We start from the raw sequence: 57,671 nt of genomic DNA, 5'->3' as shown, positions 1-57,671 counted from the left end.
ATTATTCAAGGCAATTAATCCTTTGACCAAGCGGTAAATATGCCAGATAAAGACTACAAACACGATCAGGAAACCAATCAGAATCATGGTCAACAAGCCTCCGATGATATAGCCTAGCAAACTGATCCAGAAAGTTTTAATCTGCCAATCGACATGACTTTCCAGCCAGGTTCCGCGCATTTCGTCACGCTTGATATAATTCATCACAATCGCGATAAATGGTGTAACACCAATAATAAATCCTAAAATATACAGGATATAAGTAATCAGATTATATTGTTTTAAATCATCTGCACTTGCCATTCGCTTTTTCCTTCTTATTATGCTTTTTATGGAGTTGGTAAAAAAACTATGCATGAGTTTTAAGCAGCTTTCAAATATTTTATGTTTAAAATCGGGTGCACATCTGCAATCTAGGGACTGTTTTTTCTGGAATAGAGAAAGCTGAAATAAAATTGTCTATAATGCTTTCCTTTTGTTCTCCCTTGAGTGTGTGATGTCTTCCAAGCAATACGATGTTCTCGTCATAGGCGCCGGTGCCTCAGGTTTAATGACGGCGTATATGGCTGCGCAACGTGGGCGTAAAGTCGTAGTGGTAGAAAAAGCCAATAAAGTAGGCAAAAAAATCCTGATGTCAGGTGGCGGAAAATGTAATTTTACGAATCTGTATGTCGAACCTGAAAATTACATTTCACACAACCCGCATTTTGTCATTTCAGCCCTGACTCGCTATACCAACTGGGATTTTATTGGACTAGTGTGCGAATATGGCATCGAATATGAGGAACGCAAACATGGACAGTTGTTTACCTTAAATGGTGCCAAAGATATCCTGTCAATGCTATTGGCAGAATGCGATAAAACCGGTCTGGTCGAAATTAAAACCAGTTGTGAAGTCAAAGCAGTCAATGCGGTAGATGATCAAAGTTTCCAGGTTGCAACGTCTTTGGGGTATTTTGAAGTTGAGTCGGTCGTGGTGGCATCTGGCGGTTTATCGATTCCTACTTTAGGCGGTTCAGGAATTGGCTATGAAATCGCAAAACAGTTTGGACATCATGTCTATCCAACCCGTGCCGGACTGGTCCCCTTTACTTTCTCTGATGGATTTAAAGAAGTTACCACGCGTTTGAGTGGTAATGCCGTAGAAGCAACACTTTCTAATGAGCTTAATAGTTTTACCGAAGCGCTGCTATTTACCCATCGCGGCTTAAGTGGACCAAGTTCCCTGCAGCTTTCCAACTATTGGGATGTTGGTCAGAGTTTTAAGGTAGATTTCCTTCCAAGTGTTGATCTGTTGGATTTTTTCAAATCCAAAAAACAAAGCCAGCCGAAAGTCCTGCTACGTACGCTATTGAATGAATATTTACCGAAAAGTGTGGTTCTGGAATTGCAGAATTTGATCTGGGTTGATGTTGCAGAAACTTCAATCGGTAACATCAGTGATGATAAGCTGGAACAGATTGCGGCGCGTCTGCATGGTTTTGAAGTGAAACCCTCCGGAACTGAAGGCTACCGGACTGCTGAAGTGACTTTGGGTGGTGTAGATACCACTGAAATATCCTCAAAAACCATGGAAAGTAAAAAGCAGAAAGGCTTGTATTTTATTGGTGAAGTTCTGGATGTCACCGGACATTTAGGTGGCTATAACTTCCAATGGGCATGGTCATCTGCGCATGCCGCATCGGAATATGTTTAATCAATAGATGATCTGGATTAATACTTTATTCATTCCAGATAATCTGTTTTAAACAGGTTGAGATTGGCCGTACTTTCTAAACGGTTAATCGCAAGCTGCATTTTTCGCGTTGCTTCTCGCAGATGTAATGGCAGTTCATCTGCTGTAGATGCAATGAATGTATGCTGTAGTGCTTTCCACATATTGTTGATCTCCTTGTCCTTATATTTTTAATGCAAGAAGAATACCAAAATCATTTTAGTATTCACTTGAATATTATATATATTTTAAAGACCATATTCTATTTTTAAGTACGAAGCTGGATTTCACTTTTAGTTAAATTCATCGGTTTCAGGAAGTTTCTTTTCCAGCTCTTGCTCAGACTGTTCGTCCTGTTTGCTCTTCACAAAAATAAATCGGTAGGCGGCAGTAAAAAAGCCAATGGTAATTCCTGCGATGACTAAAGGCGCCAGGACCTTGTTAGGTTTCTTGGTATTCATGCAATTTTCCTTAGGACTGAAAAAAATCGACCACTTAAGCGTGGTCGATTTCTCTTAGAAATAACAGGTTATTTCAGGTCATCTTTGTTTTGGGTAGAACGGTCAATATCAACATTCGGCTCTTTTTCTCCGGTTGAACCAAATGGATTATTGGCTGGCGGATGAGTCGGATCGACTTTTACTGAATCCGGTACAGCTTGATCCTCGCCCGGGACCGGATCAATACCCAAAGACTCATCATCCTGTGGCGCAGTCGTAAGGATGGCCGGTGTCGTATGAGATAAATCGTCATCTATAGGGGTATTATCTGAGTCTTGATTTGGCACGATACCTGCTCCTGGAGTTGTGATTGAAGAATCATTAGTACCTGTTCCGGTAGTACGGTTTTTGCCACCTAAGCTGGAAAATATACTGTTTTCAGCTTTTTCTTTGACCGGATTTGGATGTTTAGCTTCTCGTTTGGCTTTATCAATCAGATCTGTAAGTACACGCTCAGCAGGTTGACGGCCGCCCAGACCAAATGCCAAGGCAAATGCCACTGCTACAGCACCTAGAGTTAAACCGAATGCCAGATTAACAATTGAATCGGCAATACCCATGGCACGCAGACCCATTGCTACAACTAGTCCCATGATCAGAACACGAACCAGATTCCCTAACCAGTGTGAACTCTTGTATTCGCCGCGCTGTACGATATTAGCAACGATATTGGCCAGCCAGAAACCGATAACCAGAATTACCGCACCTAGCAGGATGTTGGCACCAAAGTAGATGAACATCGCAATCAGGCCACTGATCTGTTCAAAGCCAAGGCGATTCGCTGCTTCCGATACTGCAAATAGCATGGTGAAGAAAACGATCAGGTAACCGACTACACTTGAAAGTTTAGTCGTTCCTAAAAAGCGTTGGACGTCCAGTTTGGCAGGAACTTCATCAACACCTGTACCGGCGATTACTTCAACTACCAGAGCAGCAACCAGTTTAGACACCACATAAGCCAGTATCAGAATCAACGCAGCAGCGATGATATTTGGAATGGCATTCATGATTTCATACAGCATGGCTGTAGCAGGCTGAGAAATTGCCTCGATACCCAGTGCTTCAAATGCAACGATGAGCGCAGTAATAATGACCACGGCGAAGATGAATGTACCAATTACCTGGGCGACATTCGAGTTTTTAAAAATTCCTACTTTTTCAGCATGCTGTTGTAAATTAAAACTATTTACCAGTCCTTCCACGATACCACGTAAAATTTTAGCCAAGATATAACCGACAAAAATGATCACTGCAGCAATAAAGATATTTGGTAAATAACTTACGACATCAGTCAGCATATTTTCAACCGGTAACAACAGACCGTTGAGACCTAGAATCGAGAGTACGATTGGCAAAAATAGCAACAGGATTAACCAGTAAACAATTTGACTGATGTTTTGGCTGATCGGACTGACACCTACTTCCGCACTGAGTTTTTCATCCAGTTGCGTTCGGTCAAGTACCTTCTGCAATCCCATCTTGACCAGATTGGCTACAATCCAGCCTATGAATCCAATTGCAATTGCACCTAGTAACTGCGGGATAAATAACAGGAACTGCTCGATCATATTACTGAATGGACCACTGACACCAGTAAGATTCAGTACATTCAGTGCACCAATCACGGCAATAATCAGAATAATCCAGAATACGACACGGGCAACAATACTTTCTACATTAGAGTGATGGCCTGTCGCCGTATTTAAGTGTGTATTGGTCCCCAGTTTCTGCAAGAGCTTTTTAACAGCTGCCGAAACCAGTAACGCAATGATCCAGCCAATTACTAAGATGGCAATTGCACTAAGAATGGGATAAAACTGATCCCAATAGTACATTGCATCGAAGCCACCACGCGGGCTTCTCATATAATCATTCATGTTGTTCTACCCTCATTGTTATTAAGCTATTTATCTGAAATCGGGGCATGTCCCTGAAGCAATCAGCCCCTTCTTCTTCCGGATTCATATTTGGATTTGATGTTTTCAGACTTACACCAGGTAGATGGCACTACCTTCAAATATCATGCTCCATTGCAAAAAAGCCCCAGTGGTTCACTAGAGCTTTTCAGGTATTTTTAGTTATTGGGTGGCCTGCCCATCAGTCGCGGTTGCAGTTGCTTCTGTACCATCAGTTGCAGTTGCTTCAGTTCCATTATTCATGGTAGCAGTGCCTTGTGTAGGCTCACCGACTGGGGTCGAATTATTTGGGGTAGCAGGCTGCACATTTGGATTTGGATGCCCAGCAGGCGCATCACTTGCATCTGGCTTCATGTCAGAAAACATATAAAACAGTAGGGCAAGTAAAAAAATACCGACCAAAATCAAGATATAAACAGGGATACGCTTTTTCTGCGTCACGTCTGCCTGATGATTCAAAGGTGGTTTTTTATTGAAATCATCGACCATAACCATCCTCACTCTTTGTTATTCATAAGTAGATTTTTAGAATAACAAGCTGTGAATAAGGCTTCTGTGACAAAACATGGTGAGATGGTGACGAGATGTAAGTCACTAATCCCTCAGAATTCTCTCATTGATGCCTTGGTTAAAATAGCCGTTTTACTGAAGTATGTTGCACATCGACTGGGGTTTGGTGTTCATCTTTCAACTGCACCCCTGAAAGCTTAAGTTCGCAGGATTTACGCATCAATGCCACCAGTCGCTGAATGGCAATTGGATAGGCGAGACCTGCAGGCCGCACATTGGAAATACAGTTACGCAAGGCATCATGACAGCCTTTAAAAGCATTATAAGTATAGTAAATACCCATACTGTCTGGTGAGCTTAAGCCTGGCCGCTCACCAATCAGCATAACCAGCATTTTGGCTTTCAGGATTTCTGCGACTTCATCCCCTAAAGCGACCCGACTGCCTTGTGCAATTACCATGGGCGCAACCTTCCAGCCTTCCTCCTTGCAAGCGTCTATCAAGGCTGGAACAAAATAAGGTACATTTTCCTCAATAGCGCGTGCTGACAGTCCATCTCCCAGCACAATGGCTACATCCCAATATTGCTGATGTTCGGCCCGGTATTGCTGCAACATTGCTTTGGAGTGTTCTGAAAGCACACGCCCAAGATCGGGACGTTTAAGATAAAGATCTTTCTCTACCGCCTGACTGTCAATTTCCAGAATGGCTAGTCCTGTTTTACTCAAAACCGATTTTAAAGATTCAACATCAAGTGGCTTCAGTACGGCATCTTTGGCCTGGGCATGCGCTAGCTGAAATTCCAGACTTGGTCGAGTCGGCAAGCTGCCACCAGTTCGGCCTAAGGCAATCCGTGCATCAGTAAAAGCTTTCAATTTCTGCCAGGGATTATCCTGTAATTGGGACTCAAATTTCACATCGGCAATCAGTTTCATAGTACTTCCTCAAGACAGGATTAGACGTGAAAATTGCTTCGGTAGCTCGGTCGGCCAGTGCAGCTGATTGGACTGTTGCGCCAAAATTCCCTGCTGCTCCAGCCAGTGGTCAAATTCGGGGGCCGGTTTTAATCCCAGTAACTGCCGGATGTAGAGCGCATCATGAAAGGAGGTCGTCTGATAATTCAGCATCACATCATCTGAACCGGGAATACCCATGATAAAATTTAGTCCGGCATTGGCAAGCAAGGTCAGCAGTACATCCATATCATCCTGATCGGCATCGGCATGATTGGTGTAGCAAATATCACAGCCCATTGGTACACCGAGCAGCTTGCCACAGAAATGATCTTCCAGCCCGGCCCGGATAATCTGCTTGCCATTATACAGATATTCCGGCCCGATAAAGCCGACCACGGTATTGACCAGCAAGGGATTAAACTTACGCGCCACGGCGTAAGCACGTGCTTCCAGGGTCTGCTGGTCCACGCCATGATGGCCATTGCTGGATAAGGCACTGCCCTGTCCGGTTTCAAAATACATCACGTTTTGGCCCACTGTGCCGCGTTGCAGGCTTAAGGTCGCCTCATAACCTTCCTGTAACAGCGCCAGATTGATGCCGAAACCGGTATTGGCTTTTTCGGTTCCCGCAATGGACTGGAACATTAAATCAATCGGAACATTTTTATTTGCCAACTGAATTCCGGACGTGATATGGGTCAAAACACAAGATTGAGTTGGAATCTCATATTCCTGAATAACGTGATCGAGCAGTTTGAGCAGCTCAGTCAAATTCTGCAGATTATCTGTGGCCGGATTGATTCCTATGACTGCATCACCATTGCCGTACATCATTCCATCCAGAATCGAAGCTGAGATCCCCATTAGATCATCAGTCGGATGGTTCGGCTGCAAGCGGGTCGATAGATGCCCTGCCAGACCAATGGTATTTCTAAAACGTGTGATTACACGACACTTTTTTGCCACCAGAATCAGATCCTGATTGCGCATAATTTTGCTCACTGCCGCGACCATTTCTGGAATCAGGCCCATTTTTAAGGCCGTAATCTTTTCTGTGGTGGCATCTGCACTCAGCAGCCAGTTACGAAAATCTCCAACAGTAAAATGCGAGATCGGATAAAAGGCCTCAGCATCATGTTCATCCATAATCAGACGGGTGATTTCATCCTCTTCATAAGGAACCACTGCTTCTTGCAAAAACTGTTGTAACGGTACTTCTGCCAGACACATTTGTGCAGCAACACGCTCGGTTGCATTTACGGCCGCAATCCCTGCCAGCTGATCACCAGAACGTTCAGGTGTAGCCTTGGCCAACAGGGTTTTTAAATCCTCAAAGACATAATGCTGACTGGCCACATTGATCTGATACAGCATAAGCGTTTTCTCCCTGATAGATAATTTATTTCAATTCCTTTTCTGCTGCCTCGATACGGGCAAATTCTTCTTCCGGTGTCCCGGCCACCAGATGATGACGGCTATACAGCAGGAAATAGAGAATCAGTGCAATGTAAATGGCAGCTGCCATTAACCAGACTTTTGGATCAACCAGAAAGCCTGCGACCACTGCAATGGCTGCAAGTACTAAAGCAATCGATGCCGTGACAATACCACCTGGTGCTTTATATGGACGTGCCAGATTTGGTCGAGACAGTTTAAGCTTGATGTAGGACATCATCATCAAGACATAGGAAATAGTGGCACCAAAGACTGCCATCAGAATCAGCAGATCACCTTCACCCGAAAGGGACAACAGGAAGCCAATAATCCCCGGAATAATTATGGCCAAATAAGGTACATGATTGCTGTTGGTCAATGACAGTTTTTTCGGTAAATAACCGGCACGTGAGAGTGCAAAAATTTGACGGGAATAGGCATAGATAATCGAGAAGAAACTGGCGATCAGACCCGCCAGCCCGACAAAATTCACGAAACTTGCCATCCAGGTATTGGCACCATACACTGCAACCAAGGCATCCACCAGTGGTGCACCAGAATCTTTCAGCGTATCTGCACCTGCTGCGCCAGGACCGAGCAGCAAAATACTCAGGGCAAAGAATGCCAGAATCAGCATGGAACCAATCAGGCCACGTGGCAAAGATTTGGCTGGTTCTTTGGCTTCCTCGGCTGCCAATGGCACCCCTTCAACTGCCAGAAAAAACCAGATCGCATAAGGCACTGCTGCCCAGATACCCAGATAACCCAATGGCAGGAAACTGCTTGCACCAACTGCTTCCGTACTGACTGCAATATCAAACAGGTTTGCACTATTAAAATAGGGCAACATGCCAAAGATAAACACCATCAAGGCAATCGCGGCAATGGCAGTGATCACAAATATGATCTTGAGTGCTTCACCTGCACCTTTCAGATGCAAGCCCATAAAAACCAGATAGCTCACCAAGTAAATGATCCAGCCGCCAATACCAAACAAGGCTTCACAATAGGCACCAATAAAACAGGCAATTGCTGCCGGAGCGATAGCATACTCGATCAGGATGGCACTTCCAGTCAGATAGCCGCCAAAGGGACCAAAAGCAGTACGGGCAAAACTGTATCCCCCACCGGCGGTAGGCAGCATGGTCGACATTTCGGACATGGCCAGACACATACACAGATACATGAATGCCACTACAATGGTCGCAATAAACATACCTCCCCAACCCGCTTGTGCCAGACCGAAATTCCAGCCGGCAAAATCACCGGAAATCACATACGCGACCCCCAGACCAACAAGAAGCAACCAGCCTACAGCACCTTTCTTGAGCTGTCGCAAGGCAAAATAATCTTCCTGTACTGCTGTTTCAGTCACACCAGTATCAATCACACTTTTTGATTCTGACATAGCAACCTCTTTGTTTTTATGTTTATTCCCTGAAAATATGCATAAGTCGTACCAGTTACGGAGGCTACAGCGAAGACATCCGGAACGCTGCCTTTCAGCGATGAAATGCGTTATAATTATCCACCTTTTCATTTATACACCCGAGTTATATGGCGTATCGTCAACAAAGTGTATCGCTTGATCTTGATACTGACGTCACACATCAATGCATGCTGCACTACAGCCGCGATCAGCATCTGATTGGAATTATTGAATTCAGCAAGCCAAGCTTCCTGCTTCGCTGGCAGGATCTGGAATATTTCCGTCGTCGTACCGAGGAATTTTCCGTGATGCCTTTTCCGGACTGTGTCAATGCAATGATTATCGATATTCGAGATGTAACGGCATGGCTAGATAATGAAGTGCCGATTATTCCGTGGCGCTTACTGGAAGAAGACTGTCCAGTGCGTCTGGTAGTGCCTGCAGACCGTATTGAGCACTATGCAGGATTCTTTGAACCGACCTGGCTCAGCCCCGATGTCGAAACCGCCATTCAGGAAATCCGTGAATCCATGGATATGTTTGTACATTAAGCTTGAAACAAAAAACCTCCGCAATGGAGGTTTTTTATGACTTATTGTTTTTTCGTCTTTTGAAACTCAGCCTCATCCCTATTTGCATCTTGTCCCTGATCCAACAGGTTTTCTTTTTAAGTCAGTAACATTTCAGCAATAAATTCAGCTTGAGTCCTGCTGGAATTATCCACTAAGATGAATATAAACGAGCATTTAGACTTTATAGCAATAATCTTAATACAGTCTCAGCATAAAAATAGGCTCGATCATAATAATGGAAAAATGGAGTTTCACGATGAAATTAAAATCTCAATTCGCTACCTTGCTGTGTGCCACCCCGCTGATCTTGGGACTGAGTGCCTGTAGTGATAATCAGGCGCCAAATACTCAGCAAAGCGGCGAGAAGGCTTCCGGCACACTCAATAAAATCAAACAGTCCGGCACCATTGTTTTAGGTTATCGCGACTCCTCGATTCCATTTTCCTATATTGCCGACAACCCGAATCAACCCGTCGGCTATGCGCATGATCTGCAACTAAAAGTGGTCGAAGCCGTCAAACAGAATCTGAACATGCCTGATCTAAAAATCCGTTATAACCTGGTAACCAGCCAGAACCGGATTCCTCTGGTTTCCAATGGTACGGTTGATCTGGAATGTGGATCGACAACTAACAACAAAGAACGTCAGCAACAGGTCGATTTCTCAGTCGGCTTCTTTGAAGTGGGTTCCCGCCTGTTAACCGCAACCGATTCCGGAATCAAGGACTTTAGCGATCTTAAAGGTAAAAAGGTCGTCACCACTGCCGGCACCACATCTGAACGTTATATCCGCCAGCACGAAAAAGAACTGGGTATTGGTGAAATTATTTCTGCCAAAGATCATGCAGAATCCTTTTTAATGCTGCAAAATGGCCGGGCTGCAGCCTTCATGATGGATGACATTCTGCTGGCCGGAGAAAAATCCAAGGCTAAAAATCCGGAGAAGTGGCACATTGTTGGCACTGCCCCGATTCATGAAATTTATGGCTGTATGCTGCGTAAGGGTGACCCCGAGTTTAAGCAGGTTGTGGATGATGCTATTAAAGCCACGTATAGCTCCGGTGAAATCAACAATATGTATAAAAAATGGTTCCAGTCGCCTATTCCACCTAAGAATATCAACTTGAACTATGCCATGTCTGATGCGTTAAAAAATTTGATCAGCAACCCGCATGACCGTGATCAATAAGCATTGAATCTTATCCACCTTACTTAAGCCTAATATGTTTAAGGATCTTTGTTGGAGTTGCGATGAATTATAGCTGGAATTGGGGTGTCTTATTGCAACCGACCGGGATTGGGGATACCACCTATCTGAACTGGATCATGACGGGTATCGGCTGGTTGGCTGTGATTGCGATTGTCGCCTGGTCAATTGCTATGCTGCTGGGTAGCCTCTTAGGCATCATGCGGACCTTACCCAGTCCTACAGCTCGGGCTATTGGAACGGCCTATGTGACCATTTTCCGTAATGTGCCTTTACTGATCCAGTTATTTATCTGGTTTTATGTGGTGCCCAACTTTCTGCCCAGCTATATTCATAACTGGTGGATCAATGATTTAGGCGCCAATACCACGGCACTAATTTCTGCCAGTATCGGCTTGGGGCTGTTTACCGCAGCGCGGGTTTGCGAACAGGTACGTACCGGGATTGAAGCTATTCCAAGCGGACAGGTCAATGCCGGCTATGCCATGGGTTTTAGCACTGCACAATTATATCGCTATGTGATCTTACCGCAGTCTTTCCGTTTGATTTTGCCACCGCTCAGTTCTGAACTGACCAACTGCGTCAAGAATACCTCGGTGGCTTCATTGGTCGGGGTTGCAGAAATCATTTCCCAGATGAAAACCATCAGTGAATACACCCAGAATACCATCGAGATTTACACCTACGTCACCCTGATTTTTATCCTGATTAATGTCTGCTTAATCAGTTTCATGAATTTTCTGGAAAAGCGCTTTCAGGTACCTGGACTAATTGCAGGAGTGAAATAATGGAAGGGTTCACTGCATTTTTTCAGGATTTACAGCTTTCCGCACCAGCACTCTGGCATGGTTTCAGTATCACTTTAAAAGTTGTATGTTTTGCCACGGTTGGCGGGATTCTGATTGGTACCTTGCTTGCTTTGATGCGGCTGTCATCAATCCGGGTATTGAAATGGCTTGCCAAAGGCTATGTGAATCTGTTTCGCTCCATTCCCCTGCTGCTGGTGCTGATGTGGTTCTATTTTGCTGTGCCCTTTATCTATACCGGGCTGACTGGCAAATACCTGACTATGGATACAGCCCTGGTATCCAGTATTGTCGCCTTTATGCTGTTTGAAGCCGCCTATTTTTCGGAAATTGTCCGTGCCGGGATTCAGTCCATTCCGAAGGGTCAAACCGATGCTGCCTCTGCACTGGGGATGAGTTATGGCCAGTCCATGCGACTGATTGTTCTGCCTCAAGCCTTTCGCAAGATGACACCGCTGTTATTACAACAGACTATTATTCTGTTTCAGGACTCGACCATGGTCTATGCCATTGGCCTGCTGGACTTTTTCCGTACCAGCTATGTCCGGGGGGACCTGATGTCTTTACTGACCCAATATATTCTTTTTGCCGGCTTGGTGTATTTCACCGTTAGCCTGATTGCCACGTATATCGTGAAAAAATTACAGCGGAGGTTAACTGTATGAACGAAGCCAAAGTCATGATTGACCTCCAGCATGTCAGTAAATGGTATAAAGATTTTCAAGTACTGACTGACTGCACGACGCAGATCCGGCAAGGTGAAGTTGTCGTTGTCTGCGGTCCTTCAGGCTCAGGAAAATCCACCCTGATTAAAACCGTCAATGGCCTAGAACCTATCCAGCAAGGCAATATTCTGGTCGATGGGATTAAAATTAATGATCCGAAAACCAATTTGAATAAATTACGCAGTCGCGTCGGCATGGTCTTCCAACATTTTGAATTGTTCCCGCATCTCAGCATTACCGAGAACCTGAGCATTGCCCAGATCAAGGTATTGGGCCGTTCTGAAGCCGAAGCCAAACAGAAAGGTCTTGCCTATCTGGATCGTGTCGGCCTAAGTGCGCAAGCCAATAAATATCCGGCACAACTTTCTGGAGGACAGCAGCAACGTGTTGCGATTGCCCGTGCACTGAGTATGGATCCGATTGCCATGTTATTTGATGAACCAACTTCTGCACTTGATCCTGAGATGATTAATGAAGTGCTCGATGTCATGGTCGGACTGGCCCAAGAAGGTATGACCATGATGTGTGTTACGCATGAAATGGGCTTTGCCCGACAAGTCGCAAATAGGGTAATCTTTATGGATCAAGGTAAAATTGTGGAAGATTGCAGTAAGGACGATTTCTTCAATACCCCGCGTGGTGAGCGTGCCCAGCAATTCCTGAACAAGATTCTACATTAAGGTTTATTCGTCATCTTTCATCTCAAAAGCTCCTTCAATTTTCAGAAGGAGCTTTGAGTCTAAGCTTTTTGCTTACCAGTAATTTTCTACTGCAATATTTCCTTCACCACGGCGGTTCATGGTTAGGCCACGGGCCTTTAAAGCTTCTTTGGTGTCGTTCACCATCTCCGGATTACCGCAAAGCATGACATGGGTCGTTTCCGGATTAAACGTTAAACCCGCTACCTTTTCCAGTTCACCATTGGCAATCAGGACCGGCAAACGGTCGTGCAAAGGTGCATCAGGTTCACGGGTAATCACCGGGATAAATTTAAAACCGCTATGCCCTTCGCCAAAGGTCTGGGCAATTTCCTGAATCCGCTCTATATAAGCAAGTTCATCCCGGGTGCGTACACTATAAACCAGATTGATCTTTTCGTATTTGCTCCAGGTTTCAAAGTCTTGCAACATGCAGATAAATGGTGCCAGACCCGTCCCAGTACCCATTAGCCACAGGTCTTTCGGTAAAGGCAACTGATAACGTGCCAGAGTCAGATAGCCATAAGAAATTTTTTCCAGAAACAGCTCATCCCCGACTTTGAGATGCTGTAAATTGGAAGTAAATTTACCTTCGGGCACGACTACCGAGAAAAACTCCAGGATTTCATCAAAAGGTGATGAAACCACTGAATAGGCACGAACTACCAGTTCATCTCCCACCTGCAGGCCAATACGCGCAAACTGTCCGGCCGTAAACTTGAAATGTGCCGGGCGCGTCATCGTAAAACTAAATAATGTATTGGTCCAACGATGTACAGATAAAACTTTTTCTTGGGTAAATTTTTCAATTGACATGATTTCAACGTGGCATGAAAGACTGTGCTCATGGTAGCATGGCAGCATAATTTATTAATATTTTTTAAATGTTAAGGCTCTACTCATGCGCATGACTTTACGCCAATTGGCTGTTTTTGTAGCAGTGGCACAAGAGGGTACCGTAACGAAGGCTAGCGATGCCGTCAAGCTTACACAAAGTGCGGCTAGTATGGCGTTAGCAGATCTGGAAGATGGTCTGGGTGCTCCACTATTTGACCGTCTGGGCAAACGCTTACAGCTGAATGATCTAGGGCGCTTTCTTCTCCCTCAAGCCCTGGAAATTTTAGGTCGTTGTGAATCGTTTGAACAAGTCGCCAAAGGCGAGCTGCAAAGTATCGATTTACGTTTAGGCGCAACTCTGACGATTTCAGATTATCTGATTCCTGACCTGATGGCCGATTTCCTGAAAATTCAGCCGCAAACCCATTTACAGCTTCAGGTTGGCAATACCCGTCAAATGATTGAAGCGGTAAATCAGTTCCAGCTGGATCTTGCCCTGATCGAAGGCTCCTGTCATCTTCCGCAGTTACAATGTATCCATTGGCGTGATGATGAGCTGGCTGTATGCTGTGCACCGGATCATCCCCTTGCACAATTGAACCGTGAGCTGACCGCTGAAGACTTCAAATCTGTGGAATGGATTTTGCGTGAAGAAGGTTCAGGTACCCGTGAAGTGTTTGACAATGCCATTTTAAAAGATGTGCCGGATGCCAGCATTCGTCTCACTCTCGGTCATAATGAAGCCATCTTGAAAATTGTAGCAGGTGGAATCGGCATGTCCTGTATTTCCAAACTTGCGATTGAACCATTACGTGAAAAAGGTCAATTGGTGATTCTGGATACCCCGTTCTGGTCGTTGACTCGTCCGCTGTTCATGCTGGTGCATCGCCAGAAATATCAGGGCCCAGGGCTAAAAGCCTTTATGAATTTTTGTGAAAGCTAACAATAAAAAAAGCACCTGAAGGTGCTTTTTTTTATGACTCATTAAAACTGACTTTCACATGGAATACCATCGCCGTCGCCATCCATTTTAGTATTTGCGCAGTTACGAATAAAAAATAATGCTTCCTCATAAGAACTCATCTGACTACAGTGTTCTCGACCATCGCATTTAAATTGAGAAACAGATGGCGAAGTCATTTCTGAAGTTTTCAGATTGACGGAGTTGACTTGACTTCGTAGATCAGTCCCGTGATTTTCCAAGTTCTTCCGGCCCTGCTCCGATAATCCTTGTATTGGCAGATCGCCTTGCGCTGCTCGCTGCTCAGCGACAATTCGTTGCTGCTCTAATATCAATTCTTCCAGCTTTTGCTGTTTTTGAATTTGGTAGCTTTGGTATTGGTTATAAACAAGACCAGCAAGGGTCAAAATAACAAACAGCCCTGATAGTGTAATTATTTTTGATGTAGTCGATGATTTTGCCTTTTCATAATGTGGGGAAGTATGTATTTCAGGATCTTCATACTGATCATCATTCTGCTCAACAGCTACCTTTGATTTAATATCCAGTCGAACAATATGGTCTGACTTAAACTTTCCATTATCTTCTACAATCAGAAACTTTAATTTTTCCCCAATTCTTGGTGGAATATTTTTATTAGGAAAGTCTGTGACATGAAAAAATAAATCTTTAGATTGCCCTTCGATCTGAATAAAACCAAAACCACGCTCTTCGTGAAAAGTTTTAATTTTCCCCTCTTGAAACATAATTCACTCTTATCTTTAATATTTTTAATAATTGTAATGAAAAAGAGACTATAAAGCTTTCTTGATTTTTTTGATGCTGAAACAAAAAAGCACCGCAAGGTGCCTGTTAAAATTGAAGAATAGATAAATTCCAAGTTAAAAATAGAAAATAGGCACTCTCTAGCGTAACTTTAAACTTCACCAAAAATCATAAAACCAACAGCTGATACCAATGCCAGCCATAATGTTGGACTAAAGAAAATTGAATTGTGTAGCGGAACAGACACTGTTGGTGCCAAGGACTGTAAGGCAACAATATCTGGCACAAACTCATCCTGCACTTTAATATCAAGGCGCACCATATTGTCCAGTTTCATCTGACCTTGGTCGACAATGACTCTAAATTTAAGTCGCTCTCCGATTTGTGGTTCAATTTCAGGCGAAGGTAAATCCTGTAGCTTAAAACCTAATTCTTTAGCTTCTCCTGTGATCTCCAGAATACCTAAAGCACCTTCGCAATCATAAGCTTTAATTTTTCCATCCTTAAACATGACATTTATCTCTATTAATCAACAAATGTATTTTAATTGAGGAGAAATAGGGAGGATTGTAGAGCTTTGGTGGAAATTTTATTGTTTGCGTAAAGAAAAGCAGGCTTTAGGTTACAAAGCCTGCTTTAAACCTACCACTGACAAATTCTTATATAAATAAAGAGGCACGAATGCCTCTTTATTTAGCCCTACCCATCGCAGACTAGCGCTTAAGGTTTGATAATAATGCAGAAGTAATTGACTGGTTATGTGCAGCAACCTTAGATTTTTTAGCTTTCTTTGATTTGTCTTCGACACGTTCAATCTTGATCGCTTTATATTTGTCGCCATTTTCAACCACATTAAATTTCACGCGTTCATTGCGTTTTGGTTCCCCTTCTGCTGCAGGGAAGTCTGAAATATGGAAGAAGACATCTCCTTCAGTGCAGCCAATAAAACCGAAACCTTTGGCAGAATCATACTTCTTGATTTTGCCCTGATACAATTCATCTTTCATGCTGTTGTCCTATTCTGAAAATGCCTTTTCTACATTATATAAAAAAGAGGCTGTAGTAGCCCCTTTTTTCATTCTATTCAAAAATTAGTCTTTTTGAACTGAACCGAAGATTTTATCGCCAGCATCGCCAAGACCCGGAACGATATAACCATTTTCATTTAAACCGCTGTCAATGGATGCAGTAAACATAATGACATCCGGGTGTGCAGCTTCTACACGTTTAATCCCTTCCGGCGCAGCCACCAGAACCATCACACGAATGTCTTTACAACCGCTGGCTTTCAGCACGTCAATTGCCGCTACAAGAGAAGAACCTGTCGCCAACATTGGATCAATGATCATTGCGATACGGTTTTGTACGTCTGGAACCAGTTTTTTATAGTAAGTACGTGCTTCCAGAGTTTCTTCATCACGCTCTAAACCAAGTACAGATACTTTTGCGCTTGGGATCAGGTTAAGGAAACCATCGAGCATGCCAATACCGGCCCGTAGAATCGGCACAACCGTGATTTTTTTACCGGCAATACGATCAACCGTTACAGCCCCATTCCAGCCGTTAATGTCGTGTTCAACCATTGGCAGGTCTTTGGTCGCTTCATAAGTCAGAAGCATCGTCACTTCTTGAGCTAACTCACGGAAGTTCTTGGTACTGATATCTGCACGACGGAGTAAACCAAGTTTATGTCGGATGAGCGGATGACGGATTTCATGGATTGCCACGGGAGAACACCTAAAAGGTTAAAGATAAATTTCCGCTATTATAAAGGCATTTATTCGTTTGTATAAATAAAAAAGCCCCCAATCATGGAGGCTTTTTTTGTAATAACATTAATCTTTGCAGATATTAGTTAAAACCACTTTGTACCAGAGTAAAAATGAACTGCTGTAATTCAGGTGACATTGCAAAGAACGCATACTTAGATACTGCAATCACTGGATCTGGGTAGACACCAATCACAAGTACCGCAAGCGCAGCAAGAAGCACCATAATACCGCCAACTTTTTGACCCCAATGATTCACCGCATCTAGACGTGGTGTTTCAGGCGGTGTCATATAAAGTACAACCATTACACGCAGATAATAATACAAACCGATACCAGAGCCCAAGATAACCATTGCACTCAGGAACCATGCTTCGCCTGCAACTGCAGTTTTAATCACCAGGAATTTACCGATAAAACCGGCAGTTAAAGGAATACCTGCAAGAGACAACATCATGACGGTTAATACAGCAGTCAATACCGGACGGCGCCAGAACAGACCACGGTATTCAGCCAGACTACCCGCTTCGTCAGTATTGTTATACGGACTAGACATCAGTGTCACGACACCGAACGCACCAATCGTCGTTAACACATAGGTAATCACGTAGACGTTTACACTTTCAAAAGTCGCAAAACCTTGAACCTGCAAGAAATCGGTATTACGCGAAGTAACGATGGCAACCAGCAAATAACCAAAGTGTGCAATTGAAGAGTATGCCAGGATACGTTTCAAGTTCACCTGACGAACCGCCAGCAAGTTACCTGCAAGGATAGACAGAACTGCAATAATCGAAATGATAGTGACGAAGCTGTCCGCCAGGATTAGGCCTGAAGACAAAGCATAACGAACAAACAGACCAATCATTGCCACTTTCGCTACTGTCGCAAGGAAAGTCGCGATTGGTGCTGGCGCACCCGCGTATACGTCTGGTGTCCATTTGTGGAATGGTGCCAGCGATAATTTAAATGCCACAGCAAATACAATTAATGCCAGACCAATCACGACAGCCGGTTGGCTGAATGCAGTAAACAGCTTGCCCGGTTCTGCAACGAAACTTAAGCTGCCGGTATAAGCATAAACATAGGCCATACCCATCAACAGCATTGCAGATGCCGTTGCTGAAAGCACCAGATATTTCACACCTGCTTCAAGCGATTGAGAACGTTGATGTGTATATGCCAACAAGCCGTATACAGGGATCGACATCAATTCAAGGCTGATAAAGAATGATGCATAGTGCGAGCTTGCTACCATCAGCATGGCACCCGCAACGGATATCAGCATCAAGATATACAGCTCTTCACGGTTATCTTTATAAGTTTCGATGTAGGCATGTGACAGAGTGCTACATGCAAGTGCAGCAATCAGGATCACAAACTGGTACAGCATCGTAAACGGATCTACGAGGAACAGATTCATCACATTGGCAGGTGCAAATACGCCCGCCAGCAAAACGAAAATGATATAAATCGCAGCAAGGTTTAAACCAATCACTGTGGTTGTAGCCACCAGATTATGGTTACGCTTGATTGCGGTCAGCAACATCACGACGATCGCAGTTAACGACACGATCATCACAGGTGCTAGAGGCATAAGCTCAGAAAAAGACATTGTGAAGTTCATGGCTTATTGGATCTCCACATTTTCAAGTTGAGTCGTTACTTGATTAGTAACTTCAACCACTTCTTGAACTGGAATGTAGCTATTCGCTAACCACGCCATGCTTGAGTTTGAAATATCAAGGAAGCTTTGTGGATATAGACCAAGCCAAAGTAGACCAAACGCACAGATCAGCAATAATACAGTTTCACGTGCATTTAGATCTTTTAACGGATTTGTATAGTGCTGCTTTTGTGCTTCACTTGGTACACCAAACAGGGATTTGTGAATCAGGATCAGACCGTACAGACCCGCAAACACCAAGCTGATCGCAGCAAGAATGGTAAACGCCGGGAATTGTGCATAAGCACCCATCAGGATCAGGAACTCACCAATGAAGTTACCTAGACCCGGAATACCCACCAATGCCGCAACGAAGAACATCAGGAAGAATGCAAGATACGGGAACTGACCACGCATACCACCCATCAAACGCATATCACGCGTATGCACACGCTCGTATACCTGACCGCACATAATGAACAGTGCAGCAGATGAAATACCATGTGCCAACATCATGATCATCAAACCCTGGAAGGTCAGGATGTTACCTGCATAGATTGCAAGTAAAACGAAGCCCATGTGTGAAATAGAGGTATAAGCCAACAGGCGTTTCATGTCTGTTTGCTGGAAAGCACACCAAGCACCGTAGAAGATACCAATTAAACCCAGGATGATCGCGAAGTCTGCAAACTGTGCAGATGCTGCCGGGAAGAATGGAATCACAAAACGAAGCAGGCCGTATGCAGCTGTCTTAATCAAGATACCTGCAAGATCGACAGAACCCGCTGTTGGTGCTTGTGCATGTGCATCTGGTAACCAGCCGTGTAATGGGAAAACTGGAAGTTTTACCGCAAAACCGATGAATAAACAGATCATGAATGCATAAGCAACTGCTGGAGCCTGAGCATCAAGCGTATTCGCCACACCTAATAAATAGTTGTAGTCGAAACGGATTTCGCCAGTCAGGGTGTAGCCTACTGTGACCAGACCCAGGATACCAATCAGCATCACCAGACCTGCGACCTGCGTGTAGATGAAGAACTTGGTTGCTGCATATACGCGTGACTTGCCTGCTGCCCCTTTATGACCCCAAAGGGCAATCAGGAAGTAGATTGGCACCAGCATCATCTCCCAGAAGAAGAAGAACAGGAACAGGTCAATCGCGAGGAATACACCAATTACACCACCCAAAGACCATAACAGGTTGAGGTGGAAGAAACCCACATTCTTTTGAATCTCACCCCATGAACAGCCGACTGCCAAAACACCTAGAAGTGCAGTCAAACCAACCATAAGAAGTGATAAACCATCCACTGCAAGGTGAATGTTAATGCCCAGAGTTTGAATCCAAGGCAGTTTGAATTCGGCAGCCCACGAAGGTGTAGCACCGCCTAATTCATAGTTATAAGTACCAGTCTGCCAAAGGACGATAGTCAAGACCAACGTCACCAGCATACCGATCAACGCGATATAACGCGGCAAGTGCTGGTCGAGTTTATCGACCAACCAGCATATGAAACCTGCAATGAACGGAATGAGGATCAGAGCCGGCAAAATAATATTGTTTGGAGCTTCCATTTTATTTCCCCACAACCTGAATCACGATCAAGATCATCAGTAGGACAACGACACCGAGCCCCATACTAGATGCATATTCACGCACTAAACCGGTTTGACGTGAACTTGTAAAGCTGTTACCACCTTTAACAAGTGCAGGAAGTACCAGCCACAGGCCATCAATCGGATCACGACCAAAGATCTTCGCGAACAATAAGTATGGCTTCACGAAAATGATGTCATAAAGCGTATCGAAACCTAATGCATTACGGCAGATATTGACCAGACCAGCACCCACAGAAGTAGCTGCAAAACGTTTTACTGCACTGTAAGCAAAAGCGAACAGTACTACACCGACTACCAGTCCTGTCAAAGCAACAGCGATTGCGATGTATTCAGCACCATGTGCACCTGCTTCAAGCGCTTCAGGAATAATAAAGGCTGGAATGCGTGCAGCATCAAGAATGCTCATTACCGGTGCTTTCAGAACGATCGCAAGACCTGTAGAAAGTACAGCAAGAATCGCCAATGGCGCCCAGTATGTTGCACCTTTGATTTCGTGATAAGGCGTGTTTTCTTTGCCGAAGAATACAACCCAGATTAAGCGGAATGTATAAATAGACGTTAAGAATGCACCTGCAACACCAACCCAGTACAGCGTGTTATATACCGGCAAACCGGCAACATGACTTTGCGTCCAGACTGCAGCAAGAATCGCGTCTTTTGAGAAGAAACCAATGGTCAGGAATGGGATCGCTGCCAATGCACCGCCACCAATCGCGAAACATGCAAACAGGAATTTGTTCTTGTAGAACAGACCGCCCATCTTGAAGATGTTTTGTTCGTGATGGTAAGCCAGAATCACCGCACCAGACGACAAGAACAAGAGTGCCTTGAAGAATGCGTGTGTCAGCATGTGGAATAGGCCTGCCTGATACGCTTCAGCACCTACAGCCATAAACATATAACCCAGCTGACTCATAGTTGAGTAAGCCAGAATACGTTTGATGTCGGTTTGAACCAGTGCAGCAAAACCAGCTACAAGCAATGTCACCGCACCTGTGATCGAAATAAATACCATCACTTCTGGTGCAAGTTCAAATACTGCGAACATACGGCAGCACAGGTAAACACCTGCGGTTACCATGGTCGCAGCATGGATCAATGCAGAAACAGGTGTCGGACCTGCCATCGCATCGGCTAACCATGTTTGTAACGGGATCTGTGCAGATTTACCCGCCGCACCCAAGAACAATAACAATGCTGTCCAGATGGTCAAAGATGAACTTTGGGTCATTACAGTCGCTGCATTTTCAACGATGTACTGAATGTTCAAGGTACCAAATTGTTGGAAGATCAGGAACATGGCAATCAGCAGGAATACGTCACCGATACGGGTCACGGTAAATGCCTTGATTGCCGCCAGACCGTTTGCCGGGTTCTGGTAATAATAACCGATCAGCAGGTATGAACACAGACCTACGCCTTCCCAACCCAGGAATAACAACGCCAGGTTGTCACCTAATACCAGCAATAACATGCTAGCAACGAACAGGTTGAAGTAAGAGAAGAAACGTGCGAAGTCTTCCTCACCGCGCATGTACCATGATGCAAAGATGTGAATCAAGAAACCCACCCCTGTCACCATACCTAGCATCAATAAAGATAGACCATCCAGCTGCAAGCTGATGCCCGGTGCAAAACCGCCAACACTGAACCAGGTCCAGAGATGTTGTACCACTGCAGTTGAACCATTATTCACAAAGTCCATACCTGCAATCAGTGCGAACAGTGCAGATAAACCGACTGCACCGACACCAATAATGGCTGCAACAGATTCCGGAAGCTTGTTGCGCCCCGCCGCTAACAGGACAAAACCAATGAGCGGAAATAAAATTGTTAGATATAAATAACTCATCCGCGCATCTCACTAGCAGCATCCACATCCAGGTGATGGAAGCGATGATAGAACTGAAGGACGATCGCAAGACCAATACAAGCCTCTGCCGCAGCAAGTGTCAAAATCAGGATAAACATGATCTGACCGTCTGGCTGCGCCCATGCACTACCCGCCAAAACGAACGCCAGAGCAGCAGCATTCATCATGATTTCAAGGCTCATTAAAATAAATAGTAGGTTGCGTCGCACCATTACACCGTAAAAACCCAGTGCAAAGAGAATAGATGCAACGATCAAACCATGCTCTAAAGGGATGTTGCCCATTATTCTTTTTCCTCTTCTGCATCTGGTTCACGTTTACCTAAATGGAATGCAGCTACTAATGCAGCAAGCAATAACATCGCGGCAACTTCAACCAACAACAAGTACTGCGTAAAGAGTGATTGACCCACTGCTTTCGGGCCCACCATTTCTGTACCCATCACCAGTGAAGCTTCCGTGTAGTCAGAACTTAATACCCACACCAGCACCAGACCGATCAGGAAGCTCATCAGTGCCGGATAAGCCCAGGCTGATGAAGTCAACCATTTACGTTCTTGTTCAACAGTCTGCTCACCCAGGTTCAGCATCATTACGACGAATACGAACAATACCATGATCGCGCCCGCATAAACGATGACTTCCAGTGCACCCGCAAAAGGCGCACCGACAATCAGGAACATGCCTGCGACTGCAAGCAGGGATACGATCAGGCTTAATAAAGCATGTACCGGATTCGCGTTAGTGACCACGCGAACCGTAGAGACAATGGCCACAAGGGCCATTAAATAAAATGGCCACATCATGGTAATAGACTCCGTACATCAACAGGTGCACTTTCACGCTGTGCCTGACCTTTGTCCTTGCCTGCAATTGCCATACCGGCTACACGGTAGAAGTTATAGTCAGGATATTTACCAGGACCAGAAATCAGCAGGTGTTCTTTTTCATAAACCAAGTCCTGACGAACATATTCGCCAAGCTCGAAGTCAGGCGTCATTTGAATCGCAGTGGTTGGACACGCTTCTTCACACATACCGCAGAAAATACAGCGCGAGAAGTTGATACGGAAAAATTCCGGATACCAGCGACCGTCTTCACGTTCTGCTTTTTGTAATGAAATACAACCTACCGGACAGGCAACCGCACAAAGGTTACAGGCCACGCAGCGTTCTTCGCCATCAGGGTCGCGTGTCAATACGATACGACCACGAAAACGTGGCGGCACGATTTCTTCGGCTGGTACTTCTGGGTAAAGAATAGTGTCACGTTTACGCGTTGCATGGCTGAACACCATCCAAAGTGAACGAACAATCGATCCAAACCCGGCTAGAAATTTAAACATTTTGTTCTCCCTGCCCTTACCACAAGATAACCGCGCCAGTTACCAACAGGTTAACTAGAGCTAATGGCAAGCAAATTTTCCAACCAAAGTTCATTACCTGGTCATAACGTGGACGCATTAATGAACCACGCGCCAGTACAAACATCATTACAAAGAAAGCTGTTTTGATAATGAACCAGAATGCTGCTGGAAGGAACGGAATATCAAGGTTGAATGGCGCAAGCCAGCCACCAAAGAATAGAGTCACGATCAATGCAGAGATCAGTACCACGTTAACGTATTCCGCAACGAAGAACATCCCCCATTTCATACCGCCATATTCGACATGGTAACCTTCCGCCAGTTCCTGTTCCGCTTCTGGTTGGTCAAATGGATGACGATGCGTTACCGCCACACCCGCAACCACAAAAATCAGGAAGCCAAGGAACTGAGGAATCACAAACCAGACGTCTTTTTGTGCTTCAACGATTTCACGCATGTTGAATGAGCCGGCAATTGCCACCACACCCATGAGTGAGATACCTAGGAACACTTCGTACGAAATAGTTTGAGCTGCAGAACGCAAACCGCCCAGTAAGGCATATTTGTTGTTGGATGACCAGCCACCGAACAGGACTGCATAGACTGCAATCCCTGCCATTGCCATAAAGAACAACAGGCCGATGTTCATGTCTGCAACACCCAAATACGGTGAAACAGGAATAACCATGAACGACAGCACCGCAGTTGCCATCGCAACTGCTGGCGCCATCCGGAAAGTCAATTTGTCAGCAAATTTGGGGGTCCAGTCTTCCTTGAACATGATTTTCAGCATGTCGGCAACAATCTGGAACATACCGCCCGGACCAACACGGTTCGGACCGTAACGGTCTTGCCACAAGCCGAGTAAACGACGTTCAATAAAAGACATCAACGCAGCGATCAGTACCACAACCAGCAAGATCACGATCGCTTGAATGACTGAATAGGCGATTGGCCAGTTTTCAGCCCACAGCGGCGTTTGACGGATTAATTCTTGTTCCATGAATTACGCTCCTACCGCGACTGAAACAGGCTCTGCAAGAGATACCGTCGGTGCAAGACCGATTGGGTAACCAATATAACCTGTTGGTAAGTATTCGATTACTTGTACAGGAAGAACAATCGACGTTTCACCTGCTTTAACTGTAATCCGCTGACCATCTTGAACATTCAAGCGAGCAGCATCCTGTTCACCTACTGCAAATACCGGTTCAGGAATACGGGTTTCCATCGCTGGTGTTTTTACTGTGAATTCACCTGAACCAAAGATATGGTGCATTGGTACCAAACGGAAGCTCTCAGCATTCACCAAAACAGGTGCCGGTGCAACAAAACTGCGCGCTGGACGTTTTGGTAAACGGTCGAATAGACGAACACCTGAATCACCACCTTTCAAGTGACCACCCACTTCATTCTGGTACTTGTTCCAAGCTTGTGGAGAGTTCCAGCCTGCAGACCAGGCAAATGGAATCAGTGGAGATGGTGTTTCATTACCCACATAACCTTCCATAGAGAATGTTAATGCAGAATCGATATCGGTTGGCTGTTTCGGCTCGTGGACAGACAATGGCGCACGCATCGAAGTACGGCCTGAGTAACGACGTGGTTCACGTGCCACTTTCAGACCATGTACACGGAAGCCCGCATCAGGTGCAACATCCAGAATGCCTTCCAGCGCTGGAATGTTTTTTGCCACTGACTCGATCACGTCATCCAGCAAAGTCCAAGAAATCGCTTTGCCTTTCACGCCTGTTTCCAGAGCGTGTAACCAGCGCCAAGATTCTTTAATCGCCAGCTCAGGATTGTAGTAGCTTGGGTCATACACTTGGTAGAAACGTTGTGCACGGCCTTCTTGCGATACAACCGTACCATCACCTTCCGCGAAGCTTGCAGCAGAAAGCACAATGTCGGCTTTTTTCACTGTTTCAGTTTCAGAGTGATCCAGTACGATCACTTCTTTACCTGCAAGTGCAGCATCGACCTGTGCAGCAGGAAGACGACGGTAAAGGTCATTTTCAACTACGATGACAGTATCGTAATCTTGTGCAAATGCTTGCTCCAGGCTTTGACCACCAAAGATTGCCATACCCATCGAGTTCACTTCAGGAACCGTCAAGGTCAAACCGGCATTACCCAGATTCTGTGCAACTTGTGCCGCAGCTTCCATAATGGCAGGATCTTGCAGGCTTGTACCCGAAATGATCAGTGGTTTCTTGGCAGCTTTTAAAGTGTCTGCAATCGTTTGTGCAAATGCTTTCGCGTCATCATCTAAACCAAGAATGCTCTCACCTTTCACGCCTGCCGCAATCGCAAAACCTAAACGCGCGATGTCGTTTGGAGACGCAACCACTTCCCCTTCAGCAACATCAGACAAACGGGTTTGAGTCGCAGCCAGAATGTAAATCGGAGATTTGGCATCTTGGGCAATACGTTGTACCGGTTCAGCCAGCCATTCTTGGGTACGGCGCTCTGCTGCCATCTCTTTGCCTTTATTTTTCGCAGCCTGGCGAACAGATAAGGCCATACGAGGTGCAGTTTGAGTCAGGTCTTCACCCAGAATCAGTACAGCATCATAGCTCTCAATTTCACGCATGTTAGGGTTGTATACACCCTCGGTTTGCATGATAGAAGCAGCCAGTTCAACCAGGTTTTGCTCTTTTTGAGACAGACCGGTTGAGAAGCGATCTTGACCAACCAGCTCAAGAAGTGCGTAGTTCGATTCAAGAGATGCTCGCGGTGAACCAATACCCAGTACTTTTTTGCCCTGGATATTTGCAATAACCGTATCGAGTGCTGCATCAACTGAAACAGTTTCAACAGTAGCACCATTACGGAATTGTGGCTGACGTGGACGGTCTGCACGGTTCACATAACCAGTACCGAAACGGCCTTTGTCGCATAGGAAGTATTGGTTCACTTCACCGTTAAAACGGTTTTCTACACGACGAAGTTCGCCATAACGCTCACCCGGAGAGATGTTACAGCCTGAAGAACAGCCCTGGCATACGCTTGGTGCATACTGCATGTCCCACTTACGGTTGTAGCGTTCAGAGTGAGTCTTATCTGTGAATACACCAGTCGGACACACTTCAGTCAGGTTACCCGAGAATTCAGACTCTAAGGTGCCTGATTCTGGACGACCGAAGTACACGCGTGATGCGTTGGCATACACGCCAAAGTCGGTACCACCTGCGTAGTCTTTGTAGTAACGCACACAACGGTAGCATGCAATACAACGGTTCATCTCGTGCGCAATAAACGAACCAAGTTCCTGGTTGTAATGCGTACGTTTGGTGAAACGGTAGCGACGACGGTCATGCTGTGTCATTACAGTCATATCTTGTAAATGACAGTGACCACCCTCTTCACAGACGGGACAGTCGTGCGGGTGGTTGGTCATCAAGAATTCAACAATCGAAGCGCGGAAATCCTTGGCTTCTTTGTCTTCAATCGAGATGTAGGTATTGTCTGCTGCAGGTGTCATACATGACATGACCAAACGACCACGCGTATCTTCTGGATTCGCGTACTGGGTCACGGCACATTGACGGCAAGAGCCGACAGAACCTAAGGATGGATGCCAACAAAAGTATGGGATATCAATGCCAAGACTCAAACATGCTTGTAGCAAGTTTTCCGAGCCGTTGACTTCATACGATTTGCCATCGACATGAATTGTAGCCATAGTCGAATTCCTTAAGCTTGTTCTACGGAGCTAACTTGAGCGGCGGCATTGATGACCTTCGCTTCAAATTCACCACGGAAATGTTTGAGTGCACCCATAAGCGGCTCCATTGCACCAGGAGCATGCGCACAGAAAGTTTTACCAATCCAAAGCTTACGAGTCAGTTCTTGTAAGTGATCGATATCTTCTTTCTTACCTGTGCCATCTTCGAGTGCTTTTAGTGCTTTCACAGCCCAAGGCAAGCCATCACGACAAGGTGTACAGAAACCACATGATTCACGTGCAAAGAATTCTTCGAGGTTACGTGTCGCTGAAACCATACACTGGGTTTCATCAACCACCATGAGCAGACAGGTACCTAAACGTGAACCTGCTTTCATGATGCTTTCCGCATCCATAGGAAGATCAATATGCTCGGCAGCCAAGAAGTCAGTTGATGCACCGCCTGGTAACCATGCTTTCAGTTTCAAACCGTCGCGCATACCACCAGCGTGTTCTTCAATCACTTCACGCGCTGTTGTACCAAATGGCAGTTCCCATAAACCCGGGAATTTCACCTTACCTGATGCACCATAAATCTTGGTGCCCGGATCTTTCGACTTACCCGCAGACAGGTTGATATACCATTCAGGACCGCGCAGCATAATAGCTGGCAAGTTATTGTAGGTCTCTACGTTGTTGACAATCGTAGGACGACCCCAAGCACCTGCAACCTGTGGAAATGGCGGTTTAGTACGCGGGTTGGCACGGCGGCCCTCAAGCGAGTTAATCAATGCAGTTTCTTCACCACAGATATAACGGCCCGCACCGGTATGCACATGCAACTCGAAGTTCCAGCCAGTACCGAGGATGTTGTCCCCTAAGTAGCCTTTGGCACGAACTTGCTCAAGTGCTTCATTTAAGTATTTTGCAGCTTCGATGTACTCGCCACGGATAAAGATATAACCATGGGTCGCTTCCAGCGTATAGCCTGCAATCAGCATACCTTCGATCAATTGATGAGGAAGATCTTCCATCAGCAAACGGTCTTTGAAGGTACCTGGTTCCATCTCATCGGCATTACAAATCAGGTAACGTGGACCCGAGTTGTCATTTGGCGCCATCAATGACCATTTGATGCCTGCCGGGAAGCCTGCACCACCACGACCTTTTACAGTCGCTGCCTTAACCACTTCCAATACATCTTTAGGCGACATAGACAGGGCTTTTTTAAAGCCTGCATAACCTTCCAGCGCTTCGTAATCATCAGCATTACGAACGTTGGCCTGCTTGCTTAAACGCCAGGTAAGCGGATGAGTTTCCGGGTTACCGTCACCATAAATTGGTTTTGGTTCAGTATTCATACATACTTCTCCAACAGCTGTTTCACCGAAGTCACTTCAACCAGACCGTGCGTGTCTTCATCAATCATTAAGGTTGGACCTTTGTCACAGTTGCCCAGACAACAAATTGGCAACAAAGTGAAACGACCATCTGCAGTCGTTTGACCAAACTGAATGCCTAATTCGCGCTGGAATGCTTCTGCCAAAGTTTCCGCACCCATCAGGAAACACGCAATCGAGTCACATAACAAAATTACGTGACGACCGACCGGCTGACGGTAAATACGGTTATAGAACGTCGCTACACCTTCCAGATCTGCAACGCTCATGCTCAGCATTTGTGCGATGGCATTCATTTGCGCATCATCTACCCAGCCATTACGGCGTTGTACACACTTCAGCGCATCCAGACACGCTGCACGTGGGTATGGATAGTGCCCCATGTGATGTTCAATATCGTGAATTTCGTCCGCAGTCAAAATTCCTTCAACATTCACACGTGGCTTTTTATCAGTCAAAATCATCATAATGCGTTTACCCCTTAGCGATCCACGTCAGCCATTACGACGTCAATGGTCGCTAAATAAATGATTAAGTCAGACATTAGGCTGCCGTTAATCACAGAAGGCATTTGCTGTAAATGCGTGAAGGTTGGTGTACGGATACGGGTACGGTAACTCATGGTTGACTTGTCTGAAGTCAAGTAGTAGTTCGACGCGCCTTTTACCACTTCTGCCATCACAGATGCTTCACCTGCCGGCATTACAGGACCCCAAGACACGCTCAGGAAGTGCGTAATCAAGGTTTCAATATCTTGTAATGTCTTGTCTTTTGGTGGTGGAACAGCCAGTGGATGGTCTGCTTTATATGCACCAGACGGCATGTTGTCTAAGCATTGCTTGACAATTTTTAGTGATTCTTCGATTTCACGGAAATGCACCATAACACGTGCATAGGCATCGCCTTCGTACTCTAAAGGCACTTCGAAGTCGTAGTTTTCATAGCCACTATATGGACGGTATTTACGAACGTCGAAATCAATACCTGTAGCACGCAGACCTGTACCCGTTACACCCCAAGCCAATGCCGATTTCGCATCGTATTGCGCCACACCTTGGGTACGCCCCATAAATACCGAGTTGCGTAAAGCAGCCTTGTAGTATTCATTCATACGTTTTGGCATCCAGTCAAGTAAATCTCGAACCAGCTTGTCCCAACCATTTGGCAGGTCGTGGGCAGTACCGCCAATACGGAACCATGCCGGGTGCATACGGTAACCCGTAATCGCTTCTACGATATCGTAGACTTTCTGACGGTCGGCGAACATGTAGAACACTGGTGTCATACCGCCGGCATCCTGAATCGCGGTACCAATAAACAGCAAGTGGTTATTGATACGGAACAGTTCCGACAACATGACACGGATACACTGGGCACGGTCAGGTACAGTAATACCCGCCATTTGTTCCACGCCCATCACATAAGGCATGTTCTGTGCACAGCCACCGAGGTAGTCGACACGGTCTGTATATGGAATGAATGAATGCCAGGTTTGACGTTCAGCCATCTTTTCCACACCACGGTGGTGATAACCGATGTCAGGCACACAGTCTTTAACTTCTTCACCGTCCAGCTGCAAGATCACACGGAAAGCACCATGCGCAGATGGATGGTTCGGACCCAGGTTCAGGAACATGAAGTCTTCGTCAGCATTGCCGCGCTTCATACCCCAATCTTCAGGAACGAAACGAAGATGTTCCTGTTCGTAGTCCTGTTTGGCTTTATCTTGCAGATACGGCGTATATTCGGTCGCACGCGCAGAATATTCTTTACGTAGCGGATGACCTTCCCAATAGGTGGGCAACAAGATACGACGGAGCATTGGATGCCCTTCGAAATTGATCCCGAACATATCGTAAGCTTCACGTTCGTACCAGTTGGCATTTGGCCAGATATTGGTTGCCGTTGGAAGATTCAAATCGCTTTCTGCTAAGGCAACTTTAATACGAATGTCAGTATTACGCTCGAGCGACAACAGGTGATAGAACACGGTGAAGTCAGACGCAGGTAAACCGTCGCGGTGCGTACGCAGACGCTCATCTACCGCTGACAGGTCGAACAACATCACGTAAGGACGTGACACTGTACGCAAGAACATTAAAACTTCTTGTACACGTGCGCGCTCAACCCAGACTGTCGGAAAATCCTCGAAAGTCGTTTGCACAAAGAAGTTCTCACCAAATTTGGTTTTGAGCTCTTCAATGATCGCAAATGCTGGGCGTGAATCAACAGGCGTTGATTCTGGCATAGCAATGTCAGTTTCAGCCATTGGCTTGGCTTCCTATTTAATACAAATTCAGTCAACCTAAACGACAACTACACCCATAGCGGGTGCACAACAAAAAAACCTGTCGTTTAAATTATTTAATTTCATCCATAGAGCGTAAGTTTTTCACAGCAACACGCTGGTCTTTCTTACGGTCACGTTCCGGCATCATCTTTGGCTTATACACTGGCTTAAGATCATCACCGATTACCGCAGAAAGCGGACGTCGCTCTAGTTGAATCTGGTCTTGCAACAGCATCAATGCCTGAATTAAAGCTTCAGGACGTGGTGGGCAGCCTGGAACATACACATCCACAGGGATGATTTTATCCACACCTTGTACAACCGAATAGATGTCGTACATACCACCCGAGTTGGCACATGCACCCATAGAAATAACCCATTTCGGTTCAAGCATTTGTTCATACAAACGTTGAATTACTGGTGCCATTTTTACGAAGCAGGTACCGGCAACGATCATCAAGTCGGCCTGACGCGGTGAAGCACGAATAACCTCTGCACCGAAACGTGACAGGTCATGTACGCCTGTCAAAGTCGTCGCATACTCTACGTAGCAGCAAGATGTACCAAAGTTAAATGGCCAAACTGAGTTTTTACGCCCCCAGTTGACTGCTGTATGTACTACATCCTCTAAGCGAGTCATGAATACATTTTTATTCACTTCTTCTTCTAGCAACGGATCTTCTACAACAATGCGTTCCTGAAGTGGATATTGATCAGCATTCGGATTCGCACGGGTTAATGTATATTTCATCCCGTATTACTCCTTATCAGATAATTGAGCTTGTGACTTTTTCACAAAACCAGATGATTGAGCCGGGATTTGACCCGTAGGATCCATCACCAATTCTTCAACCGAGTTGAAACGCGTAATTTCTGCAATATCCATATTTGGCGAACCAATCTTAGCTTTAATTCCTGCTGCCTTACGTCTGTCTGAAGGTGCCCAATTGAGAGCGCCTGTCGATAATTCGTAAATCAAACCAACAAGTAAAACTAAAATAAAGATAGCTGCAGTTGCAAAACCAATCCAACCCACTTCACGAACAGAAACTGCCCATGCATATAGATAAAGTGCTTCCAAATCAAACACTACGAAGAATATTGCAACTAAATAGAATTTTGCAGACAAGCGGATACGAGCTCCACCTGCACTAACTACACCTGACTCAAACTGCTCCTGCTTGGCACGGCCCCATGATTTACCCCCAAGGAGTAACGGGACAGTCAGCATAAAGACGCATAAAAATGTAACGCCGATCACGAAGGCAATAATTGCCCATTCGTATGGAGTAATAGCACTCATGCGGGGATAACTCCTGGCAGGCCTATTTGTTAACAAAGAATGTATGTATTGGCCTTCAAATACACCATACACAAAATTAATCCCGCCAATTGTACCTGATTTATGATTTCACTTGCTAGTTTATAAGCCTTAGTCTTTGGGATGATTTTTTAAGCATTTCAGCATTTAATTTCACTTTCATCACCCAGAACCCGCTTTTATCGTTTTATTGAATAAAATTTTAAATTTTTATTTATTTTTCTATAAAAGGGGATGCAAAACCACTCGCATTCCGATTTGCAGCACTCCTAGCCATTTGTTTAGATATAGTCCTTTTATCAACCAAATCCAAGTCCAATCTGATTAAAACTTATTACAGGGTTCCAAAATCCCGACCAAGCTTTAACTCTCTTACAGGCTCTTTAGCTGAATATGCAGGTTTAACATCTATTTAACGTTAATCTGCTCTATCGTAATGTTAAACAAGCATTTGTGTCTTTTTGCAACACACTCAACGGACTGATTCAGAATATGGTATTTGTATTTCTTAGTTCCCATTATGACTTTATAAAGTAACAATAAAGGAGTCCCTGCATGTCTCTGCATTATGCCCATAAACCAAATTATTTTTTATATGCTCAATTAATCGTTCGACATATCCAAAATTACGTCCAGAAAAACCAGAACACCAGCCAGCTTGTTTTTGAATTAAATGAGATTAATGCACTATTTCAGGATGATTTTGCGTCTGTCAGCGTCAATCTGGATGGGATTATGAATATCGCTGATGAATATAAAGTCGAAACCCTATCAGGCGACCAGAAATTGATTCAGCACTATAACGTCGATGTGAAAAATGCCCAACTGCTGATCGATTGTAACCCTGAAGCATTACAAAGCTTAAGAGATGGAAAGCCACTCATTGAACCAGATGCCACCATCCAAGAGTAAATTACTACTTATAAAAAACGATGCATCAGCATCGTTTTTTATGGGCAAGACATTATTTACATCGTATTAAACTGAATGATCACTGCTTTCCTCAGTCTTTTTTTCCAGCAACTTGCGTTTATTCTTTTTCACATAACGCTGTGCCGGCCAGGTCATGATAAAACGTGCACCGCCCAAGGTTGGACTTTGATCCACCTGAATGGAACCACCAAACCAGTAGGCAATCCGGCTGACAATCGACAGACCCAAGCCATAACCACCTGAAGCTCGGGTGCGGCTATCATCCAAACGGGCGAAGGCTTCAAAAATACGGGCACGATCTACTTCTGGAATTCCGGGACCGTCATCTTCCACACATACATAGGCCTGGCCGTCCTGATCCAGACCACCGCTGATTAATACCTTATTATCACAATAACGGATGGCATTCCCCACCAGATTCTGAATTACGCGATGCAGATAACGACGCTCCGCCTCGACTACCACAGCCACAGGCATTGGGTGTAATTCAATAATTTTATGGGTTTTCAGTGCTTGGGTCTCCACCATCACCTGATTCAGCACGTCATACAGATCAATCTGTTCAAACTCAATCGATGGCATACCCTGTTCCAGTTTGGCATAGGTCATGATCTCATCAATCAAGGTATTCAGCGCTTCAATATCCTTATCAATCTGCTCAACCTGTTGCAGACGATACTCGTAGTCATCTTCATCTGCCATCATTTCCACACCAAAACGGATCCGTGCCACCGGTGTACGCAATTCATGCGAAACCGCACGCATCAACTCCCGCTGTGCTTCGATCAAGCGCTGGATATGGTCTGACATATTGTTATAACTGGAAGCCAGTGTAGACATCTCATCACTACCATCCACCGGAAGACGCAATGACATATTACCGGTCTTCATCTTGTTTAAGGCATAGCTCACTTCACGCAGCTTACGCTGCATCGGAACCAGAAGGCCATAAACACCCAAACTCAGTACAAACAGGCTTAATAAGGTAATACCGGTCGCCAACTGGAATGGCATCCAGTTAAATAACGGTACTGGCCCCATGACCAAGACCTGAGAGGTCGAACCTGGAATTGGCGAAATAATTGAAATGGTCGTACCACGAATAGAAGCATTATCGCGGTATAAAATAATACTGTGATCCAGACGCAAACGTCCGATCTGCTCGGAGTCCAAAGGCAGAGATTGAACATTTTCAATGGAAACCGGATAGGAGAAATAATCCTGAATACGCGCAAGGTATTCTTTTTCCTGACCCGGATAATAAACCAGATAATCCAGAATAAAGACCGCCAAGGCCTTCATCTGGCGTTCAGTGATGTTGTCAGCCTTTATATAAAGGTAATGATCCGGATCATCACGCAGTCCCACCACAATATAAGCGATACCGGACTCAGCATCCCAGCGCACTACAGCCTTTCGATCAGCAATACGTCTCGCTTCAGCACGGGTAATATCTACCTTGCTGGCATCTACATAATGAATGGGTAACTCCAGAAGATCGGAGGCATCAGAAATCCAATCCATCTTCTGCTGGAGATTTGGCTGGCGCGCAACTCCCTCACTGATGATATATGCCATGCCATCAGTCAGGGATTCGCGATATTCTTGCGCACGCTGATAGTTGATAATCTGTACCAACAAATAGCCGAACACCGCCACCAAGACGACAAGGATGACGAGTCCTGCATAGATACGCAAAAATATACTGTGTTTAAACACCTATAATTTATCCTGCTTGCTCAAGCAAAAAACCACATTTGCTTAAAGTCCATTAGTCTCTTTAACGAAAAGATAACCTTTACTACGTACTGTTTTAATACGCTTCGGATTTTCTGGATCGTCACCAATTTTTGGACGGATACGCGAAATACGTACATCGATTGAACGGTCTTGACCGTCATATTCAATACCGCGTAAACGTTCGAAAATATCTTCGCGGGAAAGGATACGACCTGCATTCGATGCGAGCAACCACAACAGGTCATATTCTGCGCTGGTAAAATCAACCAGATCGCCATTTAGGGTTACCGAACGCCCGCCATTGTCGATCACCAGATCATCAAATTCGATACGCTGTGCCACTTCATCTTCAGGCACCTTGTCCGTACGACGCAGCAATGCGCGGATACGCGCCAGCAATACACGCGGCTGAACCGGTTTAGCAACGTAGTCATCTGCACCCATCTCCAGACCCAGAACCTGATCCATGTCTTCAGTACGTGCCGTCAACATCAAAATCGGTTGATGATAATGTGGACGTACTTCACGGCAAATAGTCAAGCCATCCGCACCTGGCAACATCACATCCAGCACCACCATATCTGGCTGTTCAGCAATAATCCGACGAATGGCACGGTTACCATCCGGCTCTACCCCTACCTCAAGTCCGTTACGGATGAGGTATTCTTGCGTTAAACGGGCAAGACGCTCGTCATCTTCAACAATTAAAATCTTGGGTAACTTTTCTTCTTGGCTCATGTATTGCCCCTTATATGGTGGATCTACGCTATAGGCGTATCCTTTTGAAATCCAATAGATACGTTTTTAATATGCTTGCAATATACACACGTTTACATTGTAAACAAGATGGCGTTCACCAAACTGATACATCAAGATAGCATTTTGTAATATTTTATCGTGCATTTTTTGGGCAGTTGTGCTTGAAACAGTGGCTTAGATCTGAATTGGGGCTTACACAACTATTACATGAACAAAATATGACTGCTTGATTGAGCGCTTTTTAGTTATCCACAATGTTATCTATAAGCACTTTCTTTGGACTTTGTTATGCTATGCCTTGCCTGATAAGGCTTATACAAAAATCAATAAAAATAGCGATATTTTTGCAATGATTAAAGCACAACTAAAGAAAAATATTTAGCTGAATGTCAATATTGATCTACCCTAAATTTTCCCGTATCTTGTGTTCAATTAATTTTAAAACCACTAGGTCTTGTGTTTATTCCTCAAATACTGTGGCACGAATTTTGCCCGGTTCAAACGGTCCATAAACATAAAAATAGATGACAATGGAGCTATGCTAACATGAGCGTAATCACTTCAACTCCTGGTCAACTTCAGGTGATTAAACGCACCGGTGATGTTGCCGCTTTTGATGCAGAAAAAATTTCTGTCGCAATTGGTAAAGCATTTTTGGCGGTTGAAGGCCAACAAAGCGCTGACTCGAGCCGAATTCATGATCGTATCGAGCAACTGACGGAAATGGTATTAAATACCTTTAAACGTCGTTTACCTTCTGGCGGAACGATTCATATTGAAGAAATTCAAGACCAAGTTGAACTTGCGCTAATGCGTACGGGCGAACAGAAAGTTGCACGCTCATATGTTATTTACCGTGAACAACGTTCTGAAGCGCGTAAACAGTTAGGTGCGAATCATCACCCGACGCTACAAATCACTGATGCTGAAGGAAAATTAAAACCATTAGATCTCAGCGAGTTGACTGCGACTGTAGAAAAAGCTGCTCAAGGTCTGGAAGGAATTGATGTTCAGGCGATCATCGATGAGACCGTGAAAAACCTCTACAACGGTGTAAAAGAGTCAGATATCTCTACCACCATGATGATGGCGACCCGTACCCGGATCGAACAGGAACCAAACTATACTTATGTGACTGCACGTCTGTTGCGTGATGACCTAGTAGCCACCGGTTTAGAGTTTTTGGGTCTTCCGACAGACACCAATGAAGGCGATGCGCTTGAAACTTTCCTGAAAAAAGGGATCGAGCTTGAGTTGCTTTCTCCAGAATTGCTGAACTTTGACCTGGCCAAACTGGCTGCTGCGATTCAACCGGAACGCTCTAACCAGTTCACCTACTTAGGTCTGCAAACCTTATTTGACCGCTACTTCATCCATTCAGATGGCGTACGTTTCGAACTTCCGCAATTGTTCTTTATGCGTGTTTCTATGGGCTTGTCGCTCAATGAAGAAAACCGTGAAGAACGTGCAATCGAATTCTATAACCTGTTGTCTAGCTTCGACTACATGGCTTCGACGCCTACCCTGTTTAACTCAGGTACGTTACGTCCACAATTGTCTAGCTGTTATTTGACCACGATTGATGATGATCTGTATGACATTTATGGCGCGATGCGTGATAACGCAATGCTGTCTAAATGGGCAGGCGGTTTAGGTAATGACTGGACACCAGTTCGTGCCTTGAACTCATACATCAAAGGTACTAACGGCAAGTCTCAAGGTGTTGTTCCGTTCCTGAAAGTAGCGAACGATACAGCTGTTGCGGTTAACCAGGGTGGCAAGCGTAAAGGTGCAGTATGTGCATACCTGGAAACCTGGCACCTGGACATCGAAGAATTCCTTGAACTGCGTAAGAACACCGGTGATGACCGTCGTCGTACCCATGACATGAACACTGCGAACTGGGTTCCTGACCTGTTCATGCAACGTGTATTCGAAGATGCGGAATGGACTTTATTCACGCCTTCTGAAACGCCTGATCTGCATGATTTGACTGGTGCTGAATTCGCTGAGCGTTATGCACACTACGAAGCGATTGCCAAAGAAACAAACATGTTGCACAAGAAAATCCGTGCAAAAGATTTGTGGCGCAAAATGCTGTCTATGTTGTTTGAAACTGGTCATCCTTGGATCACATTCAAAGACGTATGTAACCTGCGTTCACCACAACAACACGTAGGCGTGGTTCACTCTTCTAACCTGTGTACAGAAATCACGCTGAACACCAGCAAAGAAGAAATCGCAGTATGTAACCTGGGTTCGATTAACCTGGTACAACACGTTCAAGGTGGTATTCTTGATCGCGAAAAACTGGCACGCACAGTAAAAACTGCGGTTCGCATGCTGGACAACGTGATTGACATCAACTACTACGCTGTTCCACAAGCGCGTAACTCGAACCTGAAACACCGTCCAGTCGGTATGGGTATCATGGGCTTCCAGGATGCGTTATACGAAATGAACCTTGCTTATGGTTCTGATGCTGCGGTTGAGTTTGCTGATGAATCGATGGAAGTGATTTCGTACTATGCGATTTCAACATCTAGTGATTTGGCTGTTGAACGTGGTACATACGAAACATTCAAGGGTTCATTGTGGGATCAAGGTATCCTGCCAATCGACTCGCTTGATCTGGTTGCGAAAACTCGTCCTGAACGCATGTTCGAAGTCGACCGTACTCAACGTCTGGACTGGGACACTTTACGCGCCAAAGTTCAAAAAGACGGTATGCGTAACTCGAACGTGATGGCGATTGCTCCGACTGCTACGATTTCAAATATCTGTGGCGTGTCTCAGTCAATCGAGCCAACCTTCCAGAACTTGTATGTGAAATCAAACCTGTCTGGCGAATTCACCGTGATTAACCCGTATCTGGTACGTGCGTTGAAAGAACGTGGTCTTTGGGATGCTGTGATGGTCAATGACCTGAAACACTTCGAAGGTTCTGTACAGAAGATTTCCCGTATTCCGGAAGAGCTTAAAGCCATCTTCGCGACTGCGTTTGAAGTTGAAACTCGCTGGATCGTGGATGCTGCTTCACGTCGTCAAAAATGGATCGACCAAGCACAGTCTCTTAACCTTTACATCGCTGGTGCAAACGGTAAGAAACTGGACATCACTTACAAGATGGCCTGGTTACGTGGTCTTAAGACAACTTATTACCTTCGTGCATTGGGTGCGACGTCTGCCGAGAAATCAACCATTAATACGGGCGCATTGAATGCAGTTAAACCTGCAACAGTTGCGGCTCCTGTTGTAGCAGCAGCTCCTGTCGTTGAAGCGCAAAAACCTGAAGCTCCTGCAGAGGAAGAAGGTTTTGCACAAGCGGCTCCAGTGCCAATGGCATGTTCAATTGACAACCCTGATTGTGAGGCTTGTCAATAATCTGACAGGTTTTAAATCCTCCCCGACCCTCCTTTAATAAAGGAGGGAGAAAATCCCCCTTTTCAAAGGGGGACTTAGGGGGATTACGAAATTCAGGCAATAAAAAAGCCCTCTAGCGTCCGTCAAAACTAACTAGAAGGCTTTCAATCTCGAAGTGATACCAAGATGGTCACAACGAGGCTGGCATCACAAAATGCGTGAACGGATTGTATCATCAATTCGAGAAACGAGCCAGTAAGAGTCATCTTGAATTTGTAATGGAGATTATCTCTATGGCTACGAAAAAAGTTTCTCGTGATGCAGGAACTGGTCGTTTCGTAACTGAAGGCTATGCAAAAAAGCATCCTAAAACTACAGTTACTGAAACAATCAAGCCTAGTAAATCATCTAAAAAATGATTTAAACGTGAATCCTAGTTTCGGCTAGGATTCACAAACTAAAAGTAAAAGGAAACCTCAATGCCACATATGACTCATAACTACATGTTAGGACTTGCGGCATTGCTGATTTCCTTTGGTATTACCTTTTATTTACCGATTGCTTATTTCTGGTTCAAAGTTCGCCAGCAGCGTAAGCAAAATAAGTAGTGGGGATCATTGCTCCTGTATAAAACTAGAGCATTCATCGACAAAACTTAATTTTGCTTACACAAATTGAGCGTATAGTAAGACATCTCAGCCAAGCTGAATGTCTCATAAAAGATATAAAGCAACGTAGAGAGAATTGATATGTCTATCCTAAGTTGGGACGATTTCGAAGATGATTCGCAAAAACCGGCTGCACCTGAACAGCAGCCTGCGCCCGTCGAGCCGCAAAAAGCGACTAATTCACAGATGGTATCTGATGCAGGCAACGCATCGCCGGATGTGGCAGCTGCACAACCCCTTAGAGCCACTCAAAACCGAGGATCAAATCCAACCGATTCGCTGGCAAGAGCATCTGCTTCCCTAGATCAGCTTGATGTTGCTCCAGGCCTTGAAGAGCTTGAAATGGGTGCGCAACGTGTACAGGTTGACGACAAGGCAATGATCAACTGTCGTGCAGACTTGAACCAGCTTGTTCCATTCAAATACGAATGGGCTTGGCAGAAGTATCTGGACGGATGTGCAAACCACTGGATGCCGCAAGAAGTCAACATGAACCACGACATCGCGCTGTGGAAGTCTGAAAATGGCTTGACTGAAGATGAACGTACCATCGTGATGCGTTCACTCGGTTTCTTCTCGACTGCCGATTCACTGGTAGCAAACAACCTGGTACTGGCGATTTACCGTCACATTACCAACCCTGAATGCCGTCAGTACATCTTGCGTCAGGCATTTGAAGAAGCGATTCACACACACGCTTACCAGTACTGTATCGAGTCGCTAGGCATGGATGAAGGCGAAGTCTTCAACATGTACCGCGAAGTACCGTCAGTGGCACGTAAAGCGGCATGGGGCCTGAAATATACTCAGTCTTTAAGTGATCCTACTTTCAAAACTGGTACCCCTGAAAACGACCAGATCCTGCTTCGCAACCTGATCGCGTTCTACTGTGTACTTGAAGGGATCTTCTTCTACTGCGGTTTCAGCCAGATCCTGTCGATGGGCCGTCGTAACAAGATGAATGGTGTTGCCGAGCAGTTCCAGTACATCCTGCGTGATGAGTCAATGCACCTGAACTTCGGTATCGATATGATCAACCAAATCAAGATCGAAAACCCAGGTCTATGGACGACTGAATTCCAGGAAGAAATCATTCAGATGATTCTTGAAGGTACGATGCTGGAAATCGAATATGCACGTGATACCATGCCACGCGGTGTACTTGGCATGAATGCTGGCATGATGGAAGAATACCTGAAGTTCATTGCCAACCGTCGTCTGGCGCAGTTAGGCTTGCCTGAACAGTTCGCTGGTGTGAATAACCCGTTCCAGTGGATGTCAGAAATGATGGACTTGCGTAAAGAGAAGAATTTCTTCGAGACGCGCGTAACAGATTACCAAACTGGCGGTGCGTTAAGCTGGTAATTCATAAAAACATCACGCGACACATAAGTTGTCATTTACGACTCATAGTTTGTCATTGAAAAAACCGCCAATACTGGCGGTTTTTTCATTTCAACAGAAACAATAACTACCAATAAAAGCTTTAAATTATATATAGATATAAAGCGCTCAAAAGACTGAAATACATACACAACCCAGTAGAAATTAGGCAAGAGAATATTTAGATGTCAAAAGATAAACGCCAAAAAATTAGGAATGAAATCAAGATAGCCTATATAAAAAAGAAATTATCTCTACTCCCCAGACAGTAGATGACCTTATTTATTAGAAGCTCATTCCATGAGAGGAACTCAGTAAAGTACTTAAATTGAAGGAAGTCTATATGACAGGTAGTGAAGCTAGTAAGTTACTGGGAATGAGACATTCACATATAACGAACCTACAAAAATAAGGTTTAATTCACCCTTATTATCTTGGTAAGACTAATTCAAAAATTAGGCTGTTTAAAAGAGATGACGTTATACGTATCAAAAATGAGAATTCTTAATTCATTAAGAATTCTCATTTATCAGCGGCTATATGACCTTCTAACAACTAAAAGAGAATCGTTTGGGATTTCTACTTTTATTTTTATCTGTATATCATTACCTCTTTAAAAATGAGATCTATTATCCTTGTGGAATATTGGCAACAGTGCTACTATTTTTATACAACTTATTAATATATAAGAAAAAATATGGAAAACCAATTAATATGTTCGGTAGAATCGTATAAAAAACATGTTTAGTCCCAATATAATGATGAATGAAAGCATAGAGGATCATCAGTGAACCATAGGGAACAAATGCCGAAACAATAAATTTATAGGGCGCAGGAACGACTCTGTAAGTAAATTCAACTAAACCCGCAACCAAATAGCCGCCGATAAAACTATTTACAGCTTGTGTAAATGCAGAAAGCCAAACATTATCAGCACTATAGTTAATATAATACGTCAAAATACCATAAAGTATTGCAGATAAAAAACCTGTAATCAGCATTCTAGTTTGAGATGTCATCTTCTTAAAACTCCAAGTTATTATTTTGATAGATCATGAATTAAAAAGCTAAATCACGCCTTTTTCGCCGATATCCACATGGTAATGGTTGCTTTAAAGACAATTTCATCAAGCTGATCTTTGACTTCAATATTGACCTTATATTCACTCGGTTTGGTTAAATCCATTGTTGTTGCAGGTGTGGCCGTTGCGACCAATCCTGTTGTCGCCTTTTTCAGATATTCAACCGTCATATCCTTCGGAATCCAGCGATACGTAGACGGTACTGTCACTTCGGTCATCGTACCGCCTGAGAGCTCGGCCATATTGCACATTGCAATGGCATGTACGGTGCCTAAATGGTTTGTGACTTTTCTAGATTTTGAAATACTGACTTTACAAAACTCAGGTCGCAATTCCTCAAATTTTGGACTGATACTTGCAAAGTAAGGTGCTTTAAGACATAACGCTTTCGAAAATGCCCATTTCCCGCCAGGTTTAGATGACAGTTTTTCCCATATATTCAGTGTGCTCATGACACATCCTCTTTTTTTATCATCAATTTTTTAAATTAGAATTATGTTCTGTTTTTGAGTTTTATTCTGTTTTAACTAATTGTCAAGTGACTGATAATTCATTTAAGATTCTGTTTTCTTCAAATTCTGTGTCTGAAATGAATACCATTGCTATTTTTGAAAAGCACTACGCTGGAAGACGAAAACAATTAAAAAAAGAAATCTTAATAACAGCATTACAGCTTTTTAATCAAAATGGTGTTGAAGCCACGACCATTGAGCAAATCAGGGAAAATTCTGATACCAGTGTTGGAGCGATTTATTATCATTTCGGTACAAAAGAAGGAATTATCGCCAATTTATATTTTTTAGCATTAGATGATCAGGCGATTGAAAGAGAAAAATATTTTAAAAATATCAATAATATAAAAGAATTCATTTTTGCAATTGTCCATAGCTATCTTGATTGGATAGAACAAAATGTAGAACTTGCGAGATTTCAAATTACTGCCCGATATTATGTTTCTACGAGTACATATGAGGATGAATTGACTGAAAAGAATAAGACAAGGAATAAAGCAATTTTTCAGCATTTAAAGTCTGTATATTCAATGGAAAAACTCAAGAAATTACAGTTAAACCTAATCGTTTCATTAATACTAGGTCCCGCTGAAAATTATGCAAAACTATGGCTACTAGAAAAAATTTCCGAGAAACCGTCCAAATATAGAAATGAATTTGCTCAATCAGCCTGGTTATCTGTTGAACGTTTTTTTATAACAGATCAATAATTTTCTACCTTGGTTTGGATCTTGAGTCTAAAAAATTATTTATCAAAAATAACACTGGTTGAGTCTTCTTAAACTCATAATGACATCGGTTGAGTCGCAGTATAATGTCATTATGGTTCGTTAGAAGAACTAAGACATTGATTTAATTATCACGCGAATGACAACTTATGTATCGTTTGACGCTTAAAATGACACGATATCTGTCATTTTAACTTTTTAAAAAAAGCCACCCTCGCGGTGGCTTTTTTATGATCTGATTGATCTGCTTAAATTCTGGAATTTATTTCAACCGTTTCCCTGCTTCATCAATAATTATTTCCCCGTCTTCTTTGCTAAACGCAGCACGCTGCGGAGCAGAAAGAATATCTAAAACAACTTCTGATGGTCGGCACAATCTCACACCAAGTTCAGTCACCACAAATGGACGATTGATCAAAACCGGATGTTGCAGCATAAAATCAATCAGTTGTTGATCTGTCCAATGGCTGCTTTCCAGGTCAAGTTCTTCATAGGGCTTCACATTTTTACGAATCGCTTCACGTACCGACAGACCCGCATCCTGAATTAACTGAATCAGTTCTTCTTTGGTCGGCGGTGTTTCCAGATATTCAATCACCTCGGGTTCCTCACCGGTATTGCGGATCAGGGCCAAGGTATTTCGGGAAGTTCCACATTCAGGATTATGATAAATCTTGATCTTTTGCGACATGACTTTTCTCAGTGCATAAACAATATTGCTTTTATATATGGATATCCGTATATTCGCAATAGTAAATATATCAGGATATCGCGATGCATCAGACCGATTTTTTCAAATGTCTTGCCGATTCAACACGTTTAGATATTTTAAAGCTGGTCATGGCCAAACAGAATGTCTGTGTCTGTGAATTCACAGAGCAATTAAATCTGAGCCAGCCCAAAATTTCCCGTCATCTGGCCTTATTGAGAAATCTGGGCGTTTTGCTGGATCAACGCCAAGGGCAATGGGTTTATTACCGTTTAAATCCTGATTTGCCGGTCTGGGCAAATGAAGTGTTAAAAGTCATCGCACAAGATCCGGAAATTCAAAAGTTAAAATCTACCATTTCAGCATCCTGCGAATTATCCTGAGTCCAATATCATGTCTACTTCAAAAATGTCATTTTTAGATAAGAATCTGACCATCTGGATTTTTATCGCCATGCTGCTGGGGATCTGGATTGGGGTTTTCTTTCCTCAGGCTTCGATTACTTTAGACCGGATGAGTATTGATTCGGTCAATATTCCGATTGCCATCGGTCTGATTGTCATGATGTATCCACCGCTTGCCAAAGTGAACTATGCCACTTTGCCGCAGGTATTTAAGGATAAACGCACGCTTACCCTGTCTCTGGTTCAGAACTGGCTAATTGCGCCCTGTCTGATGTTTGCATTGGCGCTGATTTTTCTGCAATCCTATCCTGAGTATATGACGGGTGTCATCCTGATCGGCTTGGCGCGTTGTATTGCCATGGTGCTGGTCTGGAATGGTCTGGCTTGTGGCGACAACCAGTATGTGGCCGGACTGGTGGCATTTAACAGTATTTTCCAGATCCTGTTTTTCAGTAGCTATGCCTGGCTGTTTTTGACCTTCTTGCCGCCTTATTTTGGTGTTGAAGCACAGGTGATTGATGTTAGCTTCTGGACGATTACCCACGCGGTTCTGGTTTATCTGGGGATTCCATTTTTGCTGGGCTTTTTGACACGTTTGATTCTGGTTAAGCAAAAAGGTCTGGAATGGTATCAGACGCAGTTTATTCCAAAAATCAGTCCGCTCAGCCTGCTGGCTTTGCTATTTACCATTGTTGCCATGTTTAGCCTTAAAGGCGGTGATGTGGTCAGCCTGCCACTGGATGTACTCAGAATTGCTATTCCCCTGACCATTTATTTCATTGTGATGTTCTTTATCAGCTTCTTTATGAGCAAGTGGATGGGCAATGATTATCCTAAAACTGCGGCTATTTCTTTTACCGCTGCCGGTAATAATTTTGAACTGGCTCTGGCAGTTGCGATTGCCACTTTCGGTCTCGCGTCCCCTGTGGCATTTACCACCGTGATTGGCCCTCTGGTTGAAGTTCCGGTTCTGATTGCGCTGGTCAGCGTTTCATTATGGCTAAGAAAAAAAGTGTTTAAAGAGGCATAACCCGATGGATCTCCCGAATATCAATTTGAATCTGCTAGGAACACCGACGCTGGACAAAGTTCAGGCCAAAGCACTGGATCATCCACCCCGGATTTTGCTGCTGTATGGTTCAAACCGTGAACGGTCCTACAGCCGGCTCGCTGTTCAGGAAGCGGGCCGGATACTGGAATATTTTGGCGCCGAAGTCAGAATCTTCCATCCCAAAGGATTACCCTTACCTGAGGATGCAGATACGAGCCACCTTAAGGTAAAAGAACTGCATGAACTTTTGGCCTGGTCAGAAGGCATGGTCTGGTGTTCACCGGAACGTCATGGTTCGATGAGTTCGATTCTAAAAGCCCAAATTGACTGGATTCCTCTGGCAGCCGGTGCAATTCGTGCGACTCAAGGCAAGACGCTGGCCGTGATGCAGGTTTGTGGTGGTTCGCAATCCTTTAATGCAGTGAATCAGTTGCGTGTTTTAGGACGCTGGATGCGGATGATCACGATTCCAAATCAGTCTTCTGTACCGAAAGCTTTCCTTGAATTTGAAGAAGATGGTCGCATGAAAGCATCACCTTATTACAACCGCATTGTGGATGTGATGGAGGAACTCTACAAGTTCACTCTCCTCACCCGCGGTCAATCTGCTTATCTCACCGATCGATATTCTGAACGGGTCGAAAGTGCCGAGGAATTATCGAAACGAGTGAATCAGCAAACGATCTAGTTTTATCTCAAATCCTCTGATCAACTGGTCAAAGCTTAAATATAAAAAAATCCCGCTCAAGAAGTGGGATTTTTTAGTTTAATTATATTTATAAGGTTGAAAATCTCTATGCTCAGATGAAGAAATCATTATCCTCTTAAACAAACTTACAGGAATTGATATTAAACTAGCAGCTTCAATAATTGGCATAATAGTATGTTTATAGGCTTTTTGTTCATTCCACTGATCTATTAAATATTTTCCTGTCAGGAAATTATTTTCAAGTGCCTCATAGTCAATCTCAATCCAAATAGATGCTTCCCATTCTTTAAAAAATGGCACAAATATATGCCAATTTGATAAAGGGTAATCCTTACTATATTTTTCCTCTTCAAAATATCGAAAATCAAATAAGCTAATTCCTCCTACACTTCTAACATAAGGGTAATATTCTGAACCTCTATTTGCCTTCCAACGATCCTTATTAGGTATATCAGGTTCAGCAGCGATATAGCCTGTTTCCATAATCTTATGAAATCACTCAATCTTAGTTGTATGCCAAATACCATTAAGAAGCTCTTCAGGAAAATTCAAAATGCTTCCCCTTTATTATATTGAATGAATTTAGGCTTAGGCTGTTTTAACAAAGATTAGAATGCTTTCATTATACTCAACCCGGCACTCCAGTTTCGCCCTTCTGCCGGCTCATAGAAACGGCCATTGCTTTCATTGACGATGACTGAACCTGAATAGTCTTTATCAAACAGATTATCTACACGCGCAAAAGTTTTGACAGACCAGTCTTTTATATTCCAGTGATAACCGACATTGGCACCGGCAATGGTATAACTTGGCGCATACTGTGAGTTAATATCGTTGACATAAATACGGTCTGAATAACGTACATCTAAACCCGCGCTTAAACCATTTTCAGGTTTCCAGCCTAAACCAAGAAAAGCCTGTTTTTTGGCAATCCCCGGAATATAGTTTCCGGCTGCAATAGCGGCTACCGTACCGATTGCGGGAATGTCAGCATCAAAAGTAGCATCTATATAGCTATAGCTGGCTTGAGCAGTGAGATCACGCCAAAGATTTTTGTTCCAGGAGAGTTCAATACCTTCTCTTAAAGTTTTATCGGCATTACGGAAAGTAGAGCGACCATTGTCACTCCCTGCAGAAACAATGTCATTCTTCGTCCTGGTCTGAAAAACTGCAACAGTAAAATCACCTAATGTATTTACAGACTTTAATCCCATCTCATAGGTTTCACTTTCTGCTGCTTTTAAACTGAAGCTGCGGTTTTCTGCAGTATTTGCAGGATAAGACATTTCGGTAAAGGTCGGCGTTTCAAAGCCTTGTGCATAACTGGCATAAGTCATCAGCTCAGGTAAAATCTGCCAGCTTAAGGCCATGGATGGCAATAATTTCTGATAATCGGTTTTACCTGAATTATTGCCATTCGCCAGGAACTTGTCTTTAGACTTGAAATGTACATTGCTATAGCGCAGGCCGGCATCCAAGGTCCAATCGGGAGCAAAGTGATAAGAAGCTTGCAAATACGGATCTAGATTCCACAGGGTATTGTCTTCATCTCGGCGTAGTTCACCTTTGACTCCCAAGCGATCACCTAAAAAGTTTTGATAGCCTTTACGGTCTTCGGTCATGGCATCAACAGCAAGTCCAGCAATCAGTTGGGTATCTGGCCAAATGCTCTGACCTGTCCAGCGTAAATCTATCCCATAAAAATTACGGTCAAAATCAATCACGCCACCCGCATGATTAACTCCACCTTGTGCTGTACGAGGAATCGACTGATATTGTGTGACTGCGCGCTGTCCCCAGTAGGCCATGCCATACAGTTCATGCTGGTCATTGATCGGTTTATTCCAGGTCAAACCTGTTTGCAGCTGCTCAATTTCTTTACGTGCATTATAAAGAAGGACGTTTGCAGCGACCTGTTTAGGATTGGCTTGCCACTGTTCGCGAGTCAACCCACCGGGATCATCCGCAGCAATTTTAACGTAATTATTAATCCAGTTAATTTTAGAGCCGTCCTCCAGGTCCCAAGTCAGCTTGGCATTGCTCAGGATTTTATGCGCGCCGCTATGCTCCCGATAGCCGTCGGTATCAAAATAAGATGAGCTGATGATATAAGCTGGTTCATCGGCATTTTCTGAACCGCCTTGCAAAACCAGCTTGGTCTGCCCTTTGTTCTGGCTCCCTGCAGAATGCCCCAGTTCAATTGAGTCAGCGCCTTGCCCTTCCCTTGTAGTGGTTAAAATCGTTCCCCCGGAAGAGTTGCCATACAGTGATGAAAATCCACCACCCAATACTTCAATATGCTCCAGACTGTTCAAATCAATATTCGAGGTTTGTCCCTGTCCATCCGGCATCGTTGCAGGGATTCCATCCACATATAAACGCACACCCCGTACACCAAAACTGGAACGCGCACCAAAACCACGCATCGAAATTTGCAAATCCTGGGCATAGTTTTCACGGTTATTTAACTGCAGTCCTGGAACGCCTTTTAATGTTTCCGAAAGGTTCACATTCAGGCTGTTCTCTGGTTGTGCCTGCTCCAGATAATAAACCGATGCAGGCGTGCTCAACTTCTCCCGGTCAGTTCGGGTCGCCTGAACAATAATAGGCGCAAGTTTTTGCACTTCTGTAGCAGTATTTTCAGCATACAGCGTCTGGCTCATACAGGCGATTAAACAGGATAATGTGGTTTTTACAGGGAGATGTCGAAATTGATGCTGCATATTTTGTAGGTTCCAGTTATCTATGTGACTTAGAAAACTCATAAGCTGCCGAAGCACATCACATGATTAATTGTATAAGCCGGTTTGATCTTCAATGATCAGTAGATCGAGTTTGCTTGATCAGAATACAGGTAGAAAATTTAGTTTTAAGCTGCGTGATCAATAGAAGTCACATATCAAGGCAATTTATCAAAATCTTTGTTTACTTCACTCAATATCGTGCAACCCACATGATTTTCTTTAATATTCTAACGGTTTATAAAAAGACTGATGGGAAAGCCTGACGAATCAGGCTTTCCCATACAACAACAGAGAGTCAGTTACTTATTGTCTGGCAAGGCATAAGCCACCAGAGAGTCACCCATCTTGGTACCAAAGGAACCATGACCACCCGCCATAATGACCACATACTGCTTGCCATTGGCTTCATAAGTCATTGGCGTAGCCTGACCACCTGCAGGTAGACGGCCTTTCCACAACTCATCACCGTTGTTCACATTAATGGCACGGATATAGTTATCTTGAGTTCCACCCACAAACATTACATTACCCGCAGTTGAAATAGGTCCACCCAGCATCGGCACACCCATTTTGAATGGCGGCAATGGAATGCCTGGCATACTGTCACGAATGGTACCGATGCGGCGTTTCCAGGCCACTTCATGAGTATTTAAGTCCACACCTGCAACAAAGCCCCAAGACGGCTGTTTACACGGCAGCCCAAACGGAGACAGGAACGCACTGATTTCAACGCCATAAGGCACGCCATACATCGGTTGAACGCCGGCTTCTGTGCCTGCACCTTTAGCCGTCTTAGGACGGTTCGGATCTTGAGGAATCAGTTTTGATACAAATGGCAGACCAATCGGATTGGTCAGTGCAATTTGGCGGTCCGGATTGACCGACATACCACCCCATTCGAACACGCCCAAATTACCCGGGAAGACCAGAGTGCCATTTTCAGAAGGTGGGGTATAAATGCCATCGTAATTCAGTTTATGGAACGCAACACGGCAGACCAACTGGTCAAACATGGTCGCACCCCACATCTGTTTATCGGTCAATTTATCTTGTGGCGCCAGATTAAAGTCAGAGAAGGGTTGAGTTTTAGAATAGAACTCGCCTTTGGTTTGAGGTCCGCGTTTCACAGATTGTGGTACCGGTTTCTCAGTAATCGGCACAATCGCTTTACCATTACGGCGGTCCAGCACAAAGGCATTTCCGGTTTTGGTCAAGACATAAATGGCTGGAACTATATTGCCATTTTTGTCTTTGATGTCGGTCAATGTCGGCTGTGACGGCACGTCCATATCCCACAAATCATGATGTGTGGTCTGGAAATTCCACACCAGTTTACCTGTACTGGCATTCAGGGCCAGCATCGAGTTGGCATAACGCTCGTCCAGTTCAGTACGGTGACCACCATAAATATCCGGAGTTCCCACACCTGTTGGTACATAGACGATGTCCAGCTCTGCATCATAGGCCAAAGGTGCCCAAGCGTTTGGAGAGTTGTGTACAAATTTTTGACCCGGTGCAGGAATGGCGTTTGGATCTTCAGCGCCCGTATCAAACACCCAAAGCAGTTCACCAGTATTCACGTCATAACCACGGATCACACCAGAAGGTTCTTCAGTTGAATAGTTGTCGGTAGTTGAACCCGCAATAATGATGGTGGTACCTGTGACAACTGGGGGTGAGGTTGGAATATAACCGCCCGGATATGGGAATGGCATATCTTTTTGCAGGTCAACTTCACCATTTTTACCAAAGTCAGAGCAGACTTTACCGATGGTTGCATTTACCGCAACCAGACGCCCGTCATTGACCGGTAAAATGACTTTTTGTGGACATTCAGCAGAGCTGCTTTTTTTCGAAGCGAGACTGGTTTCAAAACCAGCTGTATTGTTCACATCATAATAAGACACACCACGGCAGGTTAAATGCTGATAGGTATGATCAGCTTTTAGTTTTGGATCATAAGTCCATTTCGCCTTACCAGTTGCCGGATCAAGCGCAGTCAATTTCTGGTGAGTGGTACAGATGTACATGTTGTCACCCACCTTGATTGGAGTAACCTGATTGGTGGTTTCGCCCGAGTCATTTTCAGTCTTGAATTCGCCCGTGTGATATTCCCAAGCCACCTGCAAATCTTTGACATTTTCAGTATTAATCTGCTTTAAGGGTGAATACCGTAAACCGGACTGGGTACGGCCATAAGCAGGCCAGTCTTCATCTGCCACACCGGGGATTGGCTGGTGGGCTGCAGGCTGCTGGGATTTTAATTCACCGCGAATTTCTTGCGGGTCATTAAATACAGAATAAATCATGACAGCGATGGTAATGGCCAGTGAACTGCACAGGGCAATTTTCGCACCTTTGCTGTGATCAAAACCGCGTGTTACCGCCGGAATCAGCAGGGCCAGACCAAACAGACCTAAAATATCCAAACGCGGTGCAAGTGCAAAAAAATCTGAACCGACTTCCCACAGCCCCCACACCACCGTTGCCAAAACGAATACAGCATAAACCAGGAGTGCAGCGCTCTTCCGTTGATATAACAGAACTGCGGTCGCAATAAAGAGTATACCTGCAATGATGTAGTACCAAGACCCACCCAGTACTGCAAGATAAATCCCTCCAATCAGCAGTCCTACACCGAAAACAGCGGCAATGACTGCTAAAATCGTTCTCCATACCGAACCTGAAGATGAAGTATTCATATCGAACGCCTATAAAATTTTTTTTGAAAGCTCATGTACCAGACCGGCATAAGCACCCTTATTGTTAAATTCTTAGTTAGAAATACATCACTGTCTTAAGCAGGCATTACTCATCAAAGCAATAGAAGACTTAGAGATTCAATAGTGTATTTGCAACTAAAAACTGTTTTTAGAATGATGTGTTGAACTTGATTCCACCTACCCAGACATTTTCACCATCTTTATATGCGCCGACGTGACGAACATATTGCAGATTCGGGCGAATGGTGAGCCAGGGGGTGGCATGCAAACCATAATAAATTTCTGCATCGACTTCTTGATGATGGTTACCAATGACATCGTCATTCATATTGATCCGTGCAATACCCAGTGCGATTTCATCTTGAGGACGTGAATCCATGGCACCCTTATAAACCAGCCCGATATTTTGCATATCGGTGACACTATTGGTTTTGGAATCATGCACTGTTGCATTTAAAAAGCCGGTCAAACCACGCGAAGTATCTCCGTCATGTGCAGTGAATTGCTGCTTGACCACTACCCAGCCCCCATGGTGATGATCGGTTTGCTCCGGATTGGAAATGACTCCAGCCTCCGCTGTGCTGTAGTAATAACCAGCACGGTATTCACCCGGCAATTTTTGTACGCCCACTTTCGGTGTCCAGACTACTTCTGCAGGAAGCATTGCTTCTTTGGAACCATCTGTGCTCAGGTTAAATCCTTTACCACGTTCCAGATTCTCAGGGTTATATTCATAGACACCGACCTGGGCATAAAGTTCAGGGCTAATGTTATATTTGACCCGTGCTGCCCATTGGCTTACCGGCCAGTTGTACCACTGATCACCAACCCAGTTCCCGACTTGGGAGCCACACAGTGCCAGGTTCTGGAAATCACAGTCAAAACTATTGAAGTCTTCACCCTCACCGAAGCGTCCGACTTTCACATCCAGTTTTTGTTCCAGGAATTTCTTCTTGATCCATAAATCAGTCAGACGCCAGGTTTGACCACGGCCCCAGACTTCTTGCACTGAACTCAAATGACTATTTAAAGCAGCAGAGCTTTGAGAAAGGGAATGACCATTACGCTCGGTGACAGTAATTTGCGCTTCGGTATCTTGCCAGCCTGCAATTTTTGCCAGATCCAGATGAGCCCCAAAAACAAACTGGTCTGCATATTCAGTTGCATGGCTTGAAGATTTCTGGGCATCAATCAAGCTTGCCATTTCACCGGTATAACCAAAATTGAAATCATAACCTTGTTGTTGCAACTGGGTACGTTGCCCGTTCCAGTCACCTAACATCCATGGGCTTTCTGTACTGAAAGCAGTCTCGGCATGCGTAACTGTCGTAGTCAAGAGTAGAGAAGCACAGCAAAGATAAATGGCTTTCGACAACGGGGAGAAATACATTAAATGTGATACCCTCATCACAAAATATGAAGTTTCTTATTGTATGCGTGTTGGTTTTTAAAAATTGTTACTAATAAATTAAAAACATGAACAAAATGTTGTTATTATTAATATTATTATATATTTTTTGTAAATACAAAAACCCTAACTACCTGTTTATTATGACGTTACATATTTAGACTTAAAACCATACCCTAAATATAAAAGTTGATATTTACAGAATAAATTGAGCTTGAGTTTCTGATAAAAACTTCACAAATAAATCAGCTGGATTACTGTTTTACCTTCTTTATTCTTAATAATCCGGTATCTCCATTTTTCCTGAATTGAAGATCGAAGTACTGAGGCTATAACGCTTCTGAATATATGAGAAACCTGCTGCCATTTCACTATGAATTTTTAAAAATCAGGTTATGCTAAAGTTATTCTGATAAGAAATTACCTCGCGTTAAAACAATAATCCAGCTTAATAGACGAGAACCAGTATGAAAGGCTCAATCCTTAATTTTTCTATTCAAAACAATACCGGGGTGATCTCGGGGGATGATAACCAGCACTATACTTTTAATGGTGCAGACTGGCGTGCAGAACGTCCGCCATCACGCGGGGATCGGGTCGATTTTATCGTAAACAGCGCGGGTGAAGCCGCTGATGTTTATCTGGCTCTGGGCAATTCCATTTATCTCGGGGAAAAAATTTCCAGTGAGCTCGGTAAATATTCCAATCTGGATCAGGCCGAGGAAAACTACAGCAGCATTGACTGGTTTGTAAAATGTCTGACCAACTATGCAAATTTTTCTGGCCGGGCACGCCGTAAAGAATTTTGGTTTTTTATGCTGTTTTGTGTAATTTTAGGCATTATTGCTGAGGTCATAGATACAGTTTTAGGCACTGAACCCATAGTAAATAGCCTGCTTAATCTGGCACTTCTGGTCCCGAGTCTGGCAGTTGGCGCGCGTCGTTTACATGATATTGGACGCTCTGGTTGGTGGCAATTACTGATGCTTACCGTGATTGGTGTTCTTGTATTGATCTGGTGGTGGGCAACTGAAACCAAACCACAAAACAATAAATATGGTCCTCCTGCCAAATAACCGAACCTTACAAATCCCGTCTTGATGCTAGAGACGTTTATCACTTATTTAGTGGGTAAATATCAACAAAATCAGACCTTACCAATGCTGCAAGAACAATTAGTAAAATTTCCAGATGCTGTATGGGTGCAAATTTATAAAGACAAAATGCAGCTAATGGATATAGATGGCACGATCACACATACACGCCTACCGGATGTACCTTATGACCATCCCCGGAGTATTATTGCCGACTTTGATGCAGCCGCAGTGACCCTAAAACAGCTGTTACCCTCACCGGTCATGAAAAGGCTATTCAGCCCTATAGCATTGCTGCAAATCATGGATTTGCCGGAAGATGGTTTAACTGAAGTTGAAAAGCGCGCTTTGCTCGAACTCGGTTATGAAAGTAAGGTGCAAAATGTCATCCTGTTTGATCACGCAGGAAATGCGCTGACCCAAGCCAGTCTTCCCTCCCAACATCGCCTGACGATCATCAAAATTTTTCTGATGATCGTCATTATGGTTGTGCTGGCATCGAGCTGGTTCTTGACGCTTTAAATATTCGACCCATAAAAAAACTCTATGGCCTGCAGGATGCTAATACGGCTTATAATTTCATCATAAGAGAACTGGTTGCCAGATAGTATATTTGCTATAAATAAAGCAGCTTATAGACATCACCTCTCTAAAAATCAGCTCAAATAAAATAAGCAAAAATTAGGGTTTATTTAAAATAATCTAGCAACTGATTCAAGCGGTCTATTTGATATTTAGGTTGTGCCAGTGCTAATTCTTGCTGACTGCCATAGCCATAATTTACCGCAATAGTCTCCATACCATTTTGACGGGCACCAAAAATGTCATGCTCGCGGTCACCGACCATCATGCATTGATCGGCCTGCAACTGTTGCTGCGCTAAAATATACTGAATCAGCTCAGCTTTATTGGTTCGCTCGCCATTCAGCTCACTGCCATAAATTTCTGTAAAATACTGGGCCAGATCAAAATGCTCCAGAATCTGTTTGGCATACACTGTCGGTTTTGCCGTAGCGACAAACAAGCGATAGCCCCGGCGTTTCAGTTCTGCCAGGGTTTCTGCTACACCCTCAAAAACATGATTTTCATAAAGACCCTTGACTGCAAAGCGCTCCCGATAAGCCATCAGAGCCTGCTCGGCCAGAACATGATCGGCTTCAACATTTAAGATTTTGGCTAGCGAGGCTTTTAAGGGAGGGCCAATAATCCAGTCAATATTGATCTCGTCACTAATCGGATGACCAATCTTTTCCAGACCATAACGCGCAGACGTCGTAATTCCCACTTTCGGGTCAGTTAATGTCCCATCCAGATCAATTAAAATATTCTTAATCACTACCCATCCCCTCTCATCGGCACCGATATAAATTAATATCGAGAGTTCATTCAAATTTGCCTATACTAATACAATTTTAGTGAATGAAGGACATCATTTTGCGCCCTACCGTACTTTGCTTTTCCGGTTTAGACCCTTCAGGTGGAGCCGGCCTTCAAGCAGATATTGAAGCCATTGGTCAAAGTGGTGCACATGCGGCAATTGCCTGCACAGCCCTCACCATTCAAAATTCACAGCAGGTTTTTGGTTTCGAAGCCACTTCCAGAGAATTACTATTGGCACAGGCCAATGCGGTGGTAAATGACCTGCCCATTCGTTGCGTAAAATCCGGCATGTTAGGCACTACAGATAATATCGCGGCTCTGGCCGAATTTCTGACTGCACATCCAGATTATCTGTATGTGCTGGATCCGGTTTTGGTCGCCAATAGTGGTGGTTCACTGGGCAATCAGGCAACGTTAGTCAAAGCATTTACCCAGCTTATTCCATTGGCCACCATCCTAACGCCAAATACAGTTGAACTGCGTGCCCTGACGGGTGAGCAAGACCTCAAACTGGCCACTCAAAAATTATTTGAAATGGGTGCACAGGCCGTTTTGGTCAAAGGTGGCCATGAAGATACGCCAGATTATATTCAGAACAGCCTGTATATTGCAGGTGAGCTGATCAACGAAACCCGTTGTCCTCGTTTGCCAGGTGAATATCATGGTTCAGGCTGTTCACTGGCCAGTTTCATAGCCGGACGTCTGGCCATGGGTGATCAGTTAAAAACTGCAGTACAGCATGCTGAAACCTGGCTATTTGGGGTATTAAAAAATGCTGAAATTCCTGTTCCAAATGGCCAGAGAATTCCAAAGCGTTTTTAAGATCACATGTTTTAAAATTAAAAAGCCTGAATGCGTCAGGCTTTTTTTATCGCTGCTATTTTTTGAATAATACTATTTGGCCGGATAAATAACTTTGCTTACATAGGTTGGTAAATTCCAGGCACCACCAGCAAAGCCTTTGCATTGTACGGTCAGACTACTAAAGCTTTTGGCAAATTTCTTGCCATTCCAGGCCCATTGTTCCTGACGAACACAATCGCCCAAACCGCGTACTTTTTGCCCGGAAAATATCTGGCCTTTATTAAAGGTTTCTCCCGAAGTGGTCACCAGCTGCTTCAACTGCCTGTTCTGGTCCATCAGCCAGAAACCACTACCTACATTATAAGCCCCCCGCCAGCATGGAATCTGAACCAGCTGATTTTGAGCATTGATGGGATAAATGGTCATGACATCATCCGGCATAAAATTCTGGCTAAACAGCAAATCACATTGATCCTCGTTGGTAGTCACTTGCAGTTTTCGAATTATCTGCTGACTGGCTGCTGTATTCAGTTTCGCTTGAGTGATTTTGCCTGACTGATATTTTGGTATCTGAATTTTCGGTATCGCTGCGGCTTTGAGGACCGCCTGATCAGACTTTTTTCCTGGCCTGATCAAGGCTGAGGGTGTAGAAAGTCGACGCTGAAATTCATCCATCTTGAGTAAAACGGCACTGGCTCCAGCGGCCGATAAGTTCCAGCGTGATTGTGTATTCTTAAATACAACCGGAGCTGTTCCCTGTACAGCTTTTAGCAAGGCTCGCGTTTGATCAGTACTGAGTTGCCCTATTCCCTCCCGATTCAGACCAATCATGCCATAAGCTGTATTGGCAATTTGCAACTGAAGCTGTCGTGTGGGCGTGGCCATCGTTAAGGGCAAAATATGGACCCGAGCTTTGATGTTACTGTTCACACCCGCAGCACGCTCTAATAGCACCGAAACAGGCCGATCCATGTCTGAGTCGGATTGATATCCGGCAGCACGGCAGGTCCCGGTATTATCACAGGCAATTTCCCAATCCTTATGTGAAAAATGCAGGCCCTGAATAGCTGCCATACTCAATGAACTGATACTGGCCAAGGCGAATGTGACACTCATGGTTTTGATGCTGTAGATCCATTTTTGTTTCATCATTTAGTCCTTTTTTAAAACGCTTGCCGAGCTGGCTGGCTGCATCTGTTCAATCTGCTTCTGTTTATCTTTTTTCTTGCGCTCATTGCTCAGGGTTGCCATTAAATCCTGTGCCAAAGCCTTAAGCAAAATCATATCTTCCGCCTGCATCTGTCTCGGTCGCTTGTCCAGCAGACACAGCCCCCCCAGCGCAATTCCATTTTTATCTTTTAAGGGCACCCCGGCATAGAAACGGATATGCTGCTGTCCTCTGCACACGACAAAAAAAACAAAAAAGTCTGTTAAAGCAAAGGCATAATAGTAATTTTTAAGACGAATCAGACCA

At 44.3% G+C, this 57,671-nt stretch carries 57 protein-coding genes and 1 pseudogene (1 of these 58 running past the window's edge); 20 read left to right on the top strand and 38 right to left on the bottom strand.

Features of this window, described 5'->3' with window-relative positions; all coding sequences use genetic code 11:
• On the bottom strand, positions 1-303 hold the 5' portion of the coding sequence (locus VXQ92_RS09965; protein WP_064096436.1) for a DUF4870 family protein. Its footprint begins 21 nt before the window's first position; only the first 303 of its 324 coding nucleotides appear in the window; the start codon lies at positions 301-303; its stop codon lies off the left edge, out of view.
• 193 nt (positions 304-496) lie between these two features.
• Between VXQ92_RS09965 and VXQ92_RS09960 the strand changes: the two genes are divergently transcribed.
• Complete coding sequence (locus tag VXQ92_RS09960; protein ID WP_416681316.1) at positions 497-1,696, top strand: NAD(P)/FAD-dependent oxidoreductase; 1,200 nt, start codon at positions 497-499, stop codon at positions 1,694-1,696.
• A gap of 29 nt (positions 1,697-1,725) precedes the next feature.
• Here VXQ92_RS09960 and VXQ92_RS09955 read toward each other — a convergent pair whose 3' ends face one another.
• From VXQ92_RS09955 to eat, 7 genes are all read right to left on the bottom strand, one after another.
• Positions 1,726-1,878 (bottom strand): hypothetical protein, encoded by a 153-nt coding sequence (locus VXQ92_RS09955; RefSeq protein ID WP_171254956.1) that lies wholly within the window; start codon positions 1,876-1,878, stop codon positions 1,726-1,728.
• Between the two features lie 129 nt (positions 1,879-2,007).
• Complete coding sequence (locus VXQ92_RS09950) at positions 2,008-2,175, bottom strand: hypothetical protein (RefSeq protein ID WP_171486363.1); 168 nt, start codon at positions 2,173-2,175, stop codon at positions 2,008-2,010.
• A 68-nt stretch (positions 2,176-2,243) separates the two neighbouring features.
• A complete protein-coding gene (locus VXQ92_RS09945) occupies positions 2,244-4,091 on the bottom strand; it encodes a mechanosensitive ion channel (RefSeq protein ID WP_416681313.1) in 1,848 nt (615 codons plus the stop codon).
• Positions 4,092-4,292: 201 nt separating this feature from the next.
• Complete coding sequence (locus tag VXQ92_RS09940; protein WP_416681371.1) at positions 4,293-4,619, bottom strand: hypothetical protein; 327 nt, start codon at positions 4,617-4,619, stop codon at positions 4,293-4,295.
• A gap of 139 nt (positions 4,620-4,758) precedes the next feature.
• The gene (gene eutC, locus VXQ92_RS09935; RefSeq protein ID WP_416681311.1) at positions 4,759-5,574 is read right to left on the bottom strand and encodes an ethanolamine ammonia-lyase subunit EutC; all 816 of its coding nucleotides are present in this window, start codon (positions 5,572-5,574) and stop codon (positions 4,759-4,761) included.
• Positions 5,575-5,583: 9 nt separating this feature from the next.
• Complete coding sequence (locus VXQ92_RS09930; protein WP_144724022.1) at positions 5,584-6,969, bottom strand: ethanolamine ammonia-lyase subunit EutB; 1,386 nt, start codon at positions 6,967-6,969, stop codon at positions 5,584-5,586.
• A 25-nt stretch (positions 6,970-6,994) separates the two neighbouring features.
• Positions 6,995-8,437, bottom strand: a complete 1,443-nt coding sequence (gene eat, locus VXQ92_RS09925; RefSeq protein ID WP_144724023.1) for an ethanolamine permease — start codon at positions 8,435-8,437, stop codon at positions 6,995-6,997.
• 149 nt (positions 8,438-8,586) lie between these two features.
• On the opposite strand from eat, the gene VXQ92_RS09920 reads away from it, so the two are divergent.
• The 5 genes from VXQ92_RS09920 (at position 8,587) to VXQ92_RS09900 (ending at position 12,448) form a co-directional block, all read left to right on the top strand.
• The gene (locus VXQ92_RS09920; protein ID WP_005247880.1) at positions 8,587-9,009 is read left to right on the top strand and encodes a hypothetical protein; all 423 of its coding nucleotides are present in this window, start codon (positions 8,587-8,589) and stop codon (positions 9,007-9,009) included.
• Positions 9,010-9,286: 277 nt separating this feature from the next.
• Positions 9,287-10,219, top strand: a complete 933-nt coding sequence (locus tag VXQ92_RS09915) for a transporter substrate-binding domain-containing protein (RefSeq protein ID WP_416681307.1) — start codon at positions 9,287-9,289, stop codon at positions 10,217-10,219.
• A gap of 62 nt (positions 10,220-10,281) precedes the next feature.
• Positions 10,282-11,025 (top strand): amino acid ABC transporter permease, encoded by a 744-nt coding sequence (locus VXQ92_RS09910; RefSeq protein WP_064096445.1) that lies wholly within the window; start codon positions 10,282-10,284, stop codon positions 11,023-11,025.
• The gene (locus tag VXQ92_RS09905; protein ID WP_064096446.1) at positions 11,025-11,708 is read left to right on the top strand and encodes an ABC transporter permease subunit; all 684 of its coding nucleotides are present in this window, start codon (positions 11,025-11,027) and stop codon (positions 11,706-11,708) included. Before VXQ92_RS09910 ends, VXQ92_RS09905 begins: the two co-directional genes overlap by 1 nt.
• A 14-nt stretch (positions 11,709-11,722) precedes the next feature.
• Complete coding sequence (locus VXQ92_RS09900; protein WP_171254964.1) at positions 11,723-12,448, top strand: amino acid ABC transporter ATP-binding protein; 726 nt, start codon at positions 11,723-11,725, stop codon at positions 12,446-12,448.
• Positions 12,449-12,520: 72 nt separating this feature from the next.
• Here VXQ92_RS09900 and VXQ92_RS09895 read toward each other — a convergent pair whose 3' ends face one another.
• Positions 12,521-13,282 carry a ferredoxin--NADP reductase gene (locus VXQ92_RS09895; RefSeq protein WP_064096448.1) on the bottom strand — a complete coding sequence of 254 codons (762 nt, stop codon included), beginning with the start codon at positions 13,280-13,282 and terminating at the stop codon, positions 12,521-12,523.
• Between the two features lie 85 nt (positions 13,283-13,367).
• On the opposite strand from VXQ92_RS09895, the gene gigC reads away from it, so the two are divergent.
• On the top strand, positions 13,368-14,246 hold the full coding sequence (gene gigC, locus VXQ92_RS09890) for a LysR family transcriptional regulator GigC (protein WP_064096449.1): 879 nt from the start codon (positions 13,368-13,370) through the stop codon (positions 14,244-14,246).
• 41 nt (positions 14,247-14,287) lie between these two features.
• Here the strand turns inward: gigC and VXQ92_RS09885 are convergent, their stop codons facing one another.
• The 17 genes from VXQ92_RS09885 to VXQ92_RS09805 form a co-directional block, all read right to left on the bottom strand.
• Positions 14,288-15,010: a cold shock domain-containing protein gene (locus VXQ92_RS09885; protein ID WP_416681304.1), complete on the bottom strand. Its 723-nt coding sequence runs from the start codon at positions 15,008-15,010 to the stop codon at positions 14,288-14,290.
• 170 nt (positions 15,011-15,180) lie between these two features.
• Positions 15,181-15,540 (bottom strand): hypothetical protein, encoded by a 360-nt coding sequence (locus tag VXQ92_RS09880; RefSeq protein ID WP_416681301.1) that lies wholly within the window; start codon positions 15,538-15,540, stop codon positions 15,181-15,183.
• A 202-nt stretch (positions 15,541-15,742) separates the two neighbouring features.
• Positions 15,743-16,036 (bottom strand): cold-shock protein, encoded by a 294-nt coding sequence (locus VXQ92_RS09875; protein WP_064096452.1) that lies wholly within the window; start codon positions 16,034-16,036, stop codon positions 15,743-15,745.
• A gap of 84 nt (positions 16,037-16,120) precedes the next feature.
• Complete coding sequence (upp, locus tag VXQ92_RS09870) at positions 16,121-16,756, bottom strand: uracil phosphoribosyltransferase (protein WP_064096453.1); 636 nt, start codon at positions 16,754-16,756, stop codon at positions 16,121-16,123.
• 124 nt (positions 16,757-16,880) lie between these two features.
• The gene (nuoN, locus tag VXQ92_RS09865; RefSeq protein ID WP_064096454.1) at positions 16,881-18,425 is read right to left on the bottom strand and encodes an NADH-quinone oxidoreductase subunit NuoN; all 1,545 of its coding nucleotides are present in this window, start codon (positions 18,423-18,425) and stop codon (positions 16,881-16,883) included.
• Positions 18,426-18,428: 3 nt separating this feature from the next.
• A complete protein-coding gene (gene nuoM / locus VXQ92_RS09860; RefSeq protein WP_144724026.1) occupies positions 18,429-20,042 on the bottom strand; it encodes an NADH-quinone oxidoreductase subunit M in 1,614 nt (537 codons plus the stop codon).
• A 1-nt stretch (position 20,043) separates the two neighbouring features.
• Positions 20,044-21,939 (bottom strand): NADH-quinone oxidoreductase subunit L, encoded by a 1,896-nt coding sequence (gene nuoL / locus VXQ92_RS09855; RefSeq protein ID WP_064096456.1) that lies wholly within the window; start codon positions 21,937-21,939, stop codon positions 20,044-20,046.
• Positions 21,936-22,244 (bottom strand): NADH-quinone oxidoreductase subunit NuoK, encoded by a 309-nt coding sequence (gene nuoK, locus VXQ92_RS09850; RefSeq protein WP_004280769.1) that lies wholly within the window; start codon positions 22,242-22,244, stop codon positions 21,936-21,938. The genes nuoL and nuoK overlap by 4 nt, the downstream gene beginning before the upstream one ends.
• Complete coding sequence (gene nuoJ, locus VXQ92_RS09845; RefSeq protein WP_171486366.1) at positions 22,244-22,762, bottom strand: NADH-quinone oxidoreductase subunit J; 519 nt, start codon at positions 22,760-22,762, stop codon at positions 22,244-22,246. Before nuoJ ends, nuoK begins: the two co-directional genes overlap by 1 nt.
• Positions 22,762-23,304, bottom strand: coding sequence for an NADH-quinone oxidoreductase subunit NuoI (gene nuoI, locus VXQ92_RS09840; protein WP_064096458.1), 543 nt, complete (start codon positions 23,302-23,304; stop codon positions 22,762-22,764). Before nuoI ends, nuoJ begins: the two co-directional genes overlap by 1 nt.
• Before the next feature lie 16 nt (positions 23,305-23,320).
• The gene (nuoH, locus tag VXQ92_RS09835) at positions 23,321-24,328 is read right to left on the bottom strand and encodes an NADH-quinone oxidoreductase subunit NuoH (RefSeq protein WP_064096459.1); all 1,008 of its coding nucleotides are present in this window, start codon (positions 24,326-24,328) and stop codon (positions 23,321-23,323) included.
• Positions 24,329-24,331: 3 nt separating this feature from the next.
• Entirely contained in the window at positions 24,332-27,010 is a 2,679-nt protein-coding gene (gene nuoG, locus VXQ92_RS09830; protein WP_416681298.1) for an NADH-quinone oxidoreductase subunit NuoG, read from the bottom strand.
• 11 nt (positions 27,011-27,021) lie between these two features.
• The gene (gene nuoF, locus VXQ92_RS09825; protein ID WP_064096461.1) at positions 27,022-28,353 is read right to left on the bottom strand and encodes an NADH-quinone oxidoreductase subunit NuoF; all 1,332 of its coding nucleotides are present in this window, start codon (positions 28,351-28,353) and stop codon (positions 27,022-27,024) included.
• A complete protein-coding gene (gene nuoE, locus VXQ92_RS09820) occupies positions 28,350-28,859 on the bottom strand; it encodes an NADH-quinone oxidoreductase subunit NuoE (protein ID WP_004280775.1) in 510 nt (169 codons plus the stop codon). Before nuoE ends, nuoF begins: the two co-directional genes overlap by 4 nt.
• A 14-nt stretch (positions 28,860-28,873) precedes the next feature.
• Positions 28,874-30,661, bottom strand: a complete 1,788-nt coding sequence (nuoC, locus tag VXQ92_RS09815) for an NADH-quinone oxidoreductase subunit C/D (RefSeq protein WP_064096462.1) — start codon at positions 30,659-30,661, stop codon at positions 28,874-28,876.
• Between the two features lie 91 nt (positions 30,662-30,752).
• The gene (locus VXQ92_RS09810) at positions 30,753-31,433 is read right to left on the bottom strand and encodes a NuoB/complex I 20 kDa subunit family protein (protein WP_064096463.1); all 681 of its coding nucleotides are present in this window, start codon (positions 31,431-31,433) and stop codon (positions 30,753-30,755) included.
• A 6-nt stretch (positions 31,434-31,439) separates the two neighbouring features.
• Positions 31,440-31,985, bottom strand: coding sequence for an NADH-quinone oxidoreductase subunit A (locus VXQ92_RS09805; protein WP_191730570.1), 546 nt, complete (start codon positions 31,983-31,985; stop codon positions 31,440-31,442).
• A 573-nt stretch (positions 31,986-32,558) separates the two neighbouring features.
• Here VXQ92_RS09805 and VXQ92_RS09800 point away from each other — a divergent pair.
• Positions 32,559-32,915, top strand: a complete 357-nt coding sequence (locus VXQ92_RS09800) for a hypothetical protein (RefSeq protein WP_064096465.1) — start codon at positions 32,559-32,561, stop codon at positions 32,913-32,915.
• A 66-nt stretch (positions 32,916-32,981) separates the two neighbouring features.
• Here the strand turns inward: VXQ92_RS09800 and bfmS are convergent, their stop codons facing one another.
• A complete protein-coding gene (gene bfmS / locus VXQ92_RS09795) occupies positions 32,982-34,655 on the bottom strand; it encodes a sensor histidine kinase BfmS (protein ID WP_064096466.1) in 1,674 nt (557 codons plus the stop codon).
• Positions 34,656-34,697: 42 nt separating this feature from the next.
• Positions 34,698-35,414: a response regulator transcription factor BfmR gene (gene bfmR / locus VXQ92_RS09790; protein WP_004280782.1), complete on the bottom strand. Its 717-nt coding sequence runs from the start codon at positions 35,412-35,414 to the stop codon at positions 34,698-34,700.
• A 567-nt stretch (positions 35,415-35,981) separates the two neighbouring features.
• On the opposite strand from bfmR, the gene VXQ92_RS09785 reads away from it, so the two are divergent.
• From VXQ92_RS09785 to VXQ92_RS09765, 5 genes and pseudogenes are all read left to right on the top strand, one after another.
• A complete protein-coding gene (locus tag VXQ92_RS09785) occupies positions 35,982-38,819 on the top strand; it encodes a ribonucleoside-diphosphate reductase subunit alpha (protein WP_416681291.1) in 2,838 nt (945 codons plus the stop codon).
• A gap of 272 nt (positions 38,820-39,091) precedes the next feature.
• A complete protein-coding gene (locus VXQ92_RS09780; protein WP_004732081.1) occupies positions 39,092-39,217 on the top strand; it encodes a hypothetical protein in 126 nt (41 codons plus the stop codon).
• 60 nt (positions 39,218-39,277) lie between these two features.
• On the top strand, positions 39,278-39,406 hold the full coding sequence (locus VXQ92_RS09775; RefSeq protein ID WP_004645881.1) for a hypothetical protein: 129 nt from the start codon (positions 39,278-39,280) through the stop codon (positions 39,404-39,406).
• 141 nt (positions 39,407-39,547) lie between these two features.
• On the top strand, positions 39,548-40,831 hold the full coding sequence (locus tag VXQ92_RS09770) for a ribonucleotide-diphosphate reductase subunit beta (protein WP_064096468.1): 1,284 nt from the start codon (positions 39,548-39,550) through the stop codon (positions 40,829-40,831).
• Between the two features lie 325 nt (positions 40,832-41,156).
• A pseudogene (locus VXQ92_RS09765) lies at positions 41,157-41,357 on the top strand (hypothetical protein); the annotation flags it as partial.
• 121 nt (positions 41,358-41,478) lie between these two features.
• Here the strand turns inward: VXQ92_RS09765 and VXQ92_RS09760 are convergent.
• Both VXQ92_RS09760 and VXQ92_RS09755 read right to left on the bottom strand, forming a co-directional pair.
• Complete coding sequence (locus tag VXQ92_RS09760) at positions 41,479-41,868, bottom strand: hypothetical protein (protein WP_334135702.1); 390 nt, start codon at positions 41,866-41,868, stop codon at positions 41,479-41,481.
• 53 nt (positions 41,869-41,921) lie between these two features.
• The gene (locus tag VXQ92_RS09755; protein WP_334135700.1) at positions 41,922-42,383 is read right to left on the bottom strand and encodes a hotdog fold domain-containing protein; all 462 of its coding nucleotides are present in this window, start codon (positions 42,381-42,383) and stop codon (positions 41,922-41,924) included.
• 137 nt (positions 42,384-42,520) lie between these two features.
• On the opposite strand from VXQ92_RS09755, the gene VXQ92_RS09750 reads away from it, so the two are divergent.
• The gene (locus VXQ92_RS09750) at positions 42,521-43,153 is read left to right on the top strand and encodes a TetR/AcrR family transcriptional regulator (protein WP_334135698.1); all 633 of its coding nucleotides are present in this window, start codon (positions 42,521-42,523) and stop codon (positions 43,151-43,153) included.
• Between the two features lie 280 nt (positions 43,154-43,433).
• Here the strand turns inward: VXQ92_RS09750 and arsC are convergent, their stop codons facing one another.
• Entirely contained in the window at positions 43,434-43,862 is a 429-nt protein-coding gene (gene arsC / locus VXQ92_RS09745) for an arsenate reductase (glutaredoxin) (RefSeq protein WP_416681286.1), read from the bottom strand.
• An 83-nt stretch (positions 43,863-43,945) separates the two neighbouring features.
• Here arsC and VXQ92_RS09740 point away from each other — a divergent pair, with 83 nt between their 5' ends.
• Genes VXQ92_RS09740 through arsH form a run of 3 tightly spaced genes read left to right on the top strand, consistent with a single transcriptional unit; the run spans position 43,946 to position 46,023 of the window.
• Positions 43,946-44,263 carry a metalloregulator ArsR/SmtB family transcription factor gene (locus VXQ92_RS09740; protein ID WP_144724033.1) on the top strand — a complete coding sequence of 106 codons (318 nt, stop codon included), beginning with the start codon at positions 43,946-43,948 and terminating at the stop codon, positions 44,261-44,263.
• 10 nt (positions 44,264-44,273) lie between these two features.
• Positions 44,274-45,314, top strand: coding sequence for an ACR3 family arsenite efflux transporter (gene arsB / locus VXQ92_RS09735; RefSeq protein WP_144724034.1), 1,041 nt, complete (start codon positions 44,274-44,276; stop codon positions 45,312-45,314).
• A gap of 4 nt (positions 45,315-45,318) precedes the next feature.
• On the top strand, positions 45,319-46,023 hold the full coding sequence (arsH, locus tag VXQ92_RS09730) for an arsenical resistance protein ArsH (RefSeq protein WP_416681283.1): 705 nt from the start codon (positions 45,319-45,321) through the stop codon (positions 46,021-46,023).
• A gap of 78 nt (positions 46,024-46,101) precedes the next feature.
• Here arsH and VXQ92_RS09725 read toward each other — a convergent pair whose 3' ends face one another.
• The 4 genes from VXQ92_RS09725 to VXQ92_RS09710 all read right to left on the bottom strand — a co-directional run bounded on the left by VXQ92_RS09725 (position 46,102) and on the right by VXQ92_RS09710 (position 52,901).
• The gene (locus tag VXQ92_RS09725; protein WP_416681280.1) at positions 46,102-46,527 is read right to left on the bottom strand and encodes a hypothetical protein; all 426 of its coding nucleotides are present in this window, start codon (positions 46,525-46,527) and stop codon (positions 46,102-46,104) included.
• Between the two features lie 125 nt (positions 46,528-46,652).
• Complete coding sequence (locus VXQ92_RS09720; RefSeq protein WP_416681278.1) at positions 46,653-48,767, bottom strand: TonB-dependent receptor domain-containing protein; 2,115 nt, start codon at positions 48,765-48,767, stop codon at positions 46,653-46,655.
• Between the two features lie 320 nt (positions 48,768-49,087).
• On the bottom strand, positions 49,088-51,490 hold the full coding sequence (locus VXQ92_RS09715) for a glucose/quinate/shikimate family membrane-bound PQQ-dependent dehydrogenase (RefSeq protein WP_416681275.1): 2,403 nt from the start codon (positions 51,488-51,490) through the stop codon (positions 49,088-49,090).
• Between the two features lie 169 nt (positions 51,491-51,659).
• Positions 51,660-52,901 (bottom strand): carbohydrate porin, encoded by a 1,242-nt coding sequence (locus VXQ92_RS09710; protein WP_416681272.1) that lies wholly within the window; start codon positions 52,899-52,901, stop codon positions 51,660-51,662.
• 485 nt (positions 52,902-53,386) lie between these two features.
• Between VXQ92_RS09710 and VXQ92_RS09705 the strand changes: the two genes are divergently transcribed.
• Together VXQ92_RS09705 and VXQ92_RS09700 are read left to right on the top strand one after the other, a co-directional pair.
• Positions 53,387-53,995, top strand: coding sequence for a DUF805 domain-containing protein (locus VXQ92_RS09705; RefSeq protein ID WP_416681269.1), 609 nt, complete (start codon positions 53,387-53,389; stop codon positions 53,993-53,995).
• A 24-nt stretch (positions 53,996-54,019) separates the two neighbouring features.
• Positions 54,020-54,535, top strand: coding sequence for a hypothetical protein (locus tag VXQ92_RS09700; protein WP_416681267.1), 516 nt, complete (start codon positions 54,020-54,022; stop codon positions 54,533-54,535).
• A 166-nt stretch (positions 54,536-54,701) separates the two neighbouring features.
• Here VXQ92_RS09700 and VXQ92_RS09695 read toward each other — a convergent pair whose 3' ends face one another.
• Positions 54,702-55,349, bottom strand: coding sequence for an HAD-IA family hydrolase (locus tag VXQ92_RS09695; protein WP_416681265.1), 648 nt, complete (start codon positions 55,347-55,349; stop codon positions 54,702-54,704).
• 98 nt (positions 55,350-55,447) lie between these two features.
• Here VXQ92_RS09695 and VXQ92_RS09690 point away from each other — a divergent pair, with 98 nt between their 5' ends.
• Positions 55,448-56,215 carry a hydroxymethylpyrimidine/phosphomethylpyrimidine kinase gene (locus tag VXQ92_RS09690; protein WP_144724039.1) on the top strand — a complete coding sequence of 256 codons (768 nt, stop codon included), beginning with the start codon at positions 55,448-55,450 and terminating at the stop codon, positions 56,213-56,215.
• 72 nt (positions 56,216-56,287) lie between these two features.
• On the opposite strand, the gene VXQ92_RS09685 is transcribed toward VXQ92_RS09690, so the two are convergent.
• Both VXQ92_RS09685 and VXQ92_RS09680 read right to left on the bottom strand, forming a co-directional pair.
• Complete coding sequence (locus tag VXQ92_RS09685; protein ID WP_416681369.1) at positions 56,288-57,346, bottom strand: DUF1176 domain-containing protein; 1,059 nt, start codon at positions 57,344-57,346, stop codon at positions 56,288-56,290.
• Between the two features lie 3 nt (positions 57,347-57,349).
• Positions 57,350-57,671: GAF domain-containing protein (locus VXQ92_RS09680; RefSeq protein WP_416681262.1), on the bottom strand; the 322-nt coding region annotated here is incomplete at its 5' end.

The sequence above is a fragment of the Acinetobacter sp. 228 genome, from assembly GCF_048147885.1.
Note: the sequence above shows the minus strand (reverse complement) of the source record. Positions and strands in the feature narration are given on the sequence as shown.

Bases quoted from the DNA above. Each gene is read 5' to 3' on its own strand.
- VXQ92_RS09960 (WP_416681316.1), top strand. From the start codon at position 497: ATGTCTTCCAAGCAATACGATGTTCTCGTCATAGGCGCCGGTGCCTCA.
- VXQ92_RS09955 (WP_171254956.1), bottom strand. From the start codon at position 1,878: ATGTGGAAAGCACTACAGCATACATTCATTGCATCTACAGCAGATGAA.
- VXQ92_RS09950 (WP_171486363.1), bottom strand. From the start codon at position 2,175: ATGAATACCAAGAAACCTAACAAGGTCCTGGCGCCTTTAGTCATCGCA.
- VXQ92_RS09945 (WP_416681313.1), bottom strand. From the start codon at position 4,091: ATGAATGATTATATGAGAAGCCCGCGTGGTGGCTTCGATGCAATGTAC.
- VXQ92_RS09940 (WP_416681371.1), bottom strand. From the start codon at position 4,619: ATGGTCGATGATTTCAATAAAAAACCACCTTTGAATCATCAGGCAGAC.
- eutC (WP_416681311.1), bottom strand. From the start codon at position 5,574: ATGAAACTGATTGCCGATGTGAAATTTGAGTCCCAATTACAGGATAAT.
- VXQ92_RS09930 (WP_144724022.1), bottom strand. From the start codon at position 6,969: ATGCTGTATCAGATCAATGTGGCCAGTCAGCATTATGTCTTTGAGGAT.
- eat (WP_144724023.1), bottom strand. From the start codon at position 8,437: ATGTCAGAATCAAAAAGTGTGATTGATACTGGTGTGACTGAAACAGCA.
- VXQ92_RS09920 (WP_005247880.1), top strand. From the start codon at position 8,587: ATGGCGTATCGTCAACAAAGTGTATCGCTTGATCTTGATACTGACGTC.
- VXQ92_RS09915 (WP_416681307.1), top strand. From the start codon at position 9,287: ATGAAATTAAAATCTCAATTCGCTACCTTGCTGTGTGCCACCCCGCTG.
- VXQ92_RS09910 (WP_064096445.1), top strand. From the start codon at position 10,282: ATGAATTATAGCTGGAATTGGGGTGTCTTATTGCAACCGACCGGGATT.
- VXQ92_RS09905 (WP_064096446.1), top strand. From the start codon at position 11,025: ATGGAAGGGTTCACTGCATTTTTTCAGGATTTACAGCTTTCCGCACCA.
- VXQ92_RS09900 (WP_171254964.1), top strand. From the start codon at position 11,723: ATGATTGACCTCCAGCATGTCAGTAAATGGTATAAAGATTTTCAAGTA.
- VXQ92_RS09895 (WP_064096448.1), bottom strand. From the start codon at position 13,282: ATGTCAATTGAAAAATTTACCCAAGAAAAAGTTTTATCTGTACATCGT.
- gigC (WP_064096449.1), top strand. From the start codon at position 13,368: ATGCGCATGACTTTACGCCAATTGGCTGTTTTTGTAGCAGTGGCACAA.
- VXQ92_RS09885 (WP_416681304.1), bottom strand. From the start codon at position 15,010: ATGTTTCAAGAGGGGAAAATTAAAACTTTTCACGAAGAGCGTGGTTTT.
- VXQ92_RS09880 (WP_416681301.1), bottom strand. From the start codon at position 15,540: ATGTTTAAGGATGGAAAAATTAAAGCTTATGATTGCGAAGGTGCTTTA.
- VXQ92_RS09875 (WP_064096452.1), bottom strand. From the start codon at position 16,036: ATGAAAGATGAATTGTATCAGGGCAAAATCAAGAAGTATGATTCTGCC.
- nuoN (WP_064096454.1), bottom strand. From the start codon at position 18,425: ATGAACTTCACAATGTCTTTTTCTGAGCTTATGCCTCTAGCACCTGTG.
- nuoM (WP_144724026.1), bottom strand. From the start codon at position 20,042: ATGGAAGCTCCAAACAATATTATTTTGCCGGCTCTGATCCTCATTCCG.
- nuoL (WP_064096456.1), bottom strand. From the start codon at position 21,939: ATGAGTTATTTATATCTAACAATTTTATTTCCGCTCATTGGTTTTGTC.
- nuoK (WP_004280769.1), bottom strand. From the start codon at position 22,244: ATGGGCAACATCCCTTTAGAGCATGGTTTGATCGTTGCATCTATTCTC.
- nuoJ (WP_171486366.1), bottom strand. From the start codon at position 22,762: ATGTGGCCATTTTATTTAATGGCCCTTGTGGCCATTGTCTCTACGGTT.
- nuoI (WP_064096458.1), bottom strand. From the start codon at position 23,304: ATGTTTAAATTTCTAGCCGGGTTTGGATCGATTGTTCGTTCACTTTGG.
- nuoH (WP_064096459.1), bottom strand. From the start codon at position 24,328: ATGGAACAAGAATTAATCCGTCAAACGCCGCTGTGGGCTGAAAACTGG.
- nuoG (WP_416681298.1), bottom strand. From the start codon at position 27,010: ATGGCTACAATTCATGTCGATGGCAAATCGTATGAAGTCAACGGCTCG.
- nuoF (WP_064096461.1), bottom strand. From the start codon at position 28,353: ATGAATACTGAACCAAAACCAATTTATGGTGACGGTAACCCGGAAACT.
- nuoE (WP_004280775.1), bottom strand. From the start codon at position 28,859: ATGATGATTTTGACTGATAAAAAGCCACGTGTGAATGTTGAAGGAATT.
- nuoC (WP_064096462.1), bottom strand. From the start codon at position 30,661: ATGGCTGAAACTGACATTGCTATGCCAGAATCAACGCCTGTTGATTCA.
- VXQ92_RS09810 (WP_064096463.1), bottom strand. From the start codon at position 31,433: ATGAAATATACATTAACCCGTGCGAATCCGAATGCTGATCAATATCCA.
- VXQ92_RS09805 (WP_191730570.1), bottom strand. From the start codon at position 31,985: ATGAGTGCTATTACTCCATACGAATGGGCAATTATTGCCTTCGTGATC.
- VXQ92_RS09800 (WP_064096465.1), top strand. From the start codon at position 32,559: ATGTCTCTGCATTATGCCCATAAACCAAATTATTTTTTATATGCTCAA.
- bfmR (WP_004280782.1), bottom strand. From the start codon at position 35,414: ATGAGCCAAGAAGAAAAGTTACCCAAGATTTTAATTGTTGAAGATGAC.
- VXQ92_RS09785 (WP_416681291.1), top strand. From the start codon at position 35,982: ATGAGCGTAATCACTTCAACTCCTGGTCAACTTCAGGTGATTAAACGC.
- VXQ92_RS09780 (WP_004732081.1), top strand. From the start codon at position 39,092: ATGGCTACGAAAAAAGTTTCTCGTGATGCAGGAACTGGTCGTTTCGTA.
- VXQ92_RS09775 (WP_004645881.1), top strand. From the start codon at position 39,278: ATGCCACATATGACTCATAACTACATGTTAGGACTTGCGGCATTGCTG.
- VXQ92_RS09770 (WP_064096468.1), top strand. From the start codon at position 39,548: ATGTCTATCCTAAGTTGGGACGATTTCGAAGATGATTCGCAAAAACCG.
- VXQ92_RS09760 (WP_334135702.1), bottom strand. From the start codon at position 41,868: ATGACATCTCAAACTAGAATGCTGATTACAGGTTTTTTATCTGCAATA.
- VXQ92_RS09755 (WP_334135700.1), bottom strand. From the start codon at position 42,383: ATGAGCACACTGAATATATGGGAAAAACTGTCATCTAAACCTGGCGGG.
- VXQ92_RS09750 (WP_334135698.1), top strand. From the start codon at position 42,521: ATGAATACCATTGCTATTTTTGAAAAGCACTACGCTGGAAGACGAAAA.
- arsC (WP_416681286.1), bottom strand. From the start codon at position 43,862: ATGTCGCAAAAGATCAAGATTTATCATAATCCTGAATGTGGAACTTCC.
- VXQ92_RS09740 (WP_144724033.1), top strand. From the start codon at position 43,946: ATGCATCAGACCGATTTTTTCAAATGTCTTGCCGATTCAACACGTTTA.
- arsB (WP_144724034.1), top strand. From the start codon at position 44,274: ATGTCTACTTCAAAAATGTCATTTTTAGATAAGAATCTGACCATCTGG.
- arsH (WP_416681283.1), top strand. From the start codon at position 45,319: ATGGATCTCCCGAATATCAATTTGAATCTGCTAGGAACACCGACGCTG.
- VXQ92_RS09725 (WP_416681280.1), bottom strand. From the start codon at position 46,527: ATGGAAACAGGCTATATCGCTGCTGAACCTGATATACCTAATAAGGAT.
- VXQ92_RS09720 (WP_416681278.1), bottom strand. From the start codon at position 48,767: ATGCAGCATCAATTTCGACATCTCCCTGTAAAAACCACATTATCCTGT.
- VXQ92_RS09715 (WP_416681275.1), bottom strand. From the start codon at position 51,490: ATGAATACTTCATCTTCAGGTTCGGTATGGAGAACGATTTTAGCAGTC.
- VXQ92_RS09710 (WP_416681272.1), bottom strand. From the start codon at position 52,901: ATGTATTTCTCCCCGTTGTCGAAAGCCATTTATCTTTGCTGTGCTTCT.
- VXQ92_RS09705 (WP_416681269.1), top strand. From the start codon at position 53,387: ATGAAAGGCTCAATCCTTAATTTTTCTATTCAAAACAATACCGGGGTG.
- VXQ92_RS09700 (WP_416681267.1), top strand. From the start codon at position 54,020: ATGCTAGAGACGTTTATCACTTATTTAGTGGGTAAATATCAACAAAAT.
- VXQ92_RS09685 (WP_416681369.1), bottom strand. From the start codon at position 57,346: ATGAAACAAAAATGGATCTACAGCATCAAAACCATGAGTGTCACATTC.